The following is a 57671-nucleotide window of genomic DNA, read 5'->3' as shown; positions in this document are numbered from 1 at the left end:
TTCATCTGCCCATAAAGGTTGCCGCTGTACTTTCAGCTCTTTTGTGTGGCTGGCTGCTTTGGTCTAATTCTTATAAAAAACTAGAAACACTTATTATTGGCTTTGTTTCAATTATTGGCTTTTCTTTTTTGTTTGAAGTAAGCTTGGTAAATCTTGATTGGCCGCAGGCCGCTGTGGGCTGGGTAACACCAGCTGTTCCCGAAGGGGCTATGACTGTAGTTATGAGCGTTTTAGGTGCCGTTGTTATGCCTCATAATTTGTTTTTGCATTCGGAAATTATTCAGAGCCGCCAATGGAACTTGGCAGATCGAGCTGTAATTAAAAGACAGCTTCGTTATGAATTTATTGATACGCTAGCCTCAATGGGCATTGGTTGGGCAATTAATAGTGCCATGATTTTGATTGCTGCAGCTGTTTTTTTCACAAATCACGTGGAAGTCACTGAATTAGAGCAAGCTCAGGAAATGTTGAAGCCTCTTTTGGGGAATCATGCGGCCATGATTTTTGCTGTAGCTCTCTTGTTTTCAGGCATTGCCTCTACGACTACAGCTGGGATGGCTGGCGGAAGTATTTTTGCCGGGATTTTTAAAGAACCCTACGATATAAAAGATCGTCATTCCTGGCTAGGTGTTTTGTTGACCTACGGCTTTTCTGTACTCATCATTCTTTTTATTGACGATCCCTTTCAGGGATTGATTTACTCGCAAGTTGCGCTTAGTATACAGCTTCCTTGGACGATTTTTATGCAGATTTATCTGACCTCTTCGTCGAAAGTAATGGGGGAGTATGCCAATACGAAGTTGCAGAAAATTTTATTATGGTCGATCGGCATTATTGTTTCGGTTCTAAATATTCTTTTGCTTATTGATATGCTGTTTTAATGAATATCCATTGACACTTTTTGTGTTTTATGATATATTTTGCATCATAAGTGTTAAGCAATGAAGCTTGCTGGAGGATTTTTTCAGTAAGCTTTTTATTTTTATTGCATAAATTGCAGGAAAAATAAATAAGATATAGAATATTCTAAAAATAAACCCTTATTGGAAAGGTGGCGGTACCTATGATTTTTACAATTATTGCTGCGCTCTTGTTTGCGACTTTATTAGGATGGTTTTTTGTTCGTCCGCATACCTATGTTACGTTATGTCGCTTATTCGAAGAAAAAGAACATTAAACAATTTTATCATGAATAAAAGCTGCCCTAGCGTTTTTCGCATAGGACAGCTTTTTTTGCGTTGTGACCAGAGTGCAATTTAAAGTTGGAAGCGGAGTAGTGATCCTTGTAGATCGGAAGCTAGTTTGGCTAAGGCTTGACTAGCAGCTGCAATTTCTTCCATCGAAGCAGATTGTTCCTCTGTTGCAGCAGAGACTGTTTCTGTTTCGCTGGAAGCGTTACGACTTACGCGATCAATCTCTTGAACGGAATTAAGGACTTCTTGGCTGGAAGTGGCGATTTCCTTAATTGCAGCAGAAATTTCCCGAGCTTGCTCAGAGACAAGCTGTACTTTTGTACTGATTTCTTGGAAGGATTGGCCCGACGCAGCTACGGTTGTGGCACCTACTTTTACTTCGCGAGTGCCTGTATTCATGGCAGTGACTGCTTTATCTGTATCAATTTGAATTTCTTCAATAAGTGAGGCAATTTGTTTGGCAGCATCTTGGGATTGTTCCGCTAGTTTTCGTACTTCCTCGGCGACGACAGCGAAGCCTCGTCCTTGCTCGCCAGCTCTGGCGGCTTCAATTGCTGCGTTTAAAGCCAGTAAATTCGTCTGACCGGCAATTCCTGAAATGGTGTCGACAATTTGGCCAATCTCTTTAGAACGTTCGCCCAGTTTTTCAACTACTTGGGCGGAGGAAAGAACAGTTGTTTCAATCGATTGCATTTGGTGAACGGCTTTTTCTACCGCCTGATTACCAGCAGAGGCTGTTTCCGTTGTTTCTGATGACTGATTGGCAGCTTCATTCGCCTTTTGAGAGACTTGCTGTAGTGAACTGCTAATTTGATTGACTACAGTGGCTGTTCGATTCGTAGAGACTAACTGAGCTTGAGCGCCGCTAGCTACTGCAGTAATAGATTCGGCTACCTGCGTAGAAGCTAAGGCAGATTGTTCGGCGCTCGCTGTCAATTCTTCTGAGGCGCTAGCAAGTTGCTCAGAAGAACTTTTTACTTGATGCATAAGGGTACGTAAGCTATTTTTCATCGCAACAAGTTCATTGGCTACTGTCCCAATTTCGTCTTGTTGCAATACGGTACGCGGTTTATCGCGAAAATCACCGGATGCCAACTCTTGACAAAATAAGACCATTTTATTTAAAGGTATTGTAATTAAACGTGAGAAATATAAGCCGCTACCGACAAGTAGTAGAAGGGAAAAGAGAATCATCGCTATTGTGATCAGTGATGCAGTAGCTACCGCTTTTTGCGTATTATTATTCGTTGTTTCAGCTAGTTTGTTGTAGTACAATGCAAGTTCGCGCATGTTGTCGACTACTTCTACGGCTATTTTATCAACATCGCGGGCGTAAATCTCATAAGCTTCCTTATTTTTATTTTCTAGAGATAGTTTATAACTTGTTTGACTTATAGCGTGGTATTTTTCCAGTGATTGTTTAACTTTATTGATTAGTTCAGCTGTAGTAGCATCACTGGGAAGTTTTTCTACTAGTGCTACATTATTGCTTAATTTTTCCTTGCGATCAGAAATAATATTTTTTAATTCATCATTTTTTTTCGGATCTGTTGTGAGCATAAGTTCTAATAAAGCGGAATTCATGCGAACTACGTTGGCGCGGCTTTCATTTAAAACCTGTACCGGAATCAGTCGGTCTTTGTATAAATCTTCCATGTCGTGGGCCGACTTTTGTAAGTAAAGATAGCCAGTTGTTCCGACGAGGATCAGACTGAGTACGGCAATACCAATCAGACATCCTAACTTAAAGGGCACTTTTAAGTTTCTAAAAAAGGCCATTTTTTTCCCTCCCTATGTATCTTGTTTAGGCTATTTTATTTTATAATTTTACATGATTTTCTCTTGCTGTCAAAACAAATGTAACAAAATATCTATTTGTGTAAAAAGATGAGACTAAAAACCTAGACAATCAGTTGATGTTAACGAGTATTTTTAATATTTGGAATTTGTTCTAGAGGAATTGACAGTTACTGATAAAGAGAATAGAATAAGTTTAAATCCTAGTAATTCGGTAGGAATAGTATGCTTTTTTATCCAGAAATAATCAGTTTGGGTAAAGCTGTTTGATAAGAATGAATGAGGTGAATAAAATGGCGGAAACTTTGTTAGAAATTCATGATTTACACGCGGCCGTAGATGGCAAGGAAATCTTAAAAGGTCTTGATTTAACAATTCGTAAAGGGGAAGTCCATGTTATTATGGGACCCAATGGTTCAGGTAAATCCACGTTGATGAATTTGATTATGGGACACCCCAAATATGAAATTACCGCAGGTTCTATTCAATTTGAAGGCGAAGATATTGGCGCATTAAAAACGGATGAACGGGCGAGACGGGGTTTGTTTCTTTCGTTTCAAAACCCGGAAGAAATTCCTGGGATTACTGTAGAGAATTTTTTACGTACTGCCAAAAATGCAATTACGGGCGAACCGGTAAAAATTCTTCCCTTTAAAAAAGAATTAAAGAAAACAATGGAATCTCTAAAGATGGACAGCAGCTATGCAGCGAGATATCTTAATGTGGGCTTTTCTGGCGGCGAAAAGAAGCGCAATGAAATTTTGCAAATGATGATTACGAATCCAAAACTGGCTTTGCTTGATGAAACTGACTCTGGTCTTGATGTGGATGCAGTTCGTATTGTATCAGCAGGCGTAAGTCAGTTCAAAAACGAGGACAATGCCGTTTTGATCATTACTCATAACACAAAAATCTTGGAACATTTAGCGGTCGACTGTGTGCATGTATTAATGCATGGCAAGATCATTCAAACAGGTGATGCGGCCTTGATTTCGGAAATTAATGAAAATGGTTTCCTCCATTTAGATGTGGCGGCCAACCAGTAAACGTTGGCCTATTAGGCTAATGGCAGAAACCGTGAGGTGAATAGAGTGGAAAAGAAAAGAACAGCTGTAGCTGATATTGATAGAGGTCTTTATGATATTAAAAATGAAGATCGCTACCGCTATAAAGTTTCCCAAGGATTAACAGCAGAGATTGTGACAAAAATTTCCCGCGAAAAGAATGAACCAGAGTGGATGCTTCAATTTCGTCTCCATTCCTTAGAGGTTTATAATCAGATTGCTCTGCCTGAGTGGGGACCGTCGCTTGATGAATTGAATATGGATGAAATTGTTACGTATGTGCGTCCTGATACAGAGATGAAAGGAAATTGGCAAGAAGTTCCCGACGACATTAAAAATACTTTTGAACGCTTAGGAATTCCTCAAGCTGAAAAAGAATCCTTAGCTGGTGTTGGCGCTCAGTATGATTCTGAGGTTGTCTATCATAGTGTTCGCGAAGATCTTGTTAAACAGGGCGTTGTTTATACGGATATGGAAACAGCGGTGAAAGAATATGAGCCGATGGTTAAGGAATATTTTATGAAGCTGGTTCCGCCAAGCGACCATAAGTTTGTTGCTCTACATGGAGCTGTTTGGTCTGGTGGCTCTTTTGTCTACGTGCCGCCAGGAGTGACAGTAGATATTCCGCTTCAATCGTATTTCCGTCTTAACTCACCGGGTTCAGGTCAATTTGAACATACCTTGATTATTGTTGATAAAGGAGCGAAGCTTCATTTTATTGAAGGGTGTTCTGCGCCGAAGTATAATGTAACAAATCTTCACGCCGGTTGTGTAGAACTTTATGTAAAAGAAGATGCAACGCTACGCTACTCGACAATTGAAAATTGGTCAAGAAATATGCTCAATTTGAATACAAAACGGGCTGTTGTCGAGAAAAATGGTTCCATAGAATGGGTATCAGGATCATTCGGTTCGAAAATTTCGATGCTCTATCCTATGAGTATTTTAAAAGGAGAAGGTGCGAAGGCTGATTTTAGCGGCATTACTTTTGCATCGGCTGGTCAGACCCTTGATACAGGGGCTAAGATTGTTCATGCTGCTCCTTATACATCTTCTAATATTAGCTCTCGTTCTATTTCCAAGGGAGGCGGCGTAGCCGTTTATCGTGGTGCAATTAAAGTCGGTTCTAATGCCCATCACTGTAAGTCGTCGGTAAACTGTGAATCCCTTATGCTCGATTCCGAGTCACGGTCTGATACTTTACCGACCATGGATATTTTAAATGATGAAGTCGATATTGGTCATGAAGCGAAAATCGGCAGAATTAGTGATGAAGCAATTTTTTACCTTATGAGTCGCGGCATTAGTGAAAAGGAAGCCAAAGCGATGATTGTTCGGGGCTTTGCCGAACCGATCGCCAAGGAACTACCCTTAGAATATGCCGTGGAAATGAATAATTTGATTAATTTAGAGTTGGAAGGAACGATTGGTTAGGAGGCGCTCGCATGCAAGAATTGATGAAAAAAATGAACCCGATTCCTGTAAAGACATGGCGATGGCTGGGCGTGAATGAAGTGAATTTAGAAGAAACCATTCCGACTATAATGCCTTATCATAAATCGGTTTTAAAAACCAAAATACCTGACGGTGTTGTTGTGACGGAAGATCACAAGACACGCCAAGATTACGCTGCGTTAGCAGGTAAAATAGCTGCAGGCGTTAGTGAACCTATGGAACAGTTTGTAGCTTTAAATGAAAACAGCGGTCATTTAGTGACGATAGCAAAAGACGCAAAAGTCACTGAACCGATTGTATTTCATTATGAGTTTGATTCGGAAAATCCAACTGTAATAGATCAGCAAGTCGTTGTCGCAGAAGAGGATAGTGAAGCGACGATTATCCTTTGCTATACTGGTGAAAGCACCGCTTTTCATAGTGGTTTGACGAAAGTCTACGCTAAAAAAGGCGCCAAAATCCATATTATCAAAGTGCAGCTTCTTAGCGATCAGTCCTTGCAGTTTGATGGTACTGGTTCGGTTGTAGAAGCGGGAGCCCGCGTTGACTTTACGTTAGTGGAGCTCGGTTCGAAGTGTTCGGTGACGAATCATAAGACGAGTCTTAATGGTAAAGAGGCTGAAGGCAAAGTGTATTCTATTTATTTTGGCGATCAGGCGCGAAAAATTGATATCAATTATGTCATGACCTTTCTTGGTAAGCAAGTAAACGGTGAAATAATCAGCCGTGGCGCTTTGCTTGACGAAAGTCAAAAAATATTTAGAGGTACGCTTGATTTTGTAACAGGCTCACGGGGAGCTGTTGGGAAAGAAGAAGAATATACAGTGCTTCTCAGTCCGAAAGTGCGCAATCGTTCTATTCCGCTCATGCTTTGTTCTGAAGCTGATGTAGAAGGGCAGCATGCTGCTAGCACCGGCCAAATGGATGAAGAACAACTTTTTTATCTGATGAGCCGTGGGATTAGCGAGATCGAGGCGAAAAAACTGATTATAGAAGCTTCATTTCAACCAATTATTGATAAAATACCTGTTGCTGCGATTCAAGAAGCGATTGGCGAATTTATTAGGAGGCGTTTAGCACATGTCGGGTAATCCTTATGTACAAGATTTTCCTATTTTAAACAAACCTATGAATGGCAAGCGGCTAGTGTATCTCGATAATGGCGCAACGACGCAAAAGCCTCTATCAGTGATTCGAGCTGTTGATGAGTATTATGAAACGTTCAATGCCAATCCCCATCGTGGCGCTTATGATTTAAGTGTAAAAGCTACAGAAATCTATGAGAATTCTCGTGAAATTGTCAAAGATTTTATTGGTGCAAGTAAGAGTTGTGAAGTTATTTTTACGAAAAATGCTACAGAGTCTTTAAATCTGATTGCTTATAGTTACGGTATGACCTTTATTCAACCTGGCGATGAAATTGTCATTTCCATTGCCGAGCATCATAGCAATCTTGTTCCTTGGCAGCAAGTTGCTAGGGCGAAGGGCGCCGTTTTGAAATACTTGTATATTAATGACCAAGGCTTAATTACCGATGAAGAGCTTGCTGCTAAAATTACGGATAAAACGAAAATTGTAGCAGTGACTCAGATTTCTAATGTACTGGGGATTGTGAATCCCGTTGAGAAAATTATCGCTAAAGCCCATTCTGTTGGTGCTATTGCTATTTTAGACGGAGCTCAGAGTACGCCCCATATGAAAGTGGATGTAACGGCGCTAGACGTAGATTTCTTTGTGTTTTCAGGCCATAAAATGATGTCTCCTATGGGAATCGGCGTACTTTATGGTAAAGAAAAACTGTTGAATCAAATGCCGCCTTTCCTTTGCGGTGGTGATATGATTGAGTATGTACAGGAACAGGAAACAACTTTTGCCGAACTTCCCGCTAAATTTGAGGCTGGTACGCAAAATGTAGGCGGGGCCCTGGGATTGGCCAAAGCTGTGGAGTATTTAAATCAAGTCGGTATGGATACGGTTCATAAAGTAGAGCAAGAGCTTGTTTCTTATGCTCTGGAAAAAATGGCGAAAGAGCCCTACCTGACGATCTATGGTACGAAAGATGCCGCTTTAAAATCAGGAGTTATTTCTTTTAACGTCGAAGACGTTCACCCGCATGACGTTTCATCGATTCTTGATGCTGATGGTGTTGCCATTCGGGCAGGTCATCATTGCGCTCATCCGTTGATGCAATTTTTGCAGGTTAATGCAACTTGCCGGGCAAGCTTCTATTTTTATAACACGAAAGAAGATGTAGATCAGTTGATTTTAAGTTTATCCCGTGTGAGAGGGGTTCTTGGCTATGGATCTAAGTGAAGTATATACAGAGATTATTGCCGAACATAACCAATCAAGACGGAACAAAAGAGCGCTTGAGCAACCGACAGTGGTCTTGAAAGGCCGAAATCCAAGCTGCGGTGATGAAATAGAACTGTCATTGAAACTGTCCGATGGCTTGATTGAAGACGCAGCTTTTACGGGAGTTGGTTGTGCTATCTCTCAAGCATCTACCTCTATGATGATTGATCTTGTTAAGGGACAAACCGTTGAGAAAGCGCAAGAATTGATTCAGACTTTTTTGGGCATGATTAAACGGGAAATTACTGATGACGATGCCTTAGAAGTGCTTGATGAAGCAATTGCTTTAAAAAATATTTCGAATATGCCAGCGCGAGTAAAATGTGCTGTCTTATCTTGGCACACTTTAGAAGGCGCCATAAAAAAAGAATAGTAATGGATTTTTGGTAAATCCTAAAAAGCTGCAGTTCACTTTAAAAGTGCTGCAGCTTTTTTATGTGTGTTGTCATAAAAGTAAAGGGGGGGTTAAAATAAAATTTGATGATTATTAATTTGCAATAACAAATAAAATTTATTAATAAATAATATTGACAAAATAATACGATGTAACTATAATGGTTACAAGAGGAGGTGATCCTCATGAGAACAAGCAGTCGGTTTACTGTAGCAGTACATATCCTTTCAGTCATTGCAATTGCCAAAGAAGTTCTCTGTACTTCCGAATTTATTGCAGCAAGTGTGAATACGAATCCTGTCGTCATCCGCCGTCTGATTGCTCAATTAAAACAAGCTGGTTTCATCGGTGTTTATCCTGGTACTGGCGGTGCCTATTTGACAAAAGGATTAGAGGAAATCACTTTACTAGCAGTCTATCGTGCGGTGGAGAAAAAAGAGCAAGAACGACTCTTTCGGTTTCATGAAAAACCGAATCCACATTGCCCGATCGGAGCTAATTTGCAAGAGATACTTGAAAAATTTTTATGGCAGGCGCAAGTTGCGATGGAAGAGGTTTTGGAAAATATTACATTAGCCTCTGTGATTGCTACATTACAAACTAAGATTTCCTAAATAGATTTACGTAAAAATAAAAGTGAGGCGATTGAAAATGGCAAAAGAATTTTTAACAGCAGTGAAAGACAGACGGTCTTTTTATGGAATTAGCAAAGAAGCGGTGCTTTCTGACGAAAAGATTCAAGAGATCATTCGTCATGCCATCCAGTTTGCTCCTTCAGCTTTTAACTCGCAAAGCGCTAGAGTTTTACTCTTATTAGGAAAAGAGCATGACCGTCTTTGGGAATTGACGAAAGATGTCTTGCGGAAAATAGTTCCCAGTGAAAATTTTGCAGCTACTGAACAAAAAATTGATTCTTTTAAAAATGGCTATGGAACTGTATTGTATTTTGAAGATCAAACAGTTGTGGCTGAATTGCAAAATAAATTTGCTGCCTACAAGGATAATTTTCCTCGGTGGTCAGAACAGTCGTCAGGGATGCTGCAATTTATTATCTGGACGGCTTTAGAAGAAGAGGGGCTTGGGGCTAGTTTGCAGCATTATAGTCCGCTGATCGATGAAGGGGTTCAAAAGAATTGGCAAGTGCCTGATACCTGGAAGTTAATTGCTCAAATGCCTTTCGGCAAACCTATAGCGGTGCCGGATCCGAAAGAAAGCCAGCCGCTCGAAACGCGGTTTAAGGTTTTCAAATAAGCAAGATAAAGCTCTTAGTTCTAGGATCTATACGCTAACATAGTTAAAAAAGCTGTCTCTAGTGGAGTTTTTACTCCTTAGAGACAGCTTTTTCGTTTGTTTTTGCTTATTGGCCAGGCAGAGAATCGCCTTCTTTTACCTCTTTAATATTGCCTGAAGCGATTAATGTTTGTTCTGGTAAGTCTGTTACAATTTCCACAAAATCACCAACGGGATCCCCTAATTGTACGGCTTGTTTTGAAGCTTTTCCGCCTTTGGCAACATAGATATAGGAAAGACCTTTTTCTTCAAACACTGCTGTTTTCGGGACGGCGATAACGGGAACCGTTTGTGTTGTGTAAAAGCGCGCTGTTACGGGCATACCTGGTTTTAAAAGATCATTGGGGTTATCAATTCGAATTTGCGTGCGAAATAATTGGTTAGCCCCAGGAAATATACTTTCTACTTGCGCGGAGAAAGTTTGTCCTGGCAATGCGTCACATTGAATTTCCGCTTTGCTGCCAGAGCGAACAAAATATAAGTCCTTTTGGCTAAGTTGCACGACCGTCTGAACACCCGTACCATTTGACAATGTTAAAAGTTGTTGTCCTGTTTGCACAGTATTGCCGACTGCTAAAGCAAATCCTGTCACAATTCCGTCAGTTGGCGCAGTCACTTTTACAAGACCGCCGCCGACTATTTGGGTCGTAACATTTTCCGCTGGATCAGAAGTAGGCGCCGAAGCGGGTGTTGCTTCGCTTTCGTTGGCGCCTGCTTGAGCGGCTTCTAAGCGGGCGCGCGCCTCATCAAGTTTTTTTCGAGCAATGGCGCCTTGTTCATAAAGTTTCTGATAGCGTTGGTATTCTTTTTCTAGAGTGGCATATTGTCCATTGCCCGCTGCTTGAGAGTCGGTAGGACTGCGCCGATCTATGCTGTAATTCGGTGTACTTGCGGCGACTGCAATGGTTCGTGGGGTTGTTTCAATGGTTAATAGAACTTGTCCTGCTTGAACCAAGTCGCCTTCCTTTACGTTCACTTCTTTTACTTGCCCTAGTGAATCAGCAGATACAGTAGCGGCTTTATGGCCTTCAATTGTACCGCTGAATTGAATCGTTACCGGTTTATCCATTTTACTGACAGGTACTACAATGACATTGCCGGAACCGTAGAAACTTTTGTGGCCAGGCCAATGTCCGGCCCGATAGAGAGCATAGGAAAAGAGGCCCGCAAGAACTAGGGAAATTCCTGTAATACATAAAATACGATGAGTTTGCCATAGCTTTTTCATGGGGTCATCTCCAATAGGGTTAATCGCAATCGCTATTATGTTGCCACTTTTTATTATATTCGTCAAGCCTTAAGAGTACTATAAGCAAATGAAAAAAATGTAACTAAATGTTGAAAGTGAGTTCATAAAATGATAAACTACAATTGAAACACTGTTTAAATCGTAGTTTTAAAAATAGTTTAATTTTAATACATTTACTTTATTGTAATTTGTGCACTGCTTTGCACTTTTATTGCTGGGGAGGAGTCAAAATGAATAAGTTATTTCATGTGGGGATTGATATTGGCTCGACGACTGTAAAACTTGTTGTCTTAGATCAAAATTTACAAATGATTTACCATACATATGAAAGACACTATTCTGAGGTGCGAAAAAAAGCTAAAGAATTATTAGAAGCCGCCTATGCCAACTTTTATGATGCCTATATTACCATTTTGATAACTGGATCTGGCGGTATTTCTGTGGCTAAGGCGCTTAAAGTTGATTTTACGCAGGAAGTCGTTGCGGGAGCACAGGCTGTGAGATCACTGTATCCGCAAACGGATGTGGCGATTGAACTGGGTGGCGAAGATGCTAAGCTTATGTATTTTTCTGACGGCATGGACCAGCGGATGAACGGAACCTGTGCTGGTGGGACTGGTTCTTTTATTGATCAGATGGCGACACTGTTAAAGACCGATGCGGCTGGACTCAATGAGCTGGCTAAGAAACATAAAGTGATTTATCCGATTGCGGCGCGTTGTGGCGTTTTTGCGAAAACAGATGTACAGCCCTTAATTAATGAAGGGGCGGAAAAAGCCGATATTGCAGCTTCCATTTTTCAAGCTGTTGTCGTACAGACTGTGAGCGGCTTAGCTTGCGGTCGTCCAATTCGTGGGAATGTTGCTTTTTTAGGTGGGCCGTTGTACTTTTTATCAGAACTAAGAAACCGATTTATTGCCACACTGGATCTCCAAGAAGATGCGGTGATTTTGCCGCAATCATCGCAGGTTTTTGTAGCGCAAGGAGCTGCCCTCTTATCGGTAAAGGAAAAACCGCTCTTATTCTCAGAACTCATGGGACGTCTTGATCAGCTATTGTTAGAGGGTGGCGAACAGACGAAGACTTTGCCGCCCTTGTTTCACTCGCCGGAAGACTTAGCTCTTTTCCGTCAGCGTCATAGTTTAGCAAAAGTTAAACAAGCGGAGCTTACTCAATATGTTGGAAACTGCTATTTAGGGATTGATGCTGGTTCGACCACGACAAAAGCGGCTCTGATAGGTGAAGATGGCTCACTGCTTTATACGTATTATAGTAGCAATGAAGGGCATCCGCTTCGCTTAGCTGCCGCTATTTTGCGTGAAATTTACAGAAAATTGCCTAAAACGGCGCAGATTGCTTATGCTGCAGTAACTGGTTATGGCGAAATGCTGCTTAAGAAGGCTCTGAAAATTGATATAGGTGAGATCGAAACGATTGCGCATTATAAAGCTGCCGCTTTTTTCTGCCCGGAAGTCGATTTTATCCTTGATATTGGCGGCCAAGATATGAAATGTTTAAAAATTAAAGAGGGTCGTATTGAGGAAATTCTGCTTAATGAGGCCTGCTCCAGTGGCTGTGGTTCTTTTCTAGAGACTTTTGCTAAGTCTTTAGGACTTACGGTGCAAGAGTTTGCCGCAGCGGCGCTTACTGCGCAGGCTCCTGTTGAGCTTGGTTCCCGTTGTACTGTCTTTATGAACTCAAAAGTAAAGCAAGCACAAAAAGAGGGAACGGGAATCGGTGACTTATCGGCTGGACTTTCCTATTCCGTTGTGCAAAATGCATTGTATAAAGTCATCAAAGTACGTAGTAAAGCGGATGTAGGCGATCATGTTGTTGTACAGGGCGGAACTTTTTATAATGAAGCGGTGTTGCGCAGCTTAGAACTTTTACTGGAACGACCTGTGATTCGGCCTGATATTTCGGGAATTATGGGAGCTTTTGGCGCGGCTTTATTGGCAAAAGAAAATTATGAGGCAGGAAAAGAAACGACACTGTTATCAGAAGCTGCCTTAGAAAAATTAACAATGACGACTACGACAGGAAGATGCAGTCGTTGTTCCAATCATTGTTTGCTTACGATTAGTCGTTTTGGCGACGGTGAACACTTTATTTCGGGAAATCGCTGTGAAAAAGGCGCCGGAGCGGAAACCGTTGGTGAAGCGATTCCTAATCTATATCATTATAAGTATGAACGATTATTTAGTTATAAGCCGTTAACAGCAGAGGCGGCGCCGCGAGGCCAGATTGGCTTACCAAGGGTGCTGAATATGTATGCTGATTATCCTTTTTGGTTTACTTTGTTTACCAAGCTTGGCTTTCAAGTTGTTTTATCAGATGGATCATCGAAAGAATTGTACGAATCAGGTATGGAAACGATCCCCTCTGAGTCTCTCTGCTATCCCGGTAAGCTGATTCATGGTCATATCATGAATCTTGTTGAAAAAGGCGTCTCACTAATCTTTTATCCTTCGATTATGCATAGTCCCAAAGAATTTTCGGAAGCGGAAAACCACTATAATTGTCCTATTGTGACATCCTATCCAGAAGTAATTCGTAATAACATGGATATTTTACGCGAGCAGGGTATCCGTTTTTTGAATCCATTTCTGCCGCTGGATCAGAAAAAGGGACTCGCTAAACTATTGCAGTCAGAATTCGCTGCGTATCATTTATCCCGGCAAGAGCTTTATGCTGCCATTGAGCAAGCCGAAGCGGAGCGAAGACGCTTTCAATTGGATATGCAGCAGGCGGGGAAAAATGCTCTAGCGTGGTTGCAAGAAACGGGCCGTAGGGGGATTGTTCTTGCTGGTCATCCCTATCATGTAGATCCAGAAATTCACCATGGCATACCACAGCTTATCACCCAGCTAGGCATGGCTGTTTTAACAGAAGACGCTGTGGCCTTCCTGGGAAAACTTGATGGCACTCTACGTGTAGTTGACCAATGGGTTTATCATTCTAGGCTGTATCGAGCGGCAAGTTTCGTGGCAAAGGCTCCCAATATAGAGCTTGTACAGCTTACTTCTTTTGGTTGCGGTCTTGATGCTGTAACAACAGATCAGGTCCAGGAAATTTTACAGCAAAATGGCAAACTATATACGGGTTTAAAGATAGATGAAGGAAATAATCTTGGCGCTGCGCGAATTCGGTTACGGTCATTAGCGGCGGCTTTACGCGACAGAGATAAAAAGCCTGCTCCAACGGCGTTAGCACCAAAAGTTCAATATAAGCGATCGGTTTTTACCAAGCCGATGAAAGAGACGCATACAATTTTATTGCCACAAATGTCGCCAATTCACTTTGGCTTTTTAGAGGAAGCGTTCCGTTTGTCAGGCTATAAGGCGGTTGTACTGCCTTATGATCATGCGAAAGCCGTTCAGGCTGGACTTCGTTTTGTAAATCATGATGCTTGTTATCCGGCCATTTTGGCTGTGGGGCAGTTGATTGCCGCCTTAGAGTCCGGCGAATATGATCTTTCGCGGACGGCGGTTATGATGACACAGACTGGCGGTGGCTGCCGGGCGACAAACTATATTGGTTTTTTGCGAAAAGCGCTTCATGATGCGGGTATGGGGCAAGTGCCGATTTTATCATTTAATGCGAATGGCCTGGAAAAACAGCCGGGATTTTCTCTGTCGCCACGGCTTTTACATCGTCTGATAATGGGCGTTGTTTACGGCGATGTGCTCATGAAAGTTCTTTATCGTGTGCGTCCTTATGAGCGCGAAAAAGGAACGGCAAATGCTCTTTATGAAAAATGGGCAGCTTATTGTCGTGAGTCTCTGAGAGAAAGCAGTCTTACGACTTATGTAAATAATATTCATTCGATTATGGAAGAGTTTGATCAATTGCCGATTTTGCGACAGCGCAAACCAAAGGTCGGCTTAGTTGGCGAGATTTATGTGAAGTTCCAGGGCGCTGCTAACAACCACATTGTAGATGTGTTGGAAGCTGAGGGAGCTGAAGCGGTTATGCCTGGCCTACTAGATTTTTTACTCTATGCTGCTTTTGATGCTGACTTTCAGGCGAAATATTTGGCGGGTAGTAAAAAGGCGCAGTTATTTGGTTGGGGGGCTATCGCTATTTTAGAGCTTTATCGTCAGGCTTATAAGCGGGCGGCACGTTCTAGTAAACGCTTTTGTGTGCCACCAACCATTCAAGAAATCGCTGCAGGCGCTAAGCCGGTTCTATCACTGGGCCATCAGACGGGGGAAGGCTGGTTTTTAACGGGTGAAATGGTTGAACTCATTCAAAGTGGTGTAAGAAATATTGTATGCATGCAGCCCTTTGGCTGTTTACCTAATCACGTAACAGGCAAAGGTATGATTAAAGAATTGAAGCGTCAATTTGCTAAGACGAATATTATTGCCTTAGATTACGATCCAGGCGCAAGTGAGGTAAATCAACTGAACCGTTTGAAGCTTATGCTGGCTACTGCTTTTGAAGCGGAACGAACTTTACAGGAGCAAGAGCTTTCTGTTGGGGCAACGGGAGTTTTGTCACCGGAAAATATGGATGCTTTGTATGAAACTTGAACATAAAAGAGATGAAAGGAGGAAGGCCTATGCGATGTGAGCACGATCATAAACAGTCGACAAGAGAAAAAATTCTTTTGGCAGCGTTGGATCTGATTGGTAGGGAAGGCGTGCAGCAAGTTACAACCCGGAAAATTGCTGCAGCGGCGGAAGTCAATGTGGCCGCTGTAAACTATTATTTTGGTTCAAAAGATAATGTAATTAACGAGGCTCTTGTGATTTTAACAAATCGTCTAACGAAATCTTTTTGCTGTTTAGAAGATGTTTCATTGGAACCGGAAGAACGATTACGACGCTTTCTCTATAGTTATGCTGAAGCTACCTTAGAGCATGCCGATATATTTCGTAACTTTATGCACCAAATGACAAATTATGGCGAAGTGACTTTTGAATATCGGGAATTTATGCGTCGCGTTGGTTGGGAGACTTTGAAGGTAGTACTGCGGGATATTACGGGGATTGAAGCGGACTCTGTTTTAAATATGAAAATTTTTCAACTCTTTAGCAGTTTGGAATTTCCGGTGCTATTAGGCGAGCAAATGCGCGAGCTATGTTCCTTTGACTATGAAAATCCAGGAGATCGCCGTCAGTATGTCGAATTATTACTCGTGTCGCTGATTCAGCCGCAGAAAATAGCTTTAAGCAGAAAAGAGGCATAAATGATATAGAGGAGGATGAATTTGAAAAGAAATCTGAGTGTCAAAAGCAAGGTATTGCAAAATGTTAAAAAATATTTACTTTTGTTTGTGGGGGCAATTATTGCTTCTATCGGTCTAGAAATTTTTTTAGTTCCCAATGATATTATTGATGGCGGAGTTGTGGGCATATCTATTATGGCCAGCCATTTGACCGGATACCCTTTGGGAGTCTTTCTCATTTTACTCAATCTGCCGTTTTTATATTTGGGTTATAAGCAGATTGGCGCATCTTTTACAATTGCTACGGCATTTTCAATTGCCTCACTTTCCTATTGGGTAAGTATTTTCTTACCGATTCCAGAATTAACGCATGATTTATTTTTAGCTGCTGTCTTCGGCGGGATTATACTAGGACTTGGCGTGGGACTCATTATTCGTTCCGGCGGATCGCTTGATGGAACAGAAATTGTAGCAATTTTACTTGATAAACGTACCAGCTTTTCTGTCGGGGAAGTGGTCATGTTTTTCAATCTGTTCATTTTAACAAGTGCTGGCCTTGTCTTTAGCTGGGATAAGGCAATGTATTCGTTGGTAGCTTACTTTATAGCTTTTAAAGTGATTGATGTAACGATTGAAGGTCTGAATGAATCAAAAGCGGTGTTAATTGTTTCGGAGCAACCTGATGAAATTGCGGATGCCCTGATGGCGCGACTCGGCAGGGGAGTAACAATTCTTCATGGTGAAGGCGGTTTTACGAAAGAAAAGAAAAATGTTTTATATTCTGTTGTTACTCGCCTAGAAATAGCTAAATTAAAATCGATTGTTGATGAAATTGATGATAGTGCTTTTGTAACGATTAACGATGTCCATGATGTAATGGGCGGACGATTTAAGAAAAAAGCAATCCATTAAAATAGACAGAAAACCTAGACAATTCCCTCTAAAATAGGGAGGTCTAGGTTTTATTTTGTAAACTTATCATAATAAAAAAGGTTTTATTTGTTTCTGATTGCATTTTGTAATAAAAGAGAAAATTCGAAATTGACGCAAGTGATTTTCTTTTTGTACGTTGTATTTTGTATCTATTATATCAGTAAAATCTGTGATAGAATGAACTCAATCGTATGTGGGTATGTTTGAATACAATCACTCATACGGCGATCAGAGTGGATAATTTTAGTAGTAAGTGTTTTCTTAGAAGCAGGAGTTTATGACTCCTTTAGACAAATAAACAAGTGGGACGCATTTACTCCGGTTTATCCACCAAAATTGCAAAGAAAGAAGGATGTATTCATGGCAAAAATGAAAACCATGGATGGAAACACAGCTGCAGCTTATATTTCTTATGCATTTACAGATGTGGCAGCGATCTATCCTATCACACCTTCGTCTCCAATGGCTGAACATGTAGACGAATGGGTAGCAAAAGACCAGAAAAACCTTTTCGGACAACCAGTGAAAGTCGTAGAAATGCAGTCAGAAGCTGGTGCCGCCGGAGCGGTTCACGGGTCATTGCAAGCAGGGGCGTTAACGACGACTTATACTGCTTCGCAAGGTTTATTGCTCATGATTCCGAACATGTACAAAATTGCTGGTGAATTACTGCCTTGCGTATTTCATGTAAGCGCCAGAGCCCTGGCAGCCAATTCTTTGAACATTTTTGGCGATCATCAGGATGTTATGGCTGCAAGACAGACCGGTTTTGCTTTGCTTGCTGAAAGCAGTGTACAACAGGTTATGGATCTTAGCGCAGTAGCTCATCTTTCCGCAATTAAAGGACGTGTTCCTTTCGTAAACTTCTTTGATGGATTTAGAACTTCTCATGAAATTCAAAAGATTGAAGTCCTTGATTATGCTGATCTTGACAAAATGCTTGATCGTGAAGCAGTAAATGCTTTCAGAAGAAGAGCTTTAAACCCTGATCATCCAGTTGTTCGTGGTACGGCGCAAAATCCGGACATTTATTTCCAGGAAAGAGAAGTTTCCAATAAATGCTACGAAGCAATTCCGGCTATTGTTGAAGATTATATGGCACAGATTAGTAAAGTAACAGGCCGTGAATATCATTTATTTAATTACTATGGAGCAGAAGATGCAGATCGTTTGATCATCGCTATGGGTTCTGCTTGCGAAACGATAGAAGAAACTGTTGATTACTTAATGGCGAAGGGCGAAAAAGTCGGTTTACTGACAGTTCACTTATATCGTCCGTTCTCTCTGGAACATTTCTTTAAATATATTCCTAAAACAGTGAAGAAAATTGCTGTTCTTGATCGTACGAAAGAACCAGGCTCCTTAGCTGAACCGCTTTATCTTGATGTTAAGAGCGCTTTCTATGGTAAAGATTGGCAGCCGATGATTGTTGGCGGCCGTTATGGTCTTGGCTCGAAAGAAGTTGTTCCTGCCAATATCGCTGCTGTTTATGACAATCTGAAAGCAGATCAGCCGAAAGATGGTTTCACAATCGGTATTAATGATGATGTAACCTTTAAATCGATCGCTCCTGCTGCTGATATTGATGCAACGCTTCCTGGTACGAAAGCATGTAAGTTCTGGGGTCTTGGCTCTGATGGTACGGTTGGCGCTAATAAGAGTGCAATCAAGATTATCGGTGACCATACTGACATGTATGCTCAGGGATATTTCGCGTATGATTCGAAAAAATCCGGTGGTATTACTGTATCACATTTGCGTTTTGGTAAAAAACCGATTAAATCGCCTTATCTCGTTGATAAAGCCGATTTCGTCGCTTGCCACAACCAGTCTTATGTTGATAAATATGATGTACTTGCTGGCCTTAAGAAAAACGGCACTTTCCTTCTGAACACTATTTGGGGTCAGGATGAAGTGGAAGAACATTTACCAAACTTCATGAAACGCTACATTGCTAATAACAACATTAGCTTCTATACGCTGAATGCTGTTAAGATTGCCCAGGAAATTGGTCTTGGCGGTCGCGTTAACATGATTATGCAATCGGCTTTCTTTAAACTGGCTGACATTATTCCAGTTGAAGATGCAGTAAAATATCTGAAAGACGCTGTTGTTTCTTCCTATGGCAAAAAAGGCCAGAAGGTTGTTGACATGAACAATGCCGCTATTGATCGCGGGATTGAATCCATTGTGAAAGTCAATGTACCTGAAAGCTGGAAAACCATTGCTGACAGAACAGAAGACATTCAGAAAATGGAATGTGCTTGCAGTAGCACAGCTACGAAAGAAGTACCTGAATTCATCACGAAACTTCTTGTTCCGATGAATCGTCAAGAAGGCGACGCACTTCCTGTCAGCGCTTTTGTTGGTATGGAAGACGGTACGTTCCCTGTAGGTACTTCCGCTTATGAAAAACGTGGTATTGCTATTAATGTTCCTGAATGGCAGCTCGATAAATGTATCCAATGTAACCAATGCGCTTACGTTTGCCCTCATGCTGTAATTCGTCCGGTACTGGCAACTGCAGCTGAAGTAGATATGGCTCCAGAAGGTTTCGCTACGAAACCGGCTGTTGGCGCTAAAGATCTTCAGTTTAGAATTGCTGTTTCTCCGCTTGACTGTACTGGTTGCGGCAACTGTGCACAGGTTTGCCCAGCTAAAGAAAAAGCGCTTGTTATGCAGCCGCTTAGCACGCAGCTTGGTCAAGAACCGCTGTGGGATTATGCTCAGTCCTTAGCTCCGAAAGATAACCCTATGAATAAACAAACTGTAAAAGGCAGCCAGTTCGAACAGCCTCTGCTCGAATTCTCCGGCGCTTGCGCAGGTTGCGGCGAAACGCCTTATGCAAAACTTGTTACGCAGCTTTATGGCGATCGTATGATGATCTCCAATGCTACAGGCTGTTCCTCCATCTGGGGCGCTAGTGCACCAGCAATGCCTTATACAACGAACCACAGAGGCCATGGTCCTTCTTGGGCTAACTCCCTCTTTGAAGACAATGCTGAATATGGCTTTGGCATGTATTTAGGTACAAAACAAGTTCGTGAAAAAGTTTCCACCGATATGCAGGCTGCTATTGCTGCTGGCATCAGTGCTGAACTTAGCGCTGCTTTCACGGACTGGATTGAAAACTTTGCTAACAGCAATGGAACTCGCGAACGGGCTGATAAATTGATCGCTCTTCTCGAAGCTGAAAAAGGTTCGAATGCTCTCTTAAATGAAATTTATGAAAACAAAGACTTCTTCGTGAAAAGATCTCACTGGATCTTCGGTGGTGACGGTTGGGCTTATGATATCGGTTTCGGCGGCCTTGACCATGTACTTGCTTCTGGTGAAGATGTTAATGTTCTCGTATTTGATACCGAAGTATACTCTAATACAGGCGGTCAGTCTTCCAAATCGACTCCGACTGCAGCTATTGCACAATTTGCTGCCAGCGGTAAGAGAACGAAGAAAAAAGATCTTGGCATGATGGCTATGAGCTATGGTTATGTTTATGTTGCTCAGATTTCTATGGGCGCAGACAAAAACCAAACCTTAAAAGCAATTGCTGAAGCAGAAGCTTATCCAGGACCTTCCTTGATTATTGCTTATGCTCCTTGTATCAACCATGGTATTAAAGGCGGCATGGGTGTTAGCCAGCTTGAAGCTAAAAAGGCAGTTGAATCAGGTTACTGGGCGATGTACAGATTTAATCCTGAACTGAAAGAACAGGGTAAAAATCCATTTGCTCTCGATTCCAAAGAACCTGTAAGCGACTTTAAAGAATTCCTCATGGGCGAAGTTCGTTATGCTTCTCTTAAAAAGGCATTCCCAGAAATTGCTGATAAACTGTTCGATAAAACCGAAAAAGACGCCAAGGATAGATTGGCGGGTTATAAAAAATTGGCTTCTGAATAAGTCAAAGCAAAAAGAGAACCGCCGCGGTTATCGCGGCGGTTTCTTTGTTTGTAGGCAGATTTAGCAGGAGCCCTTTTATTTGTTGCCGAACCAATACATAATTATGTTATGTAGGGAGTCGATTATCTGATGCTGGACAAATATGAAGAGACCGTGCTAGTGGAGATTGCCCGTCATATTGTAGAACCGGGATCGTTAGTTAAAGTGGCTGGTTTAGTTGCTCGCCCGTTAGAAAGTGTCCTGTCGACAGTCCGATCAGGTAATAATCCTTTGATACAACGTGTAGAAAAAACGGTAAGCCAGGCGGCACAGCGTGGGATCGAAAAAGTGATTACTACGGCAGGTTCCTTCACTAAAGAAATGAATATTTTGCAGCAGTATCAAAAAAATCGTATCTATCTGGCGTCGCTTGGTGATATTAAAAATTTACGACTTGAGTATATTGATAAAGTAGCCGCTGCTTATACGTGGGATAATCGAGCCCTGATCGGTGCGGAAGGAGTCGTTATGGGGGCTGCTACTGCGTTAGCCGAAGGTAGTATAATTGGTACAGCAGCTGTTCCTGCTTTAATTACAGCTGATGTTTCTTTATCGTTTGCCTTTTTGGCAAGAGCCGTTTGTCAGACGTCCGCAATCTATGGCTATGCTCCGCGTGATCCGTTACATTTACCGCATTTACTTGCGGCGTTAGTACCGCATCAGAGCTTGACAGAAGAGAGTTATTTTGCTGGTAAGGGGTTAGCGGTTCAGGCCATTTTACAGTCAAAGCAGTTTTTGTTGCAAAATGCTGGTCGCGCGATGGAAGAAAAACTGTTAAAACAGCAAGCGCCACAACTATTAAGATTGATCACTTTTGTTCTTTCGCGAGTTGGATTATTGATTACGGAGAAAGAACTTGCTCTGCTGCTGCCGGTGGCAGGGGCTGCTTTAAATAGTGGCGCCAATCTTTTGTTTCAGGAGATTACGAAAAAAGCTGCGAAAGATTATTTTCGCCTTCTTTTCTTAGAAGATCGCTATGGTTCAGAACTGATTCAAAATCGCTTAGCCCTAGAAATCGAACGGTTACGGCGACAATGACTTTTCATTATAGCGTAAAAGGAGTATACTATTTTAGAAAACTTGATATTTATTATAAAACAGAAAGAAGTCGTGGAGTGACACTATGAAAGAACGGTTTATTTCTTTGTTGCAACAGGTAGAACGCAATGGCATTGAAGAATTTATTGCCTACCTTGAACAGGATACAGATTTTTTTTCCGCACCAGCCAGTGCGTATCATCATGGGAATTATATGGGAGGCCTTGTTGACCATTCCGTAGCTGTATATGATAATCTTGTAAAAATTATTGAAACTTTTGACTTGAGTCAGCGTTATGATAAAGAGACTTTAATTTTATCCGCTTTATTGCATGATTTATGTAAAGCAAATTTCTATCGTAAAGTGCTCAGAAATCGTAAGAATGAAAAAACAGGTCAGTGGGAAAAGGTTGAGATTTATGAAATTAATGATCAGTTTCCTATTGGCCATGGTGAAAAATCAGTGATTCTGTTAAGCCGCTATATTGCGTTGACCGAAGACGAAATGCTCGCAATTCGCTGGCATATGGGTGGTTTTGATGATGCGGCTAGAGCGTATACAGGTGGGCAGAGCTTGTCAAAAGCGATGAAATCGACGCCGCTTGTGGCTGCGTTGCATATGGCTGATATGGCAACTTGCTATTTTGAAGGAGTTTAAGTCTAACAATAAAATTTATCTGGATTTGCTGCGGCGAGATACTTTATAATAACATCAGGAGGTGGGGCTATGCGCCGTCTGATTCAAAAAGCGGAAGAAACAGGAAGCTTAACGAAAGATGAATTAATTACTCTGCTAACTTCATCGGAAGAGGATGATGTTTTATTTCAAGCAGCTGATCGGGTACGTAAACTCTATATGACAGATGCAGTGCATTTGCGAGGCCTTATTGAATTCTCTAATATTTGTAAGCAAAACTGCCTCTATTGCGGTCTGCGACGGGATAATCATGTAGTAGAACGATATCGTTTGGAAGAAGAAACGATTCTTGATTTTGCGAAAAAAGCAAAAGCTTATGGTTATAAGACTGTTGTTTTGCAGTCCGGTGAGGATAGTTACTATACAATAGAGAAAATGACCTCGATTCTTCGCCAAATTAAAGCGCTCGATTTGGCAATTACCGTAAGTATCGGTGAAAAAAGCCGCGAAGAATATGAAGCCTATCGGAAAGCCGGTGCTGACCGTTATTTATTACGCATTGAAACGACCGATAAAGAGCTTTATGAACGCCTTGACCCAGGGATGAGCTGGGATAACCGAGTTCGTTGCCTCATGGATTTAAAAGATCTAGGCTATGAGGTGGGGAGCGGCTCGCTTGTGGGCCTTCCTGGCCAAACAATAGAATCTTTAGCTGATGATATTTTATTTTTTAAAAATCTCGATGTGGATATGCTAGGTATTGGGCCGTTTATTCCCAATGGCGATACGCCACTCAAAGATGCTCCCGGTAATCATTTTATGATGGCTGTAAAGGTGATGGCACTAGCGCGACTGTTATTACGGAATATTAATATTCCGGCCACTACAGCTATGGAAACGCTGCATCCGCAGGGTCGTATTTTTGCGCTAAAAAGCGGTGCTAATGTAGTTATGCCTAATGTAACAGAAGGCGATTATCGGCGGATGTACGCCTTGTATCCAGGAAAGATCTGTATTAATGATACACCGGCTCATTGTCGTGGCTGTATTACTGGCAAGATTCAAGCGATTGGCCGCCATGTGTCCGAAGAGTATGGCTTTCGCCCCAACGGCGTGGCAAAATAAGTTGAGCAGGAGTGTGGCAACTTGGGCTCAAGTAATTCACACTCCTGCTTTTAAGCTTTGTTTTCCTTGTTTCATAGAGGTTTTTTGCCAGTTTTCTAATTGAAAATGAACTTTTTCATTGAATTATAAAAATATCCTTGACAGATGAAACTTATATTGCTATAATATCAAAGTAGTCGCAAGACAGTAGACATAATAAATGACTCCGTAGCTCAGCTGGATAGAGCGTTTGACTACGAATCAAAAGGTCGCAGGTTCGAATCCTGCCGGGGTCACCATTTTATTAAATCTACCAAAACTTCATTATGACTCCGTAGCTCAGCTGGATAGAGCGTTTGACTACGAATCAAAAGGTCGCAGGTTCGAATCCTGCCGGGGTCACCATTTAAAACCACTCATATATGGGTGGTTTTGTTTTGTGTTTTTTGTAATTTTTATGTATGATTCTTCTTTCATAAAAATTATTTTGAAAGATAAAATAGGGACTTGGTATAATAAGATAAAGTAGAATTTTGACGCATTTGAGAAATGAGGCGAAGTGATGACATCTATTTTTTCGAAGGAGAGCACAGTGCTTATTGTAGTGATGGTGGCTTCTTTTTTAACTACCTTTATCGGCAGTTCGATCAATCTTGCTTTGCCTTCAATTGGAACGCAATTTCAGGGAGGCGCTTTGCTCTTAAGCTGGATTGTTACGGCTTATTTATTAGCCACAGCGGCCTTTTTGCTGCCCTTTGGGCGTTTAGCTGATATGCTTGGTCGCCGGAAGGTGTTTTTAACTGGTTTGGCGCTTTTTTCCTGTTCGTCTTTTTTATCAGGTATGGCCTGGTCGGTAGAGGTGCTTTTTTTCTTTCGAATTATCCAAGGAATGGCAAGTGCTATGATTTTCAGTACAGGAATGGCCATTTTAGTGTCTTCTTATCCAGCAGAAAAGCGCGGTAAGGTGATCGGGTTTAACTCTGCGGCTGTTTATATTGGGTTATCGCTAGGGCCAGTGCTGGGCGGATTTTTAAATTATTATTTTGGCTGGCGAAGTATTTTTTATTTTACTACGGTTTTAAGTGTTGTTGCCTTTGGTCTTACTTTGCTGCAATTCAAAGAGGCTAAAAGTAAAACCCAGGAAGAAACTTTTGATTTTGCTGGCAGTATTGGCTATATGATTGCCATTGTAGCTACGCTCTATGGTTTTTCCGACTTAGCCCGCGCTGCGAGCGCTAAATATATTTTGGGGCTGGGCATTTTCATCATGATATTATTTTTATATTATGAGACGAAACAAAAACAACCACTTTTTCCTGTGTCACTCTTTTTCGAGAATATGCAGTTTGCTTTTTCTAATTTAGCAGCTATGGTTAATTATAGTGCTACTTTTGCTATCGGTTTTTTACTGTCATTGCATTTGCAAGTTGTTGTACAGTTGGATTCGCAGGCTGCTGGTTTAGTTTTATTGGCGCAACCGTTAGTGATGGCCTTATTTTCACCCTTTGCTGGAGCGCTTTCTGATCGACGTAGCCCTACTGTTGTCGCCTCCATTGGTATGGCCATTAGTGCTATCGGTTTATTTTGTTTTAGCTTTATTACGATAGAAAGTTCTCTCTTATGGATTATTGCTGTTCTTGCTTTGGTGGGGTTTGGTTTTGCCTTGTTTGGGCCTCCCAATAATAATGCTATTATGGGCTCTGTGACGAAAGAGTTCTATGGCGCCGCCTCCTCGGCGTTAGCGGCGATGCGATTGATTGGACAAGCTGTTAGTATGGCCATTGTTACCTTACTGTTATCAGATCATTCTCAGTCACTTCGCGCCGACTTAGCCTATAAACAACAATTGATTGACGATTTTCATAAAGCCTTCCTAATTTTTGCTGTTTTGTGCACACTAGGCATTGTGGCATCGGTGGCTAGGGGTAGGAAAAGAACCAAAGGATAAAGTTAAAAAGAAAACGAAAAAAGTACTTGCAACTTTAAATAGGATTTGTTATAATAACTTCTGCCGCTAGTAATCGACAAACGATGAAAAATGGTTGTTGAAAAAAGTTTTAAAAAGTATTGACACAACAAGATAAAGATAGTATAATAAATTCTGTTGTGACATGAAACTTGGTGGCTGTGGTGAAGTGGTTAACACGCCGGATTGTGGCTCCGGTACTCGAGGGTTCGAGACCCTCCAGTCACCCCATTTAATTCAATACTTTTTGTTGGGGCGTAGCCAAGTCGGTAAGGCACGGGACTTTGACTCCCGCACGCGTTGGTTCGAGTCCAGCCGCCCCAGCCATTATCATGATCCACTAGCTCAGTCGGTAGAGCACCTGACTTTTAATCAGGGTGTCCCGCGTTCGAGTCGCGGGTGGATCACCACTTGCGGAAGTGGCGGAATTGGCAGACGCACCAGACTTAGGATCTGGCGCTTTACGGCGTGGGGGTTCAAGTCCCTTCTTCCGCACCATCTTTAAATCAGGCTTTCGAGGCTCTTTGCTTCGAAAGTCTTTTTTCATTTTACAGCAACCGTACAGCAACGCGGTTGAAAAACCTTGTTGCGCTATACAGCTTTTTGTTTAAAATGACTTGTCTGAAGTTTTTAGAGTGAAGTACTCTAATTTGCATATCGCAGTGAATCGAAGCTAAATGGTCGTACCGGAAGCGCATATAAAAATCTTATTGAAAGCATCGTGCTCGATATTTTACTGAGCGCTTTTCGGAAGCGTATTTTTCAGCCAGTCGGCGATTCCTTTCTGCCGGGCCGGGACATGGTGCGTATAGGTGTCCATGGTCATAGAGATATTGGAATGGCCGAGACGGTCTTGCACATCTTTAGGATGCCAGCCTGCTTCGAAAAGTCTTGTCGCATGGTCATGGCGAAGGTCGTGGAAAGTATAGGGGACGTTTGCCGCTTTGGCCGTGTCGCTGAACATGTGGGAGAATCGGCGGGGATCAATCGGGCCGCCGTCTTTGGTGCAGAATACGAGATTTTCTTTGTTCCAGTCGGAATCAGCCACTTTTTTCTCGGCATTGAGGGCCTTAGCTTTTTTCAAGGCTGCAATTACCTGGGGCGGAATCGGAATCTGCCTGTAGCCGCTTTTGGATTTCGGCGGCGCAAACTGCGGGCCCTCTTTGGTCACGATGACCACATTGGCTATGCTGAGGGCTTTTGTTTTCCAGTTGATATCAGTCCAGCGAAGGCCGAGAATTTCCTCGCGCCGCATGCCTGTGGCCCAGACTAGAAGAACCGCAAGGTAGAGACCGGACTTTTTCGCTTCAGTAAAGAGCCGTTCCCACTCGTCCGCCGTAAGTTGGCGGACTTCTTTTTTTTCGATTTTCGGCGGCGTTACCGCCAGGGTCGGGTCTTTGGCCAAAAGGTCTTCTTTGAGTGCCTGCTTTACAGCCATGCGAAGCACGGCAAAGGCGTACTGGGCCGCCCGCGGCGATCTTTCGGCAATTTGATTGACCATCTTCTGGATCTGGCTTGCCTGGAGTTTTTGCAGACGGACTTTGCCGAGAGTCGGCTCAATGTGCTGGAGGAACGACGATTCGTAAGTGTTGTAGGTATTGGCGCGCACTTTGCGGCGCGCATGCGTTTCAAGCCAGGTTTTCGTCCATTCGCCGACTGTTAGTTTGTCAGCATCAAAATAGGCTATGCCGCCCTTCAGCTGTTCGAGAAGGGCATCTTTTTTTTCACGAACTTCCTGTTGAGTTTTGCCGTAGACGTACTTTCGCATGAGCTTGCCTGTTTCTGCATTCCGTCCGATCGTTACCGAGGCAGCCCAGAGGCCGTTTTTCTGCCTGTACACGCTTCCTTCGCCATTTGCTCTTTTTCCCATAGTATCACCACCCGCTTAATTTTAGAAGGATGCGAATTCTTCGGGAAACTAGTGTCTTGCTAAGGAAAAGTTTTCTTTGCATCATCGGATTGCGCATTGGCCAACATGGCCGACAGCACTTTATCCATGACGGCTCTGTCGCTTGATGACAGGGCTGTCATTTTTTCCGCCAGTTCGCGCAGCTTATCAGGCATTCCCTGAAAATCGGCAGGCATGTCGACAAGAAAATCAGCGCTTACGCGAAGCGTTAGAGCGATTTTTCGGATCATGTCCGGCGATGGCTGGTTGCGTCCGCCTTCCCAGGCGGCGACAGTCGACTGCTTAACTTCGACTGCATCGGCCAGCTGGGCTTGGGACAGTTTGGCGTTGATGCGGGCCTCTTTGATTTTCGTACCGATTGCCATAATGAAAACACCACCTAATTGTATTTTATACTTCTATGAAATCATTTGTAAAGATATATTGTATTACGTTACGTAATGATCTATAATAAAATTACGATAAGTAATATAATAATACTTATCGTAATGAGAAGGCGGTACGGGATGATTACAAGACGAATGGAGGGGATTTGCAAGAATTGGATTCTGCTTTATCTGGAGACAAAGGAGGCTTACTGGCAAAAGTGTTTCGACGATTATGCCGACAAGAACGAGAGTGTTGAAAATAGGGCTGCCTATTGTCAGGGGCATATTCACGCCTGTCAGGATTTGCAGAGGCAGATCACGCGTTGGGAGGCTGTGGCGCGTTCTGGTGAAACGGCAGCAGGGGAGAGCGAGGAAGATGAATGCAGCAATATTAAGCAGCAGTCGTAAAATATCCGTCAGTGTCAAGGAGTTTGCCGCCTTGACTGGAATTGGCGTCAACCGGGTGAGGGAGATGTGCTATATTGCCGGGTTTCCCGCCTATAAGATCGGAAACAAGCTTTTGATTCATGTTGAAGCGGCGAACGAATGGCTGCGGCTGAAGGCGGAAGCCAAGGAAAATATCGACGTGGCGGCGCTGCGTCGGGTCAAGCTGTGATAAGCTATGAACTATTTATCAGAAATCAATGCGTTTTATGCGAGGCAGGCGGCTGTGCCGCTGTCGGCTAACGCGCAGGCTCTGTGGCATTTGCTGATGAATATGTCCAACCGGGCCGGATGGCCGAAAACAATTTGCATAGCTGAGTCGGTGCTTCGGGGCATGCTCGGCATTAGTCATGGCTCATTTGTAAAAGCAAGGGCGGAGCTCGTAGCGGCTTGTCTGATTCTGCATATCCCGCGACAGGGAAAGCAGGCGCCTTTTTATTTGTTGAAGACGATTGCTTTTAAAAATGTGCCCATGTCTGTGATTAAATTGTCCACATAGTTCTTTTTGCCGTCATGGTTGCAGTCAATAGTTGACGGCAACTGTGACAGATTAAAAGATAAACGAGACGAGACTAAATAACTTATATAATAGTAGAGGCTGTGCATATGTGGATAACCCTATCTGATGGAGGTGTTTTCCATGAATCGGATTCTCTTGATTGGAAGATTGGCGCAAATACCGGATGTGCGCTATACCAGGGAAGGAAAGGCGTTATGCTGCTTCAGTCTGGCTGTTAAAAATCGCAGCAAGGATCGGCCGCCTGATTATATTGACTGCATCGCCTGGGAAAAGCTCGGCGAAATCTGCGGCAATTATCTCGACAAGGGACGGCAGGTAGCTGTGGAAGGAAGTATTCAGATGCGCCGCTACGAAACGGCTGCAGGCGGTCGGCGCATGGCGCTGGAAGTTGTCTGCCGGGAAGTGCTGTTTCTTGATTCTCCCTGGAACAGGGAAGCGGCTGGCGAATGGACTGCGGAACATGCTTGATCAAGCAACGAAAATGTTTGGCAAAGGCTTCTTACATATATGGCGTCGAGACTGGGCTGTCTGCTTCATGGCAATAAAGACGCGGTGTAGATCGCCTTGGCTGAGGCCGCCTTGAATCAAGTGCTTTCCTGGGGGCCGAGCGGTACGACTTGTTCGGTGAAGCGGCTTGAACGAAGGCCTTGGTGAAGGCTTCGGTTGCGGAGAAGGCGCCAGGCAATGAAAAAGGCGCCAGGTAAGCGAGCATTCCGCTGCAATAGCCGCCAACCATAATGTTTTGCCGCTGAGATCCGGCGGGTCCCCCCGGATTGATTGGCCGCTCCTTAGCGGGGGGAGTCGTCCGCTGCGGCGGCCGGAGCCCTTCTTCCTCTCGCACTAAAACGAGCGGCCCACCGCTCATGGGCGAAGCCGCTTAGGGTAAGGGAGAGCGCGAGAGGGAGAGGGGCGTAGAGTGAACAGCTTGTCTGTCCACGTGCCGAGACGGCCCGCCGGGATTAGCGGCGGAGAAAGAAGGCTGGCGGCGTGCAGGCGGGGGCGAGCGGTCGAAGTTCGCTTGGTTTTCGGCGCGTCTGGCGCTGTTTGCCTGTCGCGCTTTTGACAAGACTTGGTTTTTCTGGCAAAAGGCAGGCCGCGGCTGCTTTTGGTGGAATTGTTTACGGCAGCGGCGGCCGTAGTCTGATAGTAAAGTGATTTTGCGAAGAGCTTTGCAGTCAGCTAGATACTTAGATTTTGCAAAAGGACGTTTTCTGGTTGGAAAATAGCGAGACTCTGAACAAATGGAGAATTGGTCAGTACTTTCTGATCGAAAAATAGCAGAGCTAAAGAAGTAGAGCATGGATAAGTACTTTCTGATCGAACAGAAGAGACTTGAAAAAATAAAGGGAGTGGGAGTTCATGAAGATTTGTCTGGATCCGGGCCATAGCGGCCCGATTGAGCCTGGCGCCTGCAGCGGCGGACTGACGGAATCGGAGCTTGTTCTGGCGATTGCCAATGAAGCAAACTGCGCTTTGACAGCGGCGGGACATGACGTAATTATGACGCGCTATGGCGATATTGAATCAGATGAGCTGATGCCGCGCTGCCAGGCGGCCAATGAGTTCGGCGCTGACTTGTTTGTTTCGGTGCATTGCAATGCGGCCGAGTCGACGGAGGCGGTCGGCGTGGAAACATATCATTTTCCTCAGTCGGCAGACGGCGAGGCTTTGGCGGAAGCGATCCAAAGCGAACTTGTATCGCTTGACTATAGTAAGGACAGGGGCGTAAAGGAAGCTCGCTTTACGGTGCTTCAGTTTACGGATATGCCTGCGGCGCTTGTGGAATGCGCTTTTATTTCATCGGCAGCAGATAGGACCGTTCTGGCTGATCCGGCTTGGCAGAAAAAAATCGGTCAGGCCATAGCGCGAGGTATTGCGGCAGCTGGTACAGCCGCTGGCTTGACTTAAGAACGTATGTTCGCTATAATGTAATTAAAAGCCAGTAGATCAAACTGCTTTCAAGTCGTAATTGAATACACCGCCTTCGGGAAAAGGGCTGGTAGATGATGCTTCGGCGCGTAGTGCGCCTTGGCATAGATGCTCTTTTCCCGCCGAAAGGTCGCGCCTATCCGGCGCGGCCTTTTTGGCTTTCTCTGATGAAAGGAGGTGAGTGGCATGGCTGTAACAAAAACACCGAAAAGCGCTGTTCTGACGCTGCGTTTTAGCGCCGGAACGAATGCGGCGGGCAAGCCTGTAATTAAAAGCGTTCATTTTCAAAATGTACGGTCTGAGGTTACGGATGACGACCTCTATGCTGTGGCTAATTCGTTGGCAGGATTGCAGAGCCTGACGGTTCTTGGCATTGACCGCGCTGATACATCTACGTTGATCAGCGGCTAAGCGGCAGAATGATTTCAAGCAGAACGATTTTAATTAGAGGGGAGGTGCGGCTATGACTAAGACTTTGGAAATGGTGTTTCGAAATAGCAGCGGCAAGGAAGTGACGATCAGTCTTCCCAATCCGAAGGATAACCTGACATTGGCGCAGGTTCAACCCGTCATGGAAGATATTATTACGAAAAATATTTTTGCCACGACAAGCGGTACTTTGATTCAGATGGTGGAATCGCGCATTCATGTCAATGAGTCAACGAAGCTGGAGTGAGGGAGGCAGACTGCATGGACAAGGAGCAGGAATTGCCGATTGTTTACGGCGGGAATGATGCAGGCGGCGAATGCCTGACGGTGGAGGAAGAAGAAGAACTTACCGAACCGGAGGAAGGCTGAGGCCGCCCAATAGAGTCTGGAAGGCAGGGCGCGCGGCGTCCTGTTTTCGTCTGGCGGGGTGTAGCGAATGGATTTGATGCAGTTGATCGGGCAGGTAGGCTTTCCGATTGCTGTCACGGCCTGGCTTTTGGTGAAACTGGAAAGCAAGCTTGATGCAGCGGAGCAGGCTGCGATTACGCTTGCGGCAAAACTGGATGAGCATACAAAGCGCTGTGCGCAGTGCCGCGAAGGCAAGGCTTGCAGGGACTGTGCGCGGCTGAAGGAAGGGTAGGCGGTTTGATGACGGCCAAGGAGTTCACGGAAGCGGCCGAAAGCGTAGCTGCTGTGCTGGAAGCCGTACCAGGTCTGGTCGACGAAAAGCACATACGCATGCTGGAGCGCGTCAAGGCTGTTTTGGAAGCAGTCGGCAATCTGGAAGAATAGGAATAGAAAAATCCGCACGAGGTCTTGGAACTCGCGCGGATTTTTCTTTTAAAAATAACTTCTACTCTAGACCTTCGGCTATAAACAAGAGGGATAGTTCAATAATGATGCCGGGTTGGATATCAGAAACACCTTTTAGTTGTATTCGCCTTTCGGAATTGTTTGGGGTGGAAGTCGGAATTTCACCGTACATAGTAATTTTATAATCGTCATAGGCTCCCAATATAGAATCAAACTGATTTGAGTAGTTGTGAACTTCTACGACTGCTTCAAGTTTGGAATCATTTTGAGTAATTTGGCCGCGATAGTAGTAAGAAAGATCTCCTCCTAGAATTTGATTTTTATGAATTACAACCATTCCCAGACCGTATCCGCCGAGAGTAGAAGAAAATTTAACAGACCATAAGCCGTTAAGATTAAGTAATTTGCTATCAGACATTGTATTCACCTCTTCTGTAATATTCTTTATTTCAATAAATATTCCTATCAGGCAGGAATATTTCATTATTAAATCAAAGGGTTTTATTAATCTATAATCAGTTGGTGACGCGAATTGAAAATATTAAAAAGAATATCTCTTACGATTATATCTCCGTTTAAAAAAATATTTTTTGCTACTACCTTTCTATTGAAAAAAATACCTCTTATGATTATCTTATTTTTGATAATGGCGTTTTTTTTAATTATAGCAGTATTTAGTCCTGAATTTATCAGATGGCATTTTCAAAGCATGCCTCCATATTTGCTAAGCTATGATCAACTTAGCTCTATAGGACAATGGATCGGCGGGGTTTCAGCACCGGTGCTTGGATCGGCTAGTGTTTTCGCTGTTTTATGGACTATCTATATTCAGAAAAAAGATTCTGAAATTAGTAAAACTCAGGATAATATTTTCAGGATGCTGGATATGCAGCAGAAAATTGTGGATGAACTTTCGTTTCAGGGGCGAAGTGGCAGGGTCTATTTTGGAGAAGCATATTTAATGCTCAAACAGCTCTACAATCACTCGACAGAACCGAATGAAATTTTTCGTATGTATAAATGCTATAATGATTTCTACCGGGTAAATCAGTTTCAGATAGGTCACTACTTCAGACACCTGTACCATATTATGCGCTATATTGACGAATCCAATTTGTCGGTGGAGGAAAAGAAGCAATATGTCCGCATAGTGCGCGCCCAGCTTTCAGTAAATGAGTTGCTGCTGCTTTTTTACAATTGTTTTGTGCATCACGGAGCGGATACGTTTCGTCTGCTTGCCTGTCGGTACAAGCTATTTCATCTTTTACCTATAGACAGACTTTTTCATCGTAGTCATGTTGAATATATAAAAACAGATGAAAGGCTAAAGGAGATAATTGACAAGAGAAAGATGGACAAACCTATAAGTGTTCTTTATAATTCTCATGATGAGAACAATATAGATGAGTACGGCTTTGAAAAGAGAACAGGAATGTCTGACGGCTTGCCGAGGGAATAAGTCGAATCACTCCCAGCCCCTGTCATAGCAGGAAACTTTTTATTGGCAAACCGTTTCGGCACGCTGATAGGTAAGTATCCTTTTTAAATTTTTCCATCGAGATATTACTAAAGATCCTTGTGTGTTAGATAGACGAGAATTGCAAGAGCTATTCATAATCGAAAGCTTGATTAACGTGCTGGAGTTGTGCCAGGTTTGGTCAATGAAAAGTACATATGCATGCTGAGCGTGTCAAGGTTTTTTTGGAAGCAGTTGGAAATCAGCAAGAATAAAAATGCAACGTCGGGCTAATAACCAGATGTTATTTTTTTGTAAAGCTTTTTACAATTTATTTCCTTTTGCGATAGGAAAGCTTTTGGATAAGTCGAATAGAGGAAATAAGAAGGAGGTGACATATGCAGCTATCGGAGTTTACGTTTCGGCTTATTCTGATTTTTTTGCCGGGAATTATTGCTTTTATCATTATTGATAATTTAACGATTCATAAGGAGACAAAAGTACATCACTGGTTTTTTTATTCTTTGATACTAGGATTTATCAGTTATGCTCCCTGGTTTTTAATAGTTGGGGTTGTTCAAATTGTGTATGGAGTAAATTTGCCCTTTCAGTTTATATCCAATATTACAGATGTAACAAAACAAGTGAATATTTCCGAAATCTTGATTGCTTCTATTATGGCAGTGTTTTTGGGATTTCTCATCACGAAATGTATTACAAAAAGGATATTATTTCACTTTTCTAGCTGGATGGGAATAAGTGATAAGTTCCCGGAGATTGACGCGTGGGATAATTTCATTAATACATATCAACCTTTGTGGATTACGGTACGTGATTTGGAGCGAGAACTATCTTATCAGGGGCGAATAGTATCTACGTCGGATCCGACAGATCGGGATGGGATAGTCCTAGAGGATGTACAAGTATTTAATTTGGCTGGAGAGCGTTTGTATGCAACGCCAGTTATGTATATTCCGAGAAAAATGGAAAATTTACTTGTTGAATTTCCTGCTATTACAAGTCCGCAATAGTTTTAAAGTAGAGGAAAAGAAAGGTGGAAAAAGGATGTCAAGCAACGAACAGGAAGCGATGAGAAATGATGGAAGAGAATTTATTAATAAAATAGTGCCGAATACAATTGAAAAACGACAAATTATACGTAATGGTAGAGAAGTTGCACCGAAGCAAAGACCCAATATCTATATTACGCCGCAGCAGCAACGGCCAGCTCCCCCGCCACCGATAAAGAAGGATTAATTTATAAAAACGGCCTGCCGACCTCGCAAAAGCTCGGGCTTTTGCAAGAACCGCAGGCCTGCCTTTTCTCACTGACGAAGCTTCTAGGGAGCGCGACAGGCAGAGTACGCCAGACGCGCCGAAGAAAAGCAAGCGGAAAGCGGCAGCCTCCTGAATAAAGGCAGAGGATTTTCAGAGAGCGCGCCTGCCGCAAGAATAAGTCGAACCACCCCCAGCCCCCGCCAGCTTTGGCAGGGGATTGAATCGAACCCCCTTCCTCCAGTGTTGGGGGATTTTTTCTGTCTTGTCGCTTTGCCCCTGCCGTCACTTGCCGCACAAGCTGGCAGGAATCTCTTCGTCGGTGCAGAGCCGTCTCGGCACGCGGACAGGCAAGCTGTTCGCTCTACGCCCCTCTTCCTCTCGCGCTCTCCTTCTCCCCGGAATCCTGCGGCGCGAAGCGGAGGGACACGGATTCAATGCGAGAGGGAAAGAGGCTCCGGCCGCCTTGACGGGCGACTCCCCCCGGTCCCCCCGCTAAGGTGTGTCCGAATTGTCCGGGGGGACTCTGCGCCTCGGAAGAGATAGGAGTTTTTCTACGCGGCAGCATCGGCAGATGGCTTCGCTTGCCTGAGGCTGCTATCTTTGCTTTGCACTACGCGCCGCAGCCGTAGCCTTCCTACTGCGCCTGCGCGATGACCTGCGGTACGAAAGCGCCTAGCGACTTGGCTGAAATAGTGCTTATAGGATTTTGTGACTTGGTGGAGAAATATAACATTTAGTTAATAAGTGGTGGTTTTTATAAAAAAAATTTTAACTGAGGGGCCGATATGAGCATTTCTATGGAGAATCTTCTAAAAATGATTGTTGTTGGGCTATGGGGCTTTGCCTTATTTCTACTTCCTATCAATGAACTTTCTAATTGGCTTTTTAAATACTTAACATTTATTGGAATCATAGCTTTATCAATTTTCCTTCTTTGGATTTCTGAAAAAATAGAGTGGATTAGAGACAATCTTGTTGCTTGCAGCCTAGGACTCGTATCTATGCTCTTAACCAGCGGATGGCTTGGGTTTGGTTTGTTTAAAAAGGATATATGCAATTGGAATTGGTTGCTACAGTATTTATCGTGGCAAATGGTGAATAATGCCGCAAATATAATAGGCTCTCTTTTTTTAATCGGTGCCTATTGGGTTTTTAATGAAGCGCGAATAAGAATTCTTAATAAAAAATCGCAGATGCAAACAAATTCTGCGAATCCCAATGAGCCGAAAAGAGTAAAGAAAGAAGATCGGCTACATCGTGCCACTTTAGCAGATTCTATTTTTAATTTGATAAAAAATAACGAAAAGAATTATTCAGTTCGTATCGGCATATACGGTTCATGGGGATCTGGAAAGACTACGGTAATGAATTTTGTTAAGGAGTCTTGCGAAAAAGAAGAATATTGTACAGTTTGGTTTAATCCTTGGTTATTTCAAAAAAAAGATGATTTGTGGAAGGGCTTTCGATCTGCGTTGGAAATAGGAGTTGCTAGGCATAATAGTAGCAGTTATATTTCACCTGCCTGGTTTACTGTAGATTTTTTAAAAAGATTTTTTATAAAGTCGACAGCTACCTCTTCGATAGGAAAAGCAATTGATCAATTGCTTGATAATGAAGGGAAAGCTGAGCAGCATTATTTAAAGAGCAATGTTGAAAGAAGTTTACAAAAAATTCTGGGAGAACATAAAAAAGTTGTTGTTTTTATTGATGACTTAGATCGTATTGAAGATAGTAAGGTTTCTATTGACTTATTAAAAGGAATAAAAGAAATTGTTAACTTGGAAGCCTTAACCTATGTTATTGGATTTGATGCTGAACTTGTTGCTAAAATAATTGAGAAAGAAATGCCTAGTGGAAGTGGTAAAGTATTTTTGGAAAAGTTTATTGATTATCCAGTTGAATTGTCTATTTCTCATGATGAGTTTTTTGAAGATTTTCTTAAAGATGAAATTGATGAGATGAATTTAAGCAGCATACGGAAAGATATATTATTGGAAATTGGCGAGGTTCTTCCTAGGGCTCCAAGGTCGCTGAAGCGATATTTGACGAGTTTGGCATTACTTCATCCTAGATTAGAGTCTTTTACTAAAGACGGTGAAATAGCTTGGAATTTGTTGTATATTGCACAACTGATTAATATAGAGTTTCCATTTATCGCTAAAAAGATGCGCGAGAGAAAAGCTGAGGGCGATATAGAAGAGTTATTTACAGCTCATGGAAAAGTGGAAAGGCATTTTAAAGCGTCCAGAGATGATCAAGGCCATTCTTTGACCAAAGAAGAGATTTCGGAAAAAGAAGATAAGTTGGTCAGGGCTTCTATTGAAAAGTTGATTAGCGATAAGAAGGAAATAAGCGAAGATAGTAAAGAACGCTTAATTAAATTGATTCGGTATTTTCAAACAAGAGTTTCTTATTATGAGGGAAATGATGGGCTAATAGATTTTTATTTTCATTTACTCGAAACGCCTAATATAATGCCTTATCAAATATTTATCAAATATTGTTTTGAAATGGATAATAATTCGGAGTTCTATAAAGAAATTCCACGAGAAGATCTTTTATTATTTTTGCAGCAACTCTTGCAAGATAAAACAAATTTGTTATATCAGGTATCTAAGCAAATTGAACAAAGAGGAATAGATGATATTTTTTCTGAAGTAAAAAGAATTGATAGATATTTTAAAACGCTTTTTTCTCATAGAGGCAAAGATCTAGCAGATAGCGAGAAGAGCGAGCTACTTAGAAGTTATTTTGAATGTTTCACGATTTTACCACAAAATTTAAATGTTGCCGAAAATATGCAAATTATGTGCGAATGGGCTGATTTAGGCGCTGCAGATAGCAAGTTTCTTGCACTTTTTATGAATATGGTCAAATCAAAACAATGGGGAGAGCAAATCAAAGAAGAAATGAAGGGTGACATAAAGCGATTAGAAAGTGAAATTTTGAAACCAAAAATGGCAAGCATTTTGAACTCCCTCTTTCAGGAAAAAAACGGTATAAATCGGATAGTATCTGATACTAGTCAAGTAGGATATAAAAGGTTACTTTTTGATTGGGATGATTTTTGCCTATATAATATGAAAGAAAAATTGAATTTGTGGGCGCAGCAACATAAGGATATTGCTATTGTAAGAGAAAATTATAGAACTTATTTTAGGTATTTAGAGGAAGCGGCGAAGTATGATGTGCTTAACGTTAAAAGTGTTGAGAGTGCAAAAAAGATATTATTTGAGGTTCGCGATATAATTAAAATTATTCAAGATGCAGTACCTTTAACTTCTCAAGGAAGCGAGATTTTTGAACAATTAATTAAAGCAGCAGATTTGTTTAATACCGAACTAGCAGTTAGCGAGTATGGAGCATCGACTGAAGCTGGGTTTCCTACTGAAAAGACTATAATTGACTTGTTAAAGTCGCATTAAGGTATTTTTAATCGCAACAAACATATGTTCTTGTTCGCGCAGGAGACTGTCTTTTTATATCGAATATAAATAAAAAAGCAGAGTGATTTCTTATACGTATTCTTGACCGGAAAAGCAGTACAACGCTATAATGTAAAATAGTTTACTTTAGAAAACTCTCAGAGTGAAGGGGGGAGCTTATGAGCAAGTTAAGCAAGATCGAAGCGCAGGAATTTTCGCTTTTTCACTATAAGGATCAGCGTCAAGCTGTCGATCTTCATAGTTGGGCGAATCCCTATACGATGTTGGAGTTTTTTGCTGGCAGCGGTTTGGTTGCTTGTGGTATGAAAGGAATGTTTGATTCCGTATGGGCGAATGATATTTGCGAGAAAAAGGCGGCGGTATATCGCGCCAACGCAGCGGATGAACATTTTGTCTTAGGGGATATTTGTCAAGTGGCTGGCGCGAACTTACCAGTTGCTCATTTGTCTTGGGCGAGCTTCCCTTGCCAGGACTTGTCTTTAGCCGGACTGAGCGGCGGCATTCAAGCGAGCCGTAGCGGACTTGTATGGGAATGGCTGCGTGTTATGCGAGAAATGAGGATTAGGCCTAAAATTCTTGTGGCGGAAAATGTGACAGGTTTGGTTTCACGTAACGGCGGCGATGATTATCGTCAGTTACATGAAGCGTTGGTAAACGAGGGATATCGCGTCGGCGCTATGATGATTGACGCTTCTTTATTTGTTCCTCAGTCGCGTCCGCGTATTTTTGTTATTGCAGTGGATCGTTCTGTAACCATTCCGGAAGAGCTGAAAGATATAGGGCCTAATTGGCTTCATACGACAGCGATTCAACGAGCTGCAGCCGGACTGCCGCACTGGGTATGGTGGCGGGCGCCGAAGCCGCTGCAGCGGAACGTAACATTGGAATCTATCTTAGAGGATATTGCGCCGGATGAAGCGGTTATGGAGAGAAATATGGCTATTTTGTCGCCAAAACATAAAGCTATGTTAGACTCTTTAGAAACGGCTGTCGCTTGCGGCTATCGTCGAACTCGTTATGGAAAACAGGTTTTAGAGTTGCGATTTGACGGATTAGCCGGTTGTCTCAGAACGCCGGAAGGCGGCAGTAGCAGGCAGTTTGTATTGATTAAAAAAGAAAATGAAATTTCATTGCGCTTGCTTTCAATACGAGAAGTGGCTCGTTTGATGGGCGCGCCGGAAAGTTTTGTTTTGCCGGAACGATATAATGACGCTTATAAAGCAATGGGGGACGCTGTGGCCGTTCCAGTCGCCCGGTTTTTAGGCGAGAATTTTCTAATGAGATTATCGGAGGCGGCTTATAATGAATCGACAGCAGCAGTTGCAACAGCTTGAATCGTTTCGAGTTACAAACAAGGTAACAGGTAAAGGATCATTAGCGTTGATCCTTTTTTTATCTCGGGCTGCTCAAACGAAAGAGTTTCCTTTATCAGCGGATCTCTTTTTAGCAGACAGTAAAGGACAAGTCGCTGGTGTTAGTATGGCGGCTGTACAAGCTATTTTGGCCGATTATGGGATAAAGCGTACGCTTGCGAAAGAAGGCGGGCGGACTAGCCGCGGCAGTATCGGACTTATGACAAAGTATATTGAATTGCTGAATGAGCTAAATAGGGCTGGTAGCCTGGATCTATCTAGCGTAGAAGCTTGGTGGGCGGATCGCGTGAAAGAGTTTTTTGCTTCGAAGCCATTTACTTTACATAATGACGCTTCTCGTACGATGCGTTCCGTTATTAGCGATTTGTTTGATCAGGCGTTAAAGCGACAGAGAGATAATCCTGGCACAACGTATATAGGAACGCTTTTGCAGCATTTAACGGCGGCAAAATTATCGTTGGTTATGCCGCAGGGTTCGTTGCGGTTACATGGGGCTTCGGTGGCGGATTCGCCAACTAGTCGTAATGGAGATTTTGTACTGGATGATGTAGTTATTCATTGTACTACTGCGCCTGCCAGCGCGCTCATAGAGAAGTGCCGTGAGAATTTGGCGGCAAGCTGTTTTCCTGTGATTGTTACTGTTTATGAACGAGTCAACACGGCGTTAACTCTGGCTTCAGACGCTGGACTTGAAGACCGAATTGAAGTATGGGATATTCAGCAATTTGTGTCGGCTAATGTGTATGAGCATAGTTTTTTTAGTCATGCAAAGCGCGGCGTGACATTGAAGGCGCTCATCGAAAAATATAATGAAATTATCGAAGAATGCGAAACGGATATGAGCCTAAGAATAGAGATGACATGATAAGAATAACTCCTTTGCCGTGATGGGCGAAGGAGTTATTCTTATCAGAAGTTGTATTGTTATTAAGGCGGCGTTCATGATTTAGCGGCGAAGGCGGTAAGAATATGGATGTTTTTTCAACGGAAAAAAGAAGCGATATTATGCGGCGCGTCAAAAGTAACAATACTAAGCCAGAGCAAAAGCTGAGAAAAGCGCTATTTCATCGCGGTTGGCGCTATCGGAAGAATGTAAAGAATCTAGCGGGTAAGCCTGATATTGTTTTTACGAAGTATAAGGTCATCGTTTTTGTGCATGGCTGTTTTTGGCATCAGCATCCTGGCTGTAAATCGGCGGAACGGCCAAAAAGTAGGACAGATTATTGGGAATCTAAGTTAAGTCGCAACGTTTTACGTGATGTTAAAACGCGAGAAACTTTAATTTCCGCGGGCTGGACTATTGTTGTTATATGGGAATGTGAAATGCGGCGAGATTTTGATGCGGTGATTGAGAGAGTCGAGGGAGTCTTGAAGTCAAAAATTAAAGAGCCCAGCTGATTGGGAACTGGACTCTTGGCGGTGGTTATGGCGCAAAAGCTTCTACGGTTGCTGTACAGCAACCGTACAGCAACGCGTTTAAAAACTTATGTGACGGTACGCTCTGCAAGGCCTTGTTTTATGCGGTTTTAAGGTTGCCTTTTCCTACAGCAACGGCGCCGGGATCAGACTTAGGATCTGGCGCTTTACGGCGTGGGGGTTCAAGTCCCTTCTTCCGCACCATCTTTAAAAAGGCCTCGCGGCATTCGCGAGGTCTTTTTTCTACATTAGTTTAGTGCGCAAATGTAGTAACCCTGTAGCAAAGAAAAAAAGACAGAGAGCGATCAATGTTGTATAATAAAAACATTGGATTAAATAAGGAGACTCATAGGTCATATGAAAAATGTCTACGAAAAAATTCGTCTCTTTTACGATAAGTATAGTGATGAGGCGGTGCCAATCCGTCAGGATTGGATTGAGGGATTTTTGCGTCATAAGGCTTGGCAGGGAGCCAGTGAAAAAGAACTAAATCATTTGTGGCGCAACATGATGTATTTTTTGCAATTTATGGTTGAGACACGAATTTCATCCATTGAATCATTTGGCATAGAAACATATTATATTTTGCTTTCTTGGCTGGATCTTGTGCCAGAGTTTAAGGTCTCGCTTGCATCCATTCGAGAGTTGTTTGCGATTTTAACAGCTTTCTACGAGTATCTTGCATCACGCCATTTGTTATACGATTGGCAAGATATTCTTACAGCGTCACAAGAAATTGCCGGTGGGGAAGAATTACACCGTCACAAGACGATTTTTGATGGTATCTCCGCGCTGGAAGGGGAAGAAAATTTTTCAGCGTTAGAGCAAAAGCCGCAAACGGAAGAAGAATTTGCTTACCGCATTACGGCAGCTGTGGAAAGCCTTATGAACAAGTTGGGAACATATTTTCAGCAGAATATGTTTATGAATGATTTTGAAAGAGCTTTGTTTTTGTATGCTGGTCCATTTGAAAGTGTCCCAGAAGAAGAATACCATGAATTCTGGCTTGGCTTTTGGGACTATTTTTTGTTTGATTACCACTTGCTTGATAGTGATGCTACGCCGCTGCGATTTTTTACTAAGGGAAAGAATTTGAACTTGTCGCGGGAAGAAAAACAACTCCTACAGGAACTCTTAAAAGCTCGTTATACCGTATTTTATATTAGCCGAATTATTGATGAGAACTTTGTAGAGTGTGTAAATTTATTTACGGAAGAAGTATTTCGATTGCCTCAACCTGACTTTGAGTATAAGAAAATCAAAAAGCTACTCTTTTTCGGCCATGTTTTTTCCGGAGAAATGACTTTGATTAATTATGTTGCTAGTATTGAAGTGAGCCCCAATTTAAAGCGCCGTATCAAGGAAGAGATTATCCGGCAAAAGGATATTTTTACGATTAAACAACCGGAGGCAACCTGGGATGATTTTTTTGCTCGCCATGCGTTAAATATAAAATATACTGTTGATGTTTTATTATCACTGGCCAAGGTGAATGTAACGCCATTTCAAATCTTGCAGCGTCAGTATAAACAGAGCGAATTGCCAGCACGGCAAGATGGTGTCTCTGACTCTATAAAGAGAATATTGCCTGCTTACGGTTTTTCGTTGTATGACATAAGTATGGCACAGAAACTTTGGGCGGATTATGCTCATTTTTCTGTGGCAAAAGTACGGGATGAACGCTTGTGGGCGGCGGCTGTTGCTTATGTTTATAGCAAAATGAATGGCCATAAACGAATTATGGCCACGCGGCTTGCTGATGAATTGGAGCAGACAAGTGCTAGTATTTATGCCTGCGCCAATAAAATTAAAAAAGTATTGGAGTTAGAAGAGTTTGATCCTCGTTATTTAAGCGAAGAAGGATTTGTGTTTTTATTATTAAAAAGTTAATGGGTTCTGGTTTGGTTTAAAAGCGGCCTGTATCATTAAATTTAGGTAATGTACGATCTTGAAACTGTTCGACCATGGCTTTTGCTGTGGCGAGCAGTTTTTCTTTGTCTTCTGGTAGGGTACCGGCTAATGGCAGCAGGTTTGATACGTGATTGCTGCGGAAAATACAGGGACGTTTTACGTCGATGTGTTCGAGCATAAGGGCAAGCTCCGTCATAAGCTCAGAAGGACTTAGCATGGTAAACTTGCCAGCTTCAGCAAGTGCTCTTAATTCGGTTCCTTCATGAAGCATCAGCGTCAGCGCGCTTAGCATAGTAGGTTCAATAGCGCTGACTACTTCAGCTGTGTGAATCGCATGTTCGCGAGAGCGTTCAATTCCCCCGGCGCCGAGAATGACCATCATCGACAATTTTAAACCAGAGGACACTACCTTTTGGCCGGCTTGAATCATTTCTGAAGGCGTAGCTCCTTTGCCAAGCAGCGCTAGGACTGCTTCATCGCCGCTTTCGAGGCCGAGGTAAATGATTTTTAATCCGGCTGCTTTTAAGGTTGCTAACTCTTCTGGGGTTTTGCGTAAAATATCCTGTGGACCGCCGTATAGAGTAATTCGTGTTAAATGCGGAAAAGCTTCATGGAGCCACCCCATAATAGTCAGGAGTCGTTCTGTCGGCAGAACCAAGGCATTACCATCTGCTAGAAAAATTCGGCGAGTTGTCGGAAATTCTCTTGCCGCCTGCTCGATAAGATGTTTTACTTCCTCTAACGGGCGGGGACGAAATTGCACGGAACGATACATACTGCAAAAAGTGCAGCGATTATGAGAACAGCCGATCGTAACGCGTAAAATCAGACTGCGCGCCTCACTGGGGGGGCGAAATACCATTCCTTCTGCCGGATCAAAGTACATTAAATATTCCTCCCTTGCTGTATAAGTTCGTGTTTTAGGATTTGGTATTTTTGTGTATAATAAGGCTGATTTTGGGCTTCACGATGATCAAAGCCAAAGGCGCGACGACTGATAGCCAGTACGGGCGGCGCTTGGATTCGTTTAGCGATTCCCATGCCAGAATAAAGATTCCACCAACGTTCTAAATCGCTAATAAAGGCGTCGGCAGTGGCAAAATGTTTTTGAATGAGGCCTTGTTTACAGCCAAGTTTGTCCTCGAGAATGCCCTGACTATACCAAAGCAGGATATCTTCTGGGGTCGCTCTCTGCCAATGCTCGACAAAGGCGCGAAAGAGGTAGTCATGGTAAGGGTAAATAATCGGATCACCTTTGCCTTCATCTACAGACTGATTGGCTGACAATTCAGCACTGGGAACGAGTTGAATTGATTCTTGGGGAATTACTTCGCGTTCATAAACAGAATCATTTAGGTAGCGAGCTAGCTCATAAACCTGATGTTTCCATAAGTCGGCAGTTGCAGCTAAACAGCCGGCTTCATCGCCATAAAGCGTACAGTAACCGACGGTCATTTCACTTTTATTGGCATTACAGGTAAAGGCCCCGCCAAAGGCGGCCGCTACTCCGGCTAAAAGACGTGAGGAACGGTCGCGGGCCTGGATATTTTCTTTTACAAGATCGGTTAAGGTAAGATACTGTGTTTTAGAATCAGAAAAATGATAGATAGGCGTTGTGGTAAGCTGGTTGATTGTATGCTGAACAGCTTCTTCAATAGGGAGAACGCCATAATGGCAGCCGAGATTTTTAGCTAGTTTTTCGGCAGCCGAGATTGTTGTCTGTGAATTATAGCGACTGGGCATATTAACAAGCAAAATATGATCGGCGCCTAGAATGCGACTATAGAGTGCGGCATTCACGGCGGAGTCAATACCACCAGAAATGCCGATTACAATTTTATTTATTCCTGTCTGAATTAAAAATTTTTTCATGCCGTATTGAAGAGCATTATAGATTGTTTCAATTGTGCTGTCATCTTGGGGTTGTACTGGCTTGCTACAATTCAACTCAAACTGGTCGTCAAAGGTGACGCATTCGAGTGTTTCTAAAAAGGAGTTACAGCTATGTTGTATTTGCCCTTCTTTGTTATAGACGGTACTATAGCCATCAAAAGTATAAATTGTTTTTCCGTTGTTTTGCATACCTACAGCATTTACATAAATGAGTGGTACAGAGGCTGCTTTCACTTGTGCCGAGAAGAGACGATTTCGCTTATTGTTTTTGCCTGCCGTAAAGGGGGAACTGGAAATGTTGATAAAAAAGTCGGTAGTTGCTGTAGCTGTTTGCGCTAGCGGTTTTATCGAATAATCATCAGACCAACCGTCCTCGCAGATTAAGCAGCCAATATGATAGGTCTTATCTTTCATCGTAACTGGTAATGGTTTGAGGAAGTTTTCGATGGGTTCGCCAAAATCACAAGCGAGTTCCTGAAGGCTATAAAAGTGGCGCGAATCATCAAACTCGCGATAGTTAGGTAGCAATGTTTTAATACGGAAGGGATAGGGAAAAGCAGGATCTTTGACAAATCTCCCATTTTGCGCGGTAAAAAAGGCGTTATATTTGCGGTAGCGACCGTCATGATTTTTCTGATTCCAGTCCATTGCAATATTGCCGAACATCACTGTAATATCTTGCGCTGCCTGGGCAATTTGTCTTCCGTAGTCTTCGCAATCTTTCAAAAAGGCTTTTTGCTCCCAAAGATCGCCTAGCAAATAACCGGGAATTGCCATTTCGGGAAACACAATTAAATCAGCGTGCTGTTGCTTGGCTTTATTTATCATGTGAAGCATTGTTTGTGTATTTAAATCAGGTCGGCCAGGAATGACTTCCATTTGGCCAAGTGCGACAGTTAGCAAAATAGTGACACCTCTTTAAAAGTTTTCTTACCATTTCTCTATATTTCCCGTTATGTCCTGTTTGTTTCACCTTTTTTATAAAGTTTTCGTCACTTTTCTCTTTTTTTGCAGGAGATTTTAAACAGGATATAAAATATGTAACAATTAAGTTCTATATGCGTTTAACTTCATCAGGCCTAGTTACTTTAGGATAGTAGAAGCGGAAAGGCGGAGGAATTATGGAAAATTGCTCAATGATTATGGCGATTTTACAGGAAAATCGTGTTGAAACAGCTAAGGCAGTGCAGGATGTACTTACAAAATACGGCTGTTTTATCAGAGTCAGGCTGGGAATTCACGATTCAGCAGTTGATCAATGTAGCAATAGTGGTATGATTCTCTTACAGCTTTGCGGTGAAAATCTTCCGGCTTCGGAAATGGAGCAGGAGCTTCAGTCAATTCCTTATGTAAAGGTCAGGTATATGAAACTTGATTTTTGAAGTAATTGAGCGCGGGAAGCCGCGCTCCTACTTTTACCTGTTATGAGTAGTCAATAAGGAGATTATAGTAGTACGATGAAAAAAACAAATGCGGCTCGTATTTTAGATTCTTTACACATTTCTTACGAAATCAAAGAATATGAAGTAGACGAAAATGATCTGGGGGCGCAGCATGTGGCAGAACTTGTACAAATGCCTGTCAATCAGGTCTTTAAAACCCTTGTAGCAAAGGGCGATAAACAAGGAATCTTGATGGCTGTTGTGCCTGGCGGCGCAGAACTGAATTTAAAGGCGCTGGCTACAGCCAGTCAAAATAAAAAGGTAGAGCTTGTTGCGCTAAAGGATGTACTGCCGCTCACTGGTTATGTGCGTGGGGGAGTTTCCCCGTTAGGGGCGAAAAAAAAGTATCCCGTATATATTGATGATAGCTGTCTTGTTTGGCCAGCTCTTTCAATCAGTGCGGGTCAGCGGGGCGTGCAGATTTTTTTAGCGCCACAAGACTTGATTCGAGCAGTGAATGGGACCGTTTGCCCGATTGCCAGGCAGGAGGAAAAAGATGCAGATCACAATTCATGAAAATGTAAGCCAAGTAGTGCCTCACTGTCGACTGGGTTATGCCTTGATTACCGATGTAGCAGTGAAAGGATCACCGCCGCCCTTAGCGCAGGCCTTTTTTAAACTACAGCAAGAAGCGGCTGCGGCCTATAAGATTGATTTATTGACTAAAGTGCCTCGTATTGCTGCAGTTCGCTCGATGTTCAAAAAACTATCCTATGATCCTACTCGCTATCGTCCTGCCTCAGAAGCCTTGGTGCGGCGCGTTTTAGGCGGTAAGGGGCTCTATTATGTTAATAGTGCTGTGGATGTGAATAATTATTGCTCGCTGAAATATTTGTTGCCTTTTGGTCTTTATGATGCTGATCAGATTCACGGTGATATTGTTTATGCTAAGGCGGCATTAGGGCAGTATCAATGTATTTCCGGTCAGGAACGTCCTACGGGAAATCGACCTTTCCTTCATGATGGAGAAGGCGTTTTTGGTAACCCCACAGCTGACGCAGCGCGAACAGCTGTAACTTTACAGACTAAGACGCTGCTTTCCGTGCTCTATGCCGATGAAGAGGTTAGCGACGAAGAGATGAAGGAAATTATTGCTTTTACCGCTAATATGCTGGTGGAATTTAATGGTGGACAAGTTGTAGAACAAGGAATTGCGTTTGCATAAAGGGAGGACTAAGATCATGTTTATCAGTACGCGAGGCGGCAGCCAATCAGTGACTTCTGCCGAAGCTATTATTGCCGGTTTGGCCGAAAATGGCGGCTTATTTGTGCCAGAGGAAATTCCGCAGCTTTCTTTAGACCAGATTGCGGAATGGGTAGATCTTACGTATCAGCAGCGAGCTTTAGCTATACTGCGGTTATTTTTAACGGATTATAGTGAAGGTGAATTGAAACAGTGCATTGATTCGGCTTACTCAGTGCCTAAATTTGATGCTGCTGCCATTGCTCCATTAAAGACAGTAAAAGAGAATTTTTCCGTACTGGAATTGTGGCATGGTCCAACTAGTGCATTTAAAGATATGGCGTTGCAGCTTTTACCACGCCTGTTGTCGACAGCTCTTGTAAAAACAGAAAAGCAAGAAAAAATAGTAATTCTCGTTGCAACTTCAGGCGATACTGGTAAGGCCGCGTTGGAAGGCTTCCAAGATGTCAATCAGATTGAGATTATTACGTTTTACCCTGAAGATGGTGTTAGCGCCATTCAAAAACTGCAGATGATTACACAGGAAGGGAAAAATGTAGCTGTCGTAGCGGTAAAAGGAAACTTTGATGATGCCCAGACTGGCGTTAAGGAAATCTTTCAAGATACTGCGTTTAATCAGGAGTTGGCGAAACAAGGTTTGCAGCTTTCTTCGGCGAATTCGATTAACTGGGGCAGACTTGTACCGCAGATTGTCTACTATTTTAGCGCCTATCTTGACGGTGTAAAACAAAACCTCTTTGCTTTGGGAGATGCAGTCAATTTTAGTGTACCGACAGGTAATTTTGGCAATATCTTAGCGGGATATTATGCAAAAAAAATGGGCCTTCCTATTGGAAAACTTCTTTGTGGTTCGAATGCGAACCATGTTTTGACAGATTTTTTTGAGCAAGGTGTTTATAATGCTAACCGACCTTTCTACAAGACTTCGTCGCCCTCGATGGATATTCTAGTTTCCAGTAATTTAGAACGACTTCTCTATCTGGCTACGCAAGGGGATAGTGAAAAAGTAACTACATGGATGACGGAGCTTAAGACGAAAGGTGATTATGCCATAACAGGCGATTTGGCCAAGGCACTATCAGAAGATTTTTACGCTCTGTGGGCCAATGAGACAGAGATCACTGCTACGATTCATGAAGTATTTACTGCTTCCTCTTATTTACTGGATCCACATACGGCTGTTGCCTGGCATACGGCGAAAGTATATCGGGAACGTACTGGCGATGAAAGACACTGCATTGTGGTGTCTACAGCAAGCCCTTTTAAGTTTAATGACAGTGTGATTGAGGCCTTAAAGCCTGGCGCGTCCAGCGGGAAAGATGAGTTTGCTTTACTTGATACTTTGACAGATTTGTCAACTTGGCAAGCTCCTATCGGCCTAGCTTCGCTCAAAGGAAAAGCAAAGCTGCATCAGCGTTGTTGTGAAAAAGGCGCTATGAAAGAAACGGTTTTAGCAATTTTAGAAAAATAAAGATAAGAAAGCGGCTGCTCTTTGAGCAGCCGCTTTTTTCTGAACAGCTATGTTTTAAACTTATAATAAGGCTTCTAATTTGTCGAGCAGTTGGGAAAACTTAACTAAAGTCTGTTCAATTGGTTTGCCTGATGCTAAATCAACTCCACCTGCTTTTAAGAGATTCAGAGAATAATCAGAACCGCCACTGCTTAAAAAGTTTAGGTATTGTTTCTGGGCAGTTTTTTCATCGGTACTGAGATGATTGGCAAAGGCGGTTGCGGCGGAATACCCTGTAGCGTATTTGTAAACATAAAAGCTGCGATAAAAATGCGGGATTCTTGACCATTCACTGACGAGGCTGTCGTCAATGACTAGTTCAGGCCCGTAATATTTGGCATTTAACTCACGCCAGAGATTTTCAAAAAGCTCGGCTGTGAGGCTTTCCCCTGTTTCAGCTAACATATAAACCTTTTGTTCAAATTCAGCGAACATGGTTTGGCGGTACACAGTGGTGCGAATGGATTCCAGATATTGATTTAAGAGGTAGGCTTGGATAGAGCGGTCAGCTGTGGTAGCGAGTACATGATCAATTAAGAGGATTTCGTTGGTTGTAGAAGCAACTTCAGCGCAAAAAATGGTATAAGATGACGTAGGGTACGGTTGCTTTTTTTGACTATAATAGCTATGCATAGCGTGGCCGAGTTCATGGGCTAAAGTCGATACGTCATTGTATTTGCCGTCAAAATTGAGGAGGACGAAAGGATGAACGCCGTAGACGCCCCAGGAATAAGCGCCTGTCTGCTTTCCTTTATTCTCGTAGACATCAACCCAGCCTGAAGCAAGACCAGTTGATAGATCAGCGAGATATTCTTTGCCGAGCGGGGCGAGGGCTTGTTTTACTAGTTTTACGGCCTCTTCATAAGAATAAGCGAGGCGGATCTGGTTCGTCAGGGGAGCATACATATCATACATGTGCAGCTCTGGTACGTTAAGAATCTTTTTTTTGAGAGATACGTAACGCTCCATGGCGGGAAGATGTTTATGAACTGTTGCGATTAGCTGATCGTAAAAGGAGAGCGGAATTTCATCAGGTTCCAGGGAAGCTGCCAAATGAGAGCTGTAGTGCCGTGTCTTTGCATAAAAAATATCTTTTTTGATATTGCCTCGCAGCGTTGAGGCAAACGTATTTCGATAGTTCTTATAAGTGCCCAGGAGATTTTTAAAAGCCTGCTGGCGTACTTGACGGTCTGGTGATATCATGAAAGAATGGTAGCGGCCTTCACTTAAAGGAAGCTCCTGTTTTGAAGTGTCATAAACCGCTGGAAAAGTTATATCAGCCCGCGCTAGCATCTGAAAGGTTTCGGCAGAAGCCTGTGCTACATCACCAAACGCCGACAGTAAAGCTTCTTCTTGTGCTGAGAGAATGTGTTTTTTTTGTTTTGTGAGATTTTCTAGATAAAAGCGATACTCTTCAAGTCCCTGTTCTTCGCGAAGGAAGTTTTCCAATGTTTTTGTTGGCAGTGTCAGAATTTCTGGCTCCATAAAGGCGTAAGCGGCTGAGGCTTCTGCTTCAAGGGCTTGAATTTTATTTGTCATTGCTTGGTATACGGGACTGGCGGCGTTTTCATCACGATGCATGCGAGCATAGGCGAAAAGCTTTTCGAGTGTTTGGTTGATTTTACTGCGGAGATCGAGCGCAGTCCAGAGCAGGTGGGCTGATTGGGTGATTTGACCTTTTTTGCTTTGAATTTGTGGCATTTGTTTTTTTACAGCGTCAATATCGCTTTCCCAAATTGTATCGGTAGCATAAATATCGGTTAATTTCCATTGGAATTCAGCGGAGATTTCGTTTCGTTCGGGAATGATAAACTTGTCCATATGAGCAGGCTCCTTTGTAAATGAATTGGTATAGTATATAGTATTAGCAAATCAATGCATCTTTCCTGTAGGATGGGGCAACTTTTTTATAGATTATACTTTAAAATATTGCATAATTCCTTCAAAAAGCGCCTCGGCAGCGCTGGCACGACCATCAGCACTGGCAAGTAAAACCTCTTCTTCGGGATTAGAAATAAAACCAACCTCTACCAGAGCTGCTGGCATGGATGCATAGCGGATTACATAAAAGCTGCCAAAACGAGCATTACGGTCTTTCGTTCCTAAGCGATCAACTAGTTTTTTTTGCAGACATTGGGCCAGGCGGGAAGAGTCTCCTTTACTGTAATAATAAGTGGTTGTACCTGACGCTTCTTTGCTGGTGAAGGCGTCATTATGAATGCTCAAAAACAAATCGGCTTGATTATCATTGGCAATACTGACGCGGCTACGCAATTCTTCTACTGTCGTTTCGGCGGTGACTGTAGCGAAATGGTCGCCGTCGCGTGTTAGGAGAACTTGAGCGCCGTTATTTTCTAATTTATCGCGTAAAGCTAGGGCGATGGCCAGCGTATTGTTTTTTTCAAAAGTTCCTGTGGGACCAACCGCCCCGGGGTCTTTGCCGCCGTGTCCAGGATCAAGGCAGATTTTTTTCCCCAGCAGTCGAATGCTTTCAGGAACTTCGGTAGCAAGAGTGGCAGGGCGCTCGGCAGTTGGCGCTGGAATTGCCTGCGATTTGCTATTAATATAGATCACTTCTTTTAAGGGATCGTAAAAAACGCCCCAGCCGAGCTGGCGGCTTAAGGCTTTGATGGTCGTGAGCAGATCGCGGCTGACTTTTACCATAAGCGGAAGCTGTTGTCCGTCAACGAAAAGGCGCATAAAGAAACCTCCATTCAGTGAGCTTTGTTTATGTTATGCACCGATCATAGCGACGGTGAAAAAACTCAGTAGGTGATTTGATGAATATTTTATTAACAACTTTAAACGCGAAATATATCCATTCTTCTTTAGCGCTTCTGACCTTGCGGCAAGCTTGTCGCGAGCAGATTTTAAGCCCAATTCGGGTAGAAGAATATACGATTAACCATTCTTTACTTGACATTGTCAGCGACATATTTGCGGCGCGGCCTGATGTAATTGCTTTGGCTTGCTATATTTGGAACTGGGAAATGACGAAAGATCTTGTGTCGTTACTTCGGAAAGTACTACCTGAGGCAAAAATTATTTTAGGCGGTCCAGAAGTTTCCTATGATCCAAAAGTAATTTTTGCCGAATGTGCGGAAGCTGATTTTGTGATTAGCGGCGAAGGAGAAAACGCTTTGCCAGCATTGCTGCAAAAGCTCGAATCAAAAACGTCACACTCTCTTGTGATTCCTGGCGTGACAGCTAGAGAAGATGCTATTTCGGCGCAGCCTGTCGCAGTGGCCGATCTTGACGCACTGCGCTTTCCTTATGAACCAGGCGATATGGAACCGCTTAAAGAAAAGATTATTTACTATGAAAGCTCGCGCGGCTGTCCTTTTTCCTGTCAGTACTGTCTTTCCAGTGCAAGCCAGGGGGTAAGGTATCGTAGTCTAGAAAAAGTTTTGGCAGAAATTGATTTTTTTGTTGCCAATAAGGTTCGACAGGTAAAATTTGTTGATCGGACTTTTAATGCTTTTGAAAAGCACTATTTTCCCATTTTGCAGCATATAAAAGAACTTGAAACAAAGACTAATTTTCATTTTGAAATTGCCGTAGAACTTTTAAATGATGAAATCATTGAGTTTTTGGCGGATATGCCTAAAGGACGAATTCAATTTGAGATTGGCGTACAATCGACTCATGAACCAACTTTGGTGGCGATTGATCGAAAAAATGATTGGCAGGAGATTGTTCGTAAGGTAACTCAGCTAAGATCCTATAACAATATGCATTTGCATCTTGACTTAATTATCGGGTTGCCCTTTGAAGACAAAAAAACCTTCGGCCGTTCTTTTAATCATTTATATGCATTGCAACCTCATATGCTGCAGCTAGGTTTTTTAAAAATGCTCCGCGGTGCAAAAATTCATTCTCATGCTATAGAACATCACTATATCTGGATGGATCAGGCGCCATATGAGGTGTTAGCCAACGATGTATTACCTTATGAAGATGTACGTCAATTGAAGATTTTTGAAGAGGTTTTTGAACTTTACTATAATAAGGGGCGTTTTCAAGCGACTCTGACCTACATGACGCTGTTAGCAGGCGATGCCTTTACTTTTTATGAGAATTTTAGTCAGTGGTGGGAACAGCAGGGATTTCATAAAATTTCTCATTCGACAAAACAGCTATATCAACATTTGCTTGATTATGGGCGGTTGTATTATGAGGAAAAGATACTTCTTTTAGTACAATTATTAAAGTTCGATGCTTTAACGAATGACCAGGGGAAAATTAGACAAGAAGGACTCGACTGGAATGAACGCCGTTTTGATAAGGAAATTACAGCATTTTGGCGCAGTGAGAAAGCAGAGCAGTATGTAGCTGATTTTTCTTTTCAGACTTGGCGAACGCTGCAGAAAGAATTCCACATAGAAGTATTTACAGCGGCTGTGAAAGATTTTGTCACAACGGGGCAGCTAATAACTAGACCAACAGCTTATCTTTTTGATTATCGCCAGAAGGACGTTTTATGCTGTGAAATTGCTTGTGAAGATTTTTGGCTGGAGGAGACAAGACCGTGAATCGATATAGAACTTATTCTACATATTTAAAAGAACGTTATGGAGAAAAGGTTTATAAGTTACCTGTAAGTATTCCCGTTACCTGTCCCAATCGCGATGGTTCCTGTGGGGTTGGCGGCTGTATTTTTTGCGGAGAAATCGGTGCTGGTTATGAGAATCTGCCTGCTTCCATGACTGTCGCGATGCAGCTTAATGCGAATAGAGAACATATTGCTCCTAAGTATAAGGCGGAAAAATACATTCCTTATTTTCAGAATTTCAGTAATACCTATTTGCCTGTAGCTGATTTGCGCCGTTATCTTGTGGAAGCCTGTGAAAATGGGCGACAACATAATAATGACATTGTGGGAATTGCTATTGCTACGAGACCGGATTGTGTGGCAAAACCTTATCTAGAACTTTTTCAAGAAATTCGCGAACACTACGGTGTGGCTATTTTTCTCGAATTGGGTTTGCAGACTGTGAATTATCACACGCTTGCTAAAATTCAGCGAGGCCATGGTTTAGCCGAATATGTCGATGCTGTGCTTATGGCTAAAGCTTATGGCGTAGAAATTTGTACGCACTTAATTTTAAATCTGCCGTGGGACGATGAAGCAGATGTCATTGAAAATGCGAAGCTCATGTCGGCTTTACGGATCGAACAAGTAAAACTTCACGCACTTTATATTGTAAAGGGAACTTTGATGGCCCAATGGTATGAAGAACAACGCTTTGCGCTTATATCCAAAGACGAATATGTACAACGAGTTATTACCTTTTTGAACTACCTCCATCCTGATATTGTTTTGCAGCGATTAATTGGGCGGGCGCCAGAAAGCAATACTCTCTTTAGTAATTGGCAGACTGGTTGGTGGAAAATTCGCGATCAAATTGAGGCGGATCTTATTGCAACTGACAGTTATCAAGGGAAGTTGTGTGATTATTTAGGGGGTAAGCAGAGTCGGAAATTCTTTTAATCGCTTTTTGAGAAATTTCTAAGCAGGAAAAATAGATTTTTAGGAAGAAAATAGAAATGGAGTTTTTTGACGAATTATAGGACAAAGTTTATGGATAAGTGAATCGCTTTTGTAGAGTTAAATGGAGGGAAGTGTGATTATTGTGAAAAAATTTACTGGTATTGGAGCATCACCAGGAATTGCGATTGGCAAGATTACGTATCTCCACAATGAGAGCCTGTCCTATTCCCGTGAGCCGCAAGGGACGGTAGAGGAAGAACAAGCTCGTTTTGTTTCCATGCAAAAAGCGGGGGTTAGTGAGTTAAAGCTACTAGAACAAAAAACAGAAACAACCATGGGGGCGGAGGCCGCTCAAGTTTTTGCCGCCCATGCACTTATGTTAGAAGATCCTATGTTTGAGTCTGCTATTAAAGATAAAATTAATTCTGGCCTATCGGCAGAGGCTGCTGTGGAAGACGCCGGAGCCGAAATTGCCGCTATGTTTCAGGCCTTAGAAGACGAATATATGCGAGAAAGAGCGGCCGATATTAAAGATATTTCCAAGCGTCTGATCCGTTTGCTTCAGGGAAGGCCAGCGGCGGAGAATCTTTCCGGTATTATTGTAGCCGAAGATTTGTTGCCATCTGATACGGCTATGCTTGATTTGTCGACAGTACAGGGGTTTATTACTGCTTTGGGCGGCAGAACATCGCATAGCTCCATTTTAGCTAGAGCAGCGGGGATTCCTGCTGTAGTGGGAGTGGGACAGCATCTTGCTGAACTTACTGAAAACGATCAGGTCATTTTAGATGGTTCAGCGGGGCTAGTTGTTTTACTGCCTGATGAAGAAACTTGCGAAGAATATAAGGAAAAAATTGCAGCAGACGAGCGCGAAAGAGAAAGATTAGCGGCTCTGCGAACTTTACCTGCGGTTACGACGGATGGGATTCGTTTAGAAGTAGCTGCTAATATTGGCTCACCTGAAGACATGAAAAAAGTTCTTGACGCTGGTACTGATGGAATAGGGCTGTTCCGTACAGAGTTTTTGTTTTTAAAGCGCGAATCGCTTCCCTCAGAAGATGAACAAGTAGAAGCTTATCGCCAAGTCTTGGCAGCTATGCCTGAGAAAAAAGTGATTATTCGTACCCTTGATGCTGGCGGTGATAAAGAATTACCTTACTTAGAAAGCAGTGAAGAGGCGAATCCGGCGCTTGGTTTGCGAGCCATTCGGCTTTGCTTGTCACGACGAGATATTTTCAAGACACAATTGCGGGCTCTACTTCGCGCTAGTACGGCAGGTAATCTCCATATTATGTTTCCCATGATAGCCACAGTGGAGGAATTAGAAGCGGCAAAAGCTTTATTAGCAGAAGTAAAGCAAGAACTGACTTTGGCGAAAGCTCCTTTCAAAAAAGATATTCCTGTAGGAATTATGATTGAAGTGCCGGCAGCAGCTGTGAACGCGGGCTTGCTAGCGCCAGAAGTAGATTTCTTTAGCATTGGTACGAATGATCTTGTGCAGTATACTTTGGCGGCGGATCGTATGAATGATAAGGTTTCTTATTTAGGTGACTATTTCCAGCCAGCCGTGATTCGACTCATTCGGGCGGTAACTGATGCCGCCAGGGAATGTGGAAAATGGGTTGGAATGTGTGGCGAAATGGCTGGTGATCCTTTAGCTACGCCGTTGTTAGTTGGTTTAGGCGTGACCGAGCTTTCGATGGCGGCGCAATCTGTACCAGCTGTAAAACAGAGAATTCGCAACATGAGTCTTTTAGCGGCCAGAGAGTGGGCTGCCTGTGCTGCGACTTTTAAACGTTGTGGTGAAGTGCGAGAGTATTTGGAAAAGCTTTCTGAACGTCTTACTCAGGAAATGGATGTTAAGGTGCTCGATCAAAAGAAACCGCTGCGGAAAATTGCTATTATGACAAGTGGTGGCGACTGTCCTGGCATGAATGCGGCAATTCGTGCGGCAGTTCGTGTAGCGCTCAAACAAGATATGGAAGTATGGGGTATTAAAAATGGCTATTTGGGAATGACGGCGAATGAGTTTATTCCACTTGACTCGCGGTCAGTAGGCGACATTATCCAAAAAGGCGGGACTTTCTTAGGTACAGCTCGGTCAGAAGAATTCAGAACTTCGGCAGGACGTCAGCGGGCTTTTGATAATATGAAACGCCGTGGGATTGAGGGGCTGCTTGTTCTCGGTGGCGATGGTTCACTTACAGGAGCTTCGCTTTTAGGCGATCTCGGCATGAATATTGTAGGGTTGCCAGCGACGATTGATAATGATATTTATGGCACGGACTATACAATCGGTTTTGATACAGCTGTGAATACGGCAGTAGACGCTATTAATAAGCTAAGAGATACTGCTTCATCGCATGGCCGTGTTATGGTGATCGAAGTAATGGGCCGCCATTGTGGTGCGATTGCTGTTACTGCGGGCCTTGCTGGTGGTGCCGAAAGTATTTTAGTACCAGAGGCCTCTTTTGATCTTGATCAAATTTGCAAGCAACTCGTTGCGTCCAAAAATGCTGGCAAACAGTATAGTATTGTCGTAGTTGCTGAAGGGGTAGGCAGTGCTATTCCGATTGGCGAGCGAATTGCGAGTCAAACTGGTCTTGATACGCGTGTATCCGTTCTGGGGCATATACAACGAGGTGGTGCGCCGAGTGTATTTGACCGTATGTTGGCGAGTGAATTGGCTGAAAGAGCTGTTCTTGGCCTCGCTGCAGGGGTTTCACAAGTTATGTATGGCATTCAAGCTGGTAAAATTGTTCCGATTGAACTTCATGAAGTGGTAAGCCGTAAAAAACGCTTTGATGGCAACCTAAGCATTCTTGGTGATACATTGTCTAAATAAAGGGTATATGTTCGAATCAGCAGTAACTTGTTTGGGTGATCTACCGAAGTGAGCATATGGTTTTGCAAAGTATAGTGTCGCTGCTTGCTGAATGGCTGCAAGCAGCGATAACTTGTTCTTTTGACGGTAGTTTCGTGAAAATGTAAAAATGAAGTATAAAAAGTGTTGACAAAAGTAAAAGCAGTATGCTATTATTAACAAGTCGCCGATGGGCGGCACGAAAACAGAAAAGAATCATCGCTTCTGCAAACGAAGACGAAACGGTTAAAAAAGAAACTTTGAAAAAAAGTGCTTGACAAACTGGTTCGAAAGATGGTAAACTATCTAAGCTGCTTCGGTAGCGGCTCTCTGAAAACTAAACGATGGATAAGTAACAACAAGCCAGATGTGCGGGTTTCGTAAGAAAC

Annotated in this window: 50 protein-coding genes, 6 tRNA genes and 1 pseudogene (1 of these 57 running past the window's edge); 48 read left to right on the top strand and 9 right to left on the bottom strand. The window is 42.8% G+C overall.

What is annotated here, in order from left to right; translation table 11 throughout:
* On the top strand, window positions 1-881 hold the 3' portion of the coding sequence (locus AC0NJP_RS16865) for an Nramp family divalent metal transporter (protein ID WP_474040063.1). It extends 340 nt beyond the left edge of the window; the window shows 881 of its 1221 coding nt (coding positions 341-1221); its start codon lies beyond the left edge, outside the window; its stop codon occupies window positions 879-881.
* A 375-nt stretch (window positions 882-1256) separates the two neighbouring features.
* Here AC0NJP_RS16865 and AC0NJP_RS16860 read toward each other — a convergent pair whose 3' ends face one another.
* Window positions 1257-2972 carry a methyl-accepting chemotaxis protein gene (locus tag AC0NJP_RS16860; RefSeq protein ID WP_474039773.1) on the bottom strand — a complete coding sequence of 572 codons (1716 nt, stop codon included), beginning with the start codon at window positions 2970-2972 and terminating at the stop codon, window positions 1257-1259.
* A 311-nt stretch (window positions 2973-3283) separates the two neighbouring features.
* On the opposite strand from AC0NJP_RS16860, the gene sufC reads away from it, so the two are divergent.
* From sufC to AC0NJP_RS16825, 7 genes are all read left to right on the top strand, one after another.
* Entirely contained in the window at window positions 3284-4036 is a 753-nt protein-coding gene (sufC, locus tag AC0NJP_RS16855; protein ID WP_474039772.1) for a Fe-S cluster assembly ATPase SufC, read from the top strand.
* A gap of 45 nt (window positions 4037-4081) precedes the next feature.
* Window positions 4082-5488 carry a Fe-S cluster assembly protein SufB gene (sufB, locus tag AC0NJP_RS16850; RefSeq protein ID WP_474039771.1) on the top strand — a complete coding sequence of 469 codons (1407 nt, stop codon included), beginning with the start codon at window positions 4082-4084 and terminating at the stop codon, window positions 5486-5488.
* An 11-nt stretch (window positions 5489-5499) separates the two neighbouring features.
* Window positions 5500-6600, top strand: a complete 1101-nt coding sequence (sufD, locus tag AC0NJP_RS16845; RefSeq protein ID WP_474039770.1) for a Fe-S cluster assembly protein SufD — start codon at window positions 5500-5502, stop codon at window positions 6598-6600.
* Entirely contained in the window at window positions 6590-7822 is a 1233-nt protein-coding gene (locus AC0NJP_RS16840; RefSeq protein WP_474700525.1) for a cysteine desulfurase, read from the top strand. The genes sufD and AC0NJP_RS16840 overlap by 11 nt, the downstream gene beginning before the upstream one ends.
* A complete protein-coding gene (sufU, locus tag AC0NJP_RS16835) occupies window positions 7809-8237 on the top strand; it encodes a Fe-S cluster assembly sulfur transfer protein SufU (RefSeq protein ID WP_474039768.1) in 429 nt (142 codons plus the stop codon). The genes AC0NJP_RS16840 and sufU overlap by 14 nt, the downstream gene beginning before the upstream one ends.
* A 206-nt stretch (window positions 8238-8443) precedes the next feature.
* On the top strand, window positions 8444-8872 hold the full coding sequence (locus tag AC0NJP_RS16830; RefSeq protein ID WP_474039767.1) for an Rrf2 family transcriptional regulator: 429 nt from the start codon (window positions 8444-8446) through the stop codon (window positions 8870-8872).
* A gap of 37 nt (window positions 8873-8909) precedes the next feature.
* Window positions 8910-9509 (top strand): nitroreductase family protein, encoded by a 600-nt coding sequence (locus tag AC0NJP_RS16825; protein WP_474039766.1) that lies wholly within the window; start codon window positions 8910-8912, stop codon window positions 9507-9509.
* A 106-nt stretch (window positions 9510-9615) separates the two neighbouring features.
* Here the strand turns inward: AC0NJP_RS16825 and AC0NJP_RS16820 are convergent, their stop codons facing one another.
* Window positions 9616-10776, bottom strand: coding sequence for an efflux RND transporter periplasmic adaptor subunit (locus AC0NJP_RS16820; protein ID WP_474039765.1), 1161 nt, complete (start codon window positions 10774-10776; stop codon window positions 9616-9618).
* Between the two features lie 251 nt (window positions 10777-11027).
* On the opposite strand from AC0NJP_RS16820, the gene AC0NJP_RS16815 reads away from it, so the two are divergent.
* The 14 genes from AC0NJP_RS16815 to AC0NJP_RS16750 all read left to right on the top strand — a co-directional run bounded on the left by AC0NJP_RS16815 (window position 11028) and on the right by AC0NJP_RS16750 (window position 26085).
* The gene (locus tag AC0NJP_RS16815) at window positions 11028-15332 is read left to right on the top strand and encodes an acyl-CoA dehydratase activase-related protein (RefSeq protein WP_474039764.1); all 4305 of its coding nucleotides are present in this window, start codon (window positions 11028-11030) and stop codon (window positions 15330-15332) included.
* 29 nt (window positions 15333-15361) lie between these two features.
* Window positions 15362-15991, top strand: coding sequence for a TetR/AcrR family transcriptional regulator (locus tag AC0NJP_RS16810; protein WP_474039763.1), 630 nt, complete (start codon window positions 15362-15364; stop codon window positions 15989-15991).
* A gap of 33 nt (window positions 15992-16024) precedes the next feature.
* Window positions 16025-16882: a YitT family protein gene (locus AC0NJP_RS16805; protein ID WP_474040062.1), complete on the top strand. Its 858-nt coding sequence runs from the start codon at window positions 16025-16027 to the stop codon at window positions 16880-16882.
* Window positions 16883-17263: 381 nt separating this feature from the next.
* On the top strand, window positions 17264-20803 hold the full coding sequence (gene nifJ / locus AC0NJP_RS16800) for a pyruvate:ferredoxin (flavodoxin) oxidoreductase (RefSeq protein ID WP_474039762.1): 3540 nt from the start codon (window positions 17264-17266) through the stop codon (window positions 20801-20803).
* Between the two features lie 129 nt (window positions 20804-20932).
* A complete protein-coding gene (locus AC0NJP_RS16795; RefSeq protein WP_474039761.1) occupies window positions 20933-21880 on the top strand; it encodes an EcsC family protein in 948 nt (315 codons plus the stop codon).
* An 85-nt stretch (window positions 21881-21965) separates the two neighbouring features.
* The gene (locus AC0NJP_RS16790; protein ID WP_474039760.1) at window positions 21966-22538 is read left to right on the top strand and encodes an HD domain-containing protein; all 573 of its coding nucleotides are present in this window, start codon (window positions 21966-21968) and stop codon (window positions 22536-22538) included.
* Window positions 22539-22607: 69 nt separating this feature from the next.
* A complete protein-coding gene (gene hydE / locus AC0NJP_RS16785) occupies window positions 22608-23642 on the top strand; it encodes a [FeFe] hydrogenase H-cluster radical SAM maturase HydE (protein WP_474039759.1) in 1035 nt (344 codons plus the stop codon).
* 201 nt (window positions 23643-23843) lie between these two features.
* Window positions 23844-23920, top strand: a tRNA-Arg gene (locus tag AC0NJP_RS16780).
* Window positions 23921-23949: 29 nt separating this feature from the next.
* Window positions 23950-24026 (top strand) — tRNA-Arg (locus tag AC0NJP_RS16775).
* A gap of 187 nt (window positions 24027-24213) precedes the next feature.
* Window positions 24214-25569 carry an MFS transporter gene (locus AC0NJP_RS16770; RefSeq protein WP_474039758.1) on the top strand — a complete coding sequence of 452 codons (1356 nt, stop codon included), beginning with the start codon at window positions 24214-24216 and terminating at the stop codon, window positions 25567-25569.
* Between the two features lie 173 nt (window positions 25570-25742).
* Window positions 25743-25818, top strand: a tRNA-His gene (locus AC0NJP_RS16765).
* A gap of 20 nt (window positions 25819-25838) precedes the next feature.
* Window positions 25839-25914: transfer RNA gene (locus AC0NJP_RS16760), tRNA-Gln, on the top strand.
* A gap of 7 nt (window positions 25915-25921) precedes the next feature.
* Window positions 25922-25997: transfer RNA gene (locus tag AC0NJP_RS16755), tRNA-Lys, on the top strand.
* 3 nt (window positions 25998-26000) lie between these two features.
* Window positions 26001-26085 (top strand) — tRNA-Leu (locus AC0NJP_RS16750).
* A gap of 235 nt (window positions 26086-26320) precedes the next feature.
* On the opposite strand, the gene AC0NJP_RS16745 is transcribed toward AC0NJP_RS16750, so the two are convergent.
* Together AC0NJP_RS16745 and AC0NJP_RS16740 are read right to left on the bottom strand one after the other, a co-directional pair.
* Window positions 26321-27457, bottom strand: coding sequence for a tyrosine-type recombinase/integrase (locus tag AC0NJP_RS16745; RefSeq protein ID WP_474700524.1), 1137 nt, complete (start codon window positions 27455-27457; stop codon window positions 26321-26323).
* Window positions 27458-27516: 59 nt separating this feature from the next.
* Window positions 27517-27861 carry a helix-turn-helix transcriptional regulator gene (locus AC0NJP_RS16740; protein ID WP_474700523.1) on the bottom strand — a complete coding sequence of 115 codons (345 nt, stop codon included), beginning with the start codon at window positions 27859-27861 and terminating at the stop codon, window positions 27517-27519.
* Between the two features lie 141 nt (window positions 27862-28002).
* Here AC0NJP_RS16740 and AC0NJP_RS16735 point away from each other — a divergent pair, with 141 nt between their 5' ends.
* From AC0NJP_RS16735 to AC0NJP_RS16690, 10 genes are all read left to right on the top strand, one after another.
* A complete protein-coding gene (locus AC0NJP_RS16735) occupies window positions 28003-28272 on the top strand; it encodes a hypothetical protein (RefSeq protein ID WP_474700522.1) in 270 nt (89 codons plus the stop codon).
* Window positions 28241-28480 (top strand): helix-turn-helix domain-containing protein, encoded by a 240-nt coding sequence (locus tag AC0NJP_RS16730; RefSeq protein ID WP_474700521.1) that lies wholly within the window; start codon window positions 28241-28243, stop codon window positions 28478-28480. The genes AC0NJP_RS16735 and AC0NJP_RS16730 overlap by 32 nt, the downstream gene beginning before the upstream one ends.
* Before the next feature lie 6 nt (window positions 28481-28486).
* Window positions 28487-28807, top strand: a complete 321-nt coding sequence (locus AC0NJP_RS16725) for a hypothetical protein (protein WP_474700520.1) — start codon at window positions 28487-28489, stop codon at window positions 28805-28807.
* A gap of 141 nt (window positions 28808-28948) precedes the next feature.
* Window positions 28949-29296: a single-stranded DNA-binding protein gene (locus tag AC0NJP_RS16720; RefSeq protein ID WP_474700519.1), complete on the top strand. Its 348-nt coding sequence runs from the start codon at window positions 28949-28951 to the stop codon at window positions 29294-29296.
* A 519-nt stretch (window positions 29297-29815) separates the two neighbouring features.
* Entirely contained in the window at window positions 29816-29983 is a 168-nt protein-coding gene (locus AC0NJP_RS16715; RefSeq protein WP_474700518.1) for a hypothetical protein, read from the top strand.
* A gap of 204 nt (window positions 29984-30187) precedes the next feature.
* Window positions 30188-30736, top strand: a complete 549-nt coding sequence (locus tag AC0NJP_RS16710) for an N-acetylmuramoyl-L-alanine amidase (RefSeq protein ID WP_474700517.1) — start codon at window positions 30188-30190, stop codon at window positions 30734-30736.
* Between the two features lie 207 nt (window positions 30737-30943).
* Window positions 30944-31168: a DUF1659 domain-containing protein gene (locus AC0NJP_RS16705; RefSeq protein ID WP_474700516.1), complete on the top strand. Its 225-nt coding sequence runs from the start codon at window positions 30944-30946 to the stop codon at window positions 31166-31168.
* 52 nt (window positions 31169-31220) lie between these two features.
* The gene (locus AC0NJP_RS16700; protein WP_474700515.1) at window positions 31221-31433 is read left to right on the top strand and encodes a DUF2922 domain-containing protein; all 213 of its coding nucleotides are present in this window, start codon (window positions 31221-31223) and stop codon (window positions 31431-31433) included.
* A 198-nt stretch (window positions 31434-31631) separates the two neighbouring features.
* Window positions 31632-31826, top strand: coding sequence for a YvrJ family protein (locus tag AC0NJP_RS16695; protein ID WP_474700532.1), 195 nt, complete (start codon window positions 31632-31634; stop codon window positions 31824-31826).
* 5 nt (window positions 31827-31831) lie between these two features.
* Complete coding sequence (locus AC0NJP_RS16690) at window positions 31832-31978, top strand: hypothetical protein (protein ID WP_474700514.1); 147 nt, start codon at window positions 31832-31834, stop codon at window positions 31976-31978.
* A 61-nt stretch (window positions 31979-32039) separates the two neighbouring features.
* Here AC0NJP_RS16690 and AC0NJP_RS16685 read toward each other — a convergent pair whose 3' ends face one another.
* Window positions 32040-32417, bottom strand: coding sequence for a hypothetical protein (locus AC0NJP_RS16685; protein ID WP_474700513.1), 378 nt, complete (start codon window positions 32415-32417; stop codon window positions 32040-32042).
* 114 nt (window positions 32418-32531) lie between these two features.
* Here AC0NJP_RS16685 and AC0NJP_RS16680 point away from each other — a divergent pair, with 114 nt between their 5' ends.
* The 8 genes from AC0NJP_RS16680 (at window position 32532) to AC0NJP_RS16645 (ending at window position 42858) form a co-directional block, all read left to right on the top strand.
* Window positions 32532-33458: a putative phage abortive infection protein gene (locus AC0NJP_RS16680; protein WP_474700512.1), complete on the top strand. Its 927-nt coding sequence runs from the start codon at window positions 32532-32534 to the stop codon at window positions 33456-33458.
* 395 nt (window positions 33459-33853) lie between these two features.
* Window positions 33854-34486 (top strand): hypothetical protein, encoded by a 633-nt coding sequence (locus tag AC0NJP_RS16675; protein ID WP_474700511.1) that lies wholly within the window; start codon window positions 33854-33856, stop codon window positions 34484-34486.
* Window positions 34487-34520: 34 nt separating this feature from the next.
* Window positions 34521-34712 (top strand): hypothetical protein, encoded by a 192-nt coding sequence (locus AC0NJP_RS16670; RefSeq protein WP_474700510.1) that lies wholly within the window; start codon window positions 34521-34523, stop codon window positions 34710-34712.
* An 806-nt stretch (window positions 34713-35518) separates the two neighbouring features.
* A complete protein-coding gene (locus tag AC0NJP_RS16665; RefSeq protein ID WP_474700509.1) occupies window positions 35519-38158 on the top strand; it encodes a KAP family P-loop NTPase fold protein in 2640 nt (879 codons plus the stop codon).
* Window positions 38159-38337: 179 nt separating this feature from the next.
* The gene (locus AC0NJP_RS16660; RefSeq protein WP_474700508.1) at window positions 38338-39513 is read left to right on the top strand and encodes a DNA cytosine methyltransferase; all 1176 of its coding nucleotides are present in this window, start codon (window positions 38338-38340) and stop codon (window positions 39511-39513) included.
* A complete protein-coding gene (locus AC0NJP_RS16655) occupies window positions 39482-40417 on the top strand; it encodes a DUF4928 family protein (protein ID WP_474700507.1) in 936 nt (311 codons plus the stop codon). Before AC0NJP_RS16660 ends, AC0NJP_RS16655 begins: the two co-directional genes overlap by 32 nt.
* A 104-nt stretch (window positions 40418-40521) precedes the next feature.
* Window positions 40522-40950, top strand: coding sequence for a very short patch repair endonuclease (locus tag AC0NJP_RS16650; protein ID WP_474700506.1), 429 nt, complete (start codon window positions 40522-40524; stop codon window positions 40948-40950).
* Between the two features lie 375 nt (window positions 40951-41325).
* Complete coding sequence (locus AC0NJP_RS16645; protein WP_474039757.1) at window positions 41326-42858, top strand: hypothetical protein; 1533 nt, start codon at window positions 41326-41328, stop codon at window positions 42856-42858.
* Between the two features lie 16 nt (window positions 42859-42874).
* Here AC0NJP_RS16645 and AC0NJP_RS16640 read toward each other — a convergent pair whose 3' ends face one another.
* A complete protein-coding gene (locus AC0NJP_RS16640; RefSeq protein ID WP_474039756.1) occupies window positions 42875-43765 on the bottom strand; it encodes a radical SAM protein in 891 nt (296 codons plus the stop codon).
* The gene (nadE, locus tag AC0NJP_RS16635) at window positions 43765-45675 is read right to left on the bottom strand and encodes an NAD(+) synthase (RefSeq protein WP_474039755.1); all 1911 of its coding nucleotides are present in this window, start codon (window positions 45673-45675) and stop codon (window positions 43765-43767) included. The genes AC0NJP_RS16640 and nadE overlap by 1 nt, the downstream gene beginning before the upstream one ends.
* Before the next feature lie 218 nt (window positions 45676-45893).
* On the opposite strand from nadE, the gene AC0NJP_RS16630 reads away from it, so the two are divergent.
* The 4 genes from AC0NJP_RS16630 (at window position 45894) to thrC (ending at window position 48889) form a co-directional block, all read left to right on the top strand.
* A complete protein-coding gene (locus tag AC0NJP_RS16630; protein ID WP_474039754.1) occupies window positions 45894-46154 on the top strand; it encodes a CPF_0552 family protein in 261 nt (86 codons plus the stop codon).
* 75 nt (window positions 46155-46229) lie between these two features.
* Window positions 46230-46730, top strand: a complete 501-nt coding sequence (gene ybaK, locus AC0NJP_RS16625; protein WP_474039753.1) for a Cys-tRNA(Pro) deacylase — start codon at window positions 46230-46232, stop codon at window positions 46728-46730.
* Window positions 46711-47379: a B3/B4 domain-containing protein gene (locus AC0NJP_RS16620; protein WP_474039752.1), complete on the top strand. Its 669-nt coding sequence runs from the start codon at window positions 46711-46713 to the stop codon at window positions 47377-47379. Before ybaK ends, AC0NJP_RS16620 begins: the two co-directional genes overlap by 20 nt.
* 16 nt (window positions 47380-47395) lie before the next feature.
* Complete coding sequence (thrC, locus tag AC0NJP_RS16615) at window positions 47396-48889, top strand: threonine synthase (protein WP_474039751.1); 1494 nt, start codon at window positions 47396-47398, stop codon at window positions 48887-48889.
* Between the two features lie 60 nt (window positions 48890-48949).
* Here thrC and pepF read toward each other — a convergent pair whose 3' ends face one another.
* Both pepF and AC0NJP_RS16605 read right to left on the bottom strand, forming a co-directional pair.
* The gene (gene pepF, locus AC0NJP_RS16610) at window positions 48950-50749 is read right to left on the bottom strand and encodes an oligoendopeptidase F (protein WP_474039750.1); all 1800 of its coding nucleotides are present in this window, start codon (window positions 50747-50749) and stop codon (window positions 48950-48952) included.
* Window positions 50750-50842: 93 nt separating this feature from the next.
* Window positions 50843-51628, bottom strand: a complete 786-nt coding sequence (locus AC0NJP_RS16605; RefSeq protein WP_474039749.1) for an N-acetylmuramoyl-L-alanine amidase family protein — start codon at window positions 51626-51628, stop codon at window positions 50843-50845.
* A gap of 80 nt (window positions 51629-51708) precedes the next feature.
* Between AC0NJP_RS16605 and AC0NJP_RS16600 the strand changes: the two genes are divergently transcribed.
* From AC0NJP_RS16600 to pfkA, 4 genes and pseudogenes are all read left to right on the top strand, one after another.
* Window positions 51709-53460 (top strand): B12-binding domain-containing radical SAM protein, encoded by a 1752-nt coding sequence (locus AC0NJP_RS16600; RefSeq protein ID WP_474039748.1) that lies wholly within the window; start codon window positions 51709-51711, stop codon window positions 53458-53460.
* The gene (gene mnmL / locus AC0NJP_RS16595; protein WP_474039747.1) at window positions 53457-54419 is read left to right on the top strand and encodes a tRNA modification radical SAM protein MnmL/YtqA; all 963 of its coding nucleotides are present in this window, start codon (window positions 53457-53459) and stop codon (window positions 54417-54419) included. Before AC0NJP_RS16600 ends, mnmL begins: the two co-directional genes overlap by 4 nt.
* A gap of 121 nt (window positions 54420-54540) precedes the next feature.
* Window positions 54541-56229 (top strand): annotated as a pseudogene (gene ptsP, locus AC0NJP_RS16590) (phosphoenolpyruvate--protein phosphotransferase); the annotation flags it as partial.
* Between the two features lie 42 nt (window positions 56230-56271).
* Window positions 56272-57264 carry a 6-phosphofructokinase gene (pfkA, locus tag AC0NJP_RS16585; protein ID WP_474040061.1) on the top strand — a complete coding sequence of 331 codons (993 nt, stop codon included), beginning with the start codon at window positions 56272-56274 and terminating at the stop codon, window positions 57262-57264.
* Window positions 57265-57671: the final 407 nt, after the last annotated feature.

The organism is Pelorhabdus sp. sgz311002 (genome assembly GCF_056134285.1).
This window is presented reverse-complemented; position numbering and strand designations above follow the sequence as displayed.

Coding starts and splice junctions, on each gene's coding strand:
- AC0NJP_RS16820 (WP_474039765.1), bottom strand. CDS start 10,776: ATGAAAAAGCTATGGCAAACTCATCGTATTTTATGTATTACAGGAATT.
- AC0NJP_RS16825 (WP_474039766.1), top strand. CDS start 8,910: ATGGCAAAAGAATTTTTAACAGCAGTGAAAGACAGACGGTCTTTTTAT.
- pepF (WP_474039750.1), bottom strand. CDS start 50,749: ATGGACAAGTTTATCATTCCCGAACGAAACGAAATCTCCGCTGAATTC.
- AC0NJP_RS16685 (WP_474700513.1), bottom strand. CDS start 32,417: ATGTCTGATAGCAAATTACTTAATCTTAACGGCTTATGGTCTGTTAAA.
- AC0NJP_RS16675 (WP_474700511.1), top strand. CDS start 33,854: ATGCAGCTATCGGAGTTTACGTTTCGGCTTATTCTGATTTTTTTGCCG.
- AC0NJP_RS16795 (WP_474039761.1), top strand. CDS start 20,933: ATGCTGGACAAATATGAAGAGACCGTGCTAGTGGAGATTGCCCGTCAT.
- thrC (WP_474039751.1), top strand. CDS start 47,396: ATGTTTATCAGTACGCGAGGCGGCAGCCAATCAGTGACTTCTGCCGAA.
- AC0NJP_RS16840 (WP_474700525.1), top strand. CDS start 6,590: ATGTCGGGTAATCCTTATGTACAAGATTTTCCTATTTTAAACAAACCT.
- AC0NJP_RS16860 (WP_474039773.1), bottom strand. CDS start 2,972: ATGGCCTTTTTTAGAAACTTAAAAGTGCCCTTTAAGTTAGGATGTCTG.
- AC0NJP_RS16645 (WP_474039757.1), top strand. CDS start 41,326: ATGAAAAATGTCTACGAAAAAATTCGTCTCTTTTACGATAAGTATAGT.
- AC0NJP_RS16725 (WP_474700520.1), top strand. CDS start 28,487: ATGAACTATTTATCAGAAATCAATGCGTTTTATGCGAGGCAGGCGGCT.
- AC0NJP_RS16830 (WP_474039767.1), top strand. CDS start 8,444: ATGAGAACAAGCAGTCGGTTTACTGTAGCAGTACATATCCTTTCAGTC.
- hydE (WP_474039759.1), top strand. CDS start 22,608: ATGCGCCGTCTGATTCAAAAAGCGGAAGAAACAGGAAGCTTAACGAAA.
- AC0NJP_RS16640 (WP_474039756.1), bottom strand. CDS start 43,765: ATGTACTTTGATCCGGCAGAAGGAATGGTATTTCGCCCCCCCAGTGAG.
- AC0NJP_RS16660 (WP_474700508.1), top strand. CDS start 38,338: ATGAGCAAGTTAAGCAAGATCGAAGCGCAGGAATTTTCGCTTTTTCAC.
- AC0NJP_RS16630 (WP_474039754.1), top strand. CDS start 45,894: ATGGAAAATTGCTCAATGATTATGGCGATTTTACAGGAAAATCGTGTT.
- AC0NJP_RS16745 (WP_474700524.1), bottom strand. CDS start 27,457: ATGGGAAAAAGAGCAAATGGCGAAGGAAGCGTGTACAGGCAGAAAAAC.
- AC0NJP_RS16700 (WP_474700515.1), top strand. CDS start 31,221: ATGACTAAGACTTTGGAAATGGTGTTTCGAAATAGCAGCGGCAAGGAA.
- AC0NJP_RS16740 (WP_474700523.1), bottom strand. CDS start 27,861: ATGGCAATCGGTACGAAAATCAAAGAGGCCCGCATCAACGCCAAACTG.
- pfkA (WP_474040061.1), top strand. CDS start 56,272: ATGGATGTTAAGGTGCTCGATCAAAAGAAACCGCTGCGGAAAATTGCT.
- AC0NJP_RS16665 (WP_474700509.1), top strand. CDS start 35,519: ATGAGCATTTCTATGGAGAATCTTCTAAAAATGATTGTTGTTGGGCTA.
- AC0NJP_RS16600 (WP_474039748.1), top strand. CDS start 51,709: ATGAATATTTTATTAACAACTTTAAACGCGAAATATATCCATTCTTCT.
- sufD (WP_474039770.1), top strand. CDS start 5,500: ATGCAAGAATTGATGAAAAAAATGAACCCGATTCCTGTAAAGACATGG.
- AC0NJP_RS16810 (WP_474039763.1), top strand. CDS start 15,362: ATGCGATGTGAGCACGATCATAAACAGTCGACAAGAGAAAAAATTCTT.
- AC0NJP_RS16720 (WP_474700519.1), top strand. CDS start 28,949: ATGAATCGGATTCTCTTGATTGGAAGATTGGCGCAAATACCGGATGTG.
- AC0NJP_RS16735 (WP_474700522.1), top strand. CDS start 28,003: ATGATTACAAGACGAATGGAGGGGATTTGCAAGAATTGGATTCTGCTT.
- AC0NJP_RS16670 (WP_474700510.1), top strand. CDS start 34,521: ATGTCAAGCAACGAACAGGAAGCGATGAGAAATGATGGAAGAGAATTT.
- sufC (WP_474039772.1), top strand. CDS start 3,284: ATGGCGGAAACTTTGTTAGAAATTCATGATTTACACGCGGCCGTAGAT.
- AC0NJP_RS16790 (WP_474039760.1), top strand. CDS start 21,966: ATGAAAGAACGGTTTATTTCTTTGTTGCAACAGGTAGAACGCAATGGC.
- nifJ (WP_474039762.1), top strand. CDS start 17,264: ATGGCAAAAATGAAAACCATGGATGGAAACACAGCTGCAGCTTATATT.
- sufU (WP_474039768.1), top strand. CDS start 7,809: ATGGATCTAAGTGAAGTATATACAGAGATTATTGCCGAACATAACCAA.
- AC0NJP_RS16815 (WP_474039764.1), top strand. CDS start 11,028: ATGAATAAGTTATTTCATGTGGGGATTGATATTGGCTCGACGACTGTA.
- AC0NJP_RS16605 (WP_474039749.1), bottom strand. CDS start 51,628: ATGCGCCTTTTCGTTGACGGACAACAGCTTCCGCTTATGGTAAAAGTC.
- AC0NJP_RS16655 (WP_474700507.1), top strand. CDS start 39,482: ATGAATCGACAGCAGCAGTTGCAACAGCTTGAATCGTTTCGAGTTACA.
- AC0NJP_RS16705 (WP_474700516.1), top strand. CDS start 30,944: ATGGCTGTAACAAAAACACCGAAAAGCGCTGTTCTGACGCTGCGTTTT.
- ybaK (WP_474039753.1), top strand. CDS start 46,230: ATGAAAAAAACAAATGCGGCTCGTATTTTAGATTCTTTACACATTTCT.
- AC0NJP_RS16695 (WP_474700532.1), top strand. CDS start 31,632: ATGCAGTTGATCGGGCAGGTAGGCTTTCCGATTGCTGTCACGGCCTGG.
- AC0NJP_RS16710 (WP_474700517.1), top strand. CDS start 30,188: ATGAAGATTTGTCTGGATCCGGGCCATAGCGGCCCGATTGAGCCTGGC.
- AC0NJP_RS16650 (WP_474700506.1), top strand. CDS start 40,522: ATGGATGTTTTTTCAACGGAAAAAAGAAGCGATATTATGCGGCGCGTC.
- AC0NJP_RS16730 (WP_474700521.1), top strand. CDS start 28,241: ATGAATGCAGCAATATTAAGCAGCAGTCGTAAAATATCCGTCAGTGTC.
- AC0NJP_RS16620 (WP_474039752.1), top strand. CDS start 46,711: ATGCAGATCACAATTCATGAAAATGTAAGCCAAGTAGTGCCTCACTGT.